The organism is Rhodococcus sp. NPDC127593, from assembly GCF_042671975.1.
Lineage (GTDB): Bacteria > Actinomycetota > Actinomycetes > Mycobacteriales > Mycobacteriaceae > Rhodococcus_F.
Window position 1 is genome coordinate 88006 of record NZ_JBHXWI010000006.1, and the last position, 57671, is coordinate 145676.

44 protein-coding genes and 2 pseudogenes (2 of these 46 only partly in view) are annotated in these 57671 nt (G+C 68.8%); 25 read left to right on the forward strand and 21 right to left on the reverse strand.

Annotated features, from left to right (window positions below):
- From ACFVJ3_RS07120 to ACFVJ3_RS07130, 3 genes are all read left to right on the forward strand, one after another.
- On the forward strand, positions 1–146 hold the 3' portion of the coding sequence (locus tag ACFVJ3_RS07120; RefSeq protein WP_378451398.1) for an MFS transporter. 1018 nt of this gene lie to the left of the window's left edge; the window shows 146 of its 1164 coding nt (coding positions 1019–1164); its start codon lies off the left edge, out of view; the stop codon is at positions 144–146.
- Positions 147–295: 149 nt separating this feature from the next.
- Positions 296–3478 (forward strand): NAD-glutamate dehydrogenase domain-containing protein, encoded by a 3183-nt coding sequence (locus tag ACFVJ3_RS07125; RefSeq protein WP_378451399.1) that lies wholly within the window; start codon positions 296–298, stop codon positions 3476–3478.
- A 50-nt stretch (positions 3479–3528) separates the two neighbouring features.
- Positions 3529–4890, forward strand: a complete 1362-nt coding sequence (locus ACFVJ3_RS07130; RefSeq protein ID WP_378451400.1) for a flavin monoamine oxidase family protein — start codon at positions 3529–3531, stop codon at positions 4888–4890.
- A gap of 24 nt (positions 4891–4914) precedes the next feature.
- On the opposite strand, the gene ACFVJ3_RS07135 is transcribed toward ACFVJ3_RS07130, so the two are convergent.
- Positions 4915–6441: a PucR family transcriptional regulator gene (locus ACFVJ3_RS07135; protein ID WP_378451401.1), complete on the reverse strand. Its 1527-nt coding sequence runs from the start codon at positions 6439–6441 to the stop codon at positions 4915–4917.
- A gap of 289 nt (positions 6442–6730) precedes the next feature.
- On the opposite strand from ACFVJ3_RS07135, the gene ACFVJ3_RS07140 reads away from it, so the two are divergent.
- Both ACFVJ3_RS07140 and ACFVJ3_RS07145 read left to right on the forward strand, forming a co-directional pair.
- Positions 6731–7969: an MFS transporter gene (locus ACFVJ3_RS07140; protein ID WP_378451402.1), complete on the forward strand. Its 1239-nt coding sequence runs from the start codon at positions 6731–6733 to the stop codon at positions 7967–7969.
- Positions 7970–7986: 17 nt separating this feature from the next.
- Positions 7987–9636 (forward strand): amidohydrolase, encoded by a 1650-nt coding sequence (locus ACFVJ3_RS07145; RefSeq protein WP_378451403.1) that lies wholly within the window; start codon positions 7987–7989, stop codon positions 9634–9636.
- Between the two features lie 8 nt (positions 9637–9644).
- Here the strand turns inward: ACFVJ3_RS07145 and ACFVJ3_RS07150 are convergent, their stop codons facing one another.
- Positions 9645–10268 (reverse strand): TetR/AcrR family transcriptional regulator, encoded by a 624-nt coding sequence (locus ACFVJ3_RS07150; protein WP_378451404.1) that lies wholly within the window; start codon positions 10266–10268, stop codon positions 9645–9647.
- 104 nt (positions 10269–10372) lie between these two features.
- On the opposite strand from ACFVJ3_RS07150, the gene ACFVJ3_RS07155 reads away from it, so the two are divergent.
- From ACFVJ3_RS07155 to ACFVJ3_RS07190, 8 genes are all read left to right on the forward strand, one after another.
- Positions 10373–11803: an APC family permease gene (locus tag ACFVJ3_RS07155; protein WP_378451405.1), complete on the forward strand. Its 1431-nt coding sequence runs from the start codon at positions 10373–10375 to the stop codon at positions 11801–11803.
- Entirely contained in the window at positions 11803–13476 is a 1674-nt protein-coding gene (locus ACFVJ3_RS07160; RefSeq protein WP_378451406.1) for an amidohydrolase, read from the forward strand. Before ACFVJ3_RS07155 ends, ACFVJ3_RS07160 begins: the two co-directional genes overlap by 1 nt.
- 185 nt (positions 13477–13661) lie before the next feature.
- The gene (locus ACFVJ3_RS07165; protein WP_378451407.1) at positions 13662–15092 is read left to right on the forward strand and encodes a gamma-aminobutyraldehyde dehydrogenase; all 1431 of its coding nucleotides are present in this window, start codon (positions 13662–13664) and stop codon (positions 15090–15092) included.
- A gap of 52 nt (positions 15093–15144) precedes the next feature.
- Positions 15145–16485, forward strand: a complete 1341-nt coding sequence (gabT, locus tag ACFVJ3_RS07170) for a 4-aminobutyrate--2-oxoglutarate transaminase (RefSeq protein WP_005238605.1) — start codon at positions 15145–15147, stop codon at positions 16483–16485.
- Positions 16486–16568: 83 nt separating this feature from the next.
- Positions 16569–18530: a primary-amine oxidase gene (locus tag ACFVJ3_RS07175; RefSeq protein WP_378451408.1), complete on the forward strand. Its 1962-nt coding sequence runs from the start codon at positions 16569–16571 to the stop codon at positions 18528–18530.
- A complete protein-coding gene (locus ACFVJ3_RS07180) occupies positions 18523–19977 on the forward strand; it encodes an NAD-dependent succinate-semialdehyde dehydrogenase (RefSeq protein WP_378451409.1) in 1455 nt (484 codons plus the stop codon). Before ACFVJ3_RS07175 ends, ACFVJ3_RS07180 begins: the two co-directional genes overlap by 8 nt.
- Before the next feature lie 34 nt (positions 19978–20011).
- Positions 20012–20902 (forward strand): universal stress protein, encoded by an 891-nt coding sequence (locus ACFVJ3_RS07185; RefSeq protein WP_378451410.1) that lies wholly within the window; start codon positions 20012–20014, stop codon positions 20900–20902.
- Between the two features lie 55 nt (positions 20903–20957).
- Positions 20958–22538, forward strand: a complete 1581-nt coding sequence (locus ACFVJ3_RS07190) for an APC family permease (protein ID WP_378451411.1) — start codon at positions 20958–20960, stop codon at positions 22536–22538.
- On the opposite strand, the gene ACFVJ3_RS07195 is transcribed toward ACFVJ3_RS07190, so the two are convergent.
- Positions 22498–23109 (reverse strand): TetR/AcrR family transcriptional regulator, encoded by a 612-nt coding sequence (locus ACFVJ3_RS07195; protein ID WP_378451412.1) that lies wholly within the window; start codon positions 23107–23109, stop codon positions 22498–22500. The genes ACFVJ3_RS07190 and ACFVJ3_RS07195 overlap by 41 nt on opposite strands.
- 160 nt (positions 23110–23269) lie before the next feature.
- Here ACFVJ3_RS07195 and ACFVJ3_RS07200 point away from each other — a divergent pair, with 160 nt between their 5' ends.
- Positions 23270–24250, forward strand: a complete 981-nt coding sequence (locus ACFVJ3_RS07200) for a nitrilase-related carbon-nitrogen hydrolase (RefSeq protein ID WP_378451413.1) — start codon at positions 23270–23272, stop codon at positions 24248–24250.
- Entirely contained in the window at positions 24250–25272 is a 1023-nt protein-coding gene (locus ACFVJ3_RS07205; RefSeq protein WP_378451414.1) for an agmatine/peptidylarginine deiminase, read from the forward strand. The genes ACFVJ3_RS07200 and ACFVJ3_RS07205 overlap by 1 nt, the downstream gene beginning before the upstream one ends.
- 50 nt (positions 25273–25322) lie before the next feature.
- Here ACFVJ3_RS07205 and ACFVJ3_RS07210 read toward each other — a convergent pair whose 3' ends face one another.
- The 4 genes and pseudogenes from ACFVJ3_RS07210 to ACFVJ3_RS07225 form a co-directional block, all read right to left on the reverse strand.
- On the reverse strand, positions 25323–27296 hold the full coding sequence (locus ACFVJ3_RS07210) for a VWA domain-containing protein (RefSeq protein ID WP_378451415.1): 1974 nt from the start codon (positions 27294–27296) through the stop codon (positions 25323–25325).
- Complete coding sequence (locus tag ACFVJ3_RS07215) at positions 27296–28681, reverse strand: sigma 54-interacting transcriptional regulator (RefSeq protein WP_105413400.1); 1386 nt, start codon at positions 28679–28681, stop codon at positions 27296–27298. The genes ACFVJ3_RS07210 and ACFVJ3_RS07215 overlap by 1 nt, the downstream gene beginning before the upstream one ends.
- A gap of 97 nt (positions 28682–28778) precedes the next feature.
- A pseudogene (locus tag ACFVJ3_RS07220) lies at positions 28779–28901 on the reverse strand (hypothetical protein); the annotation flags it as partial.
- 166 nt (positions 28902–29067) lie between these two features.
- The gene (locus tag ACFVJ3_RS07225) at positions 29068–29379 is read right to left on the reverse strand and encodes a hypothetical protein (RefSeq protein WP_378451416.1); all 312 of its coding nucleotides are present in this window, start codon (positions 29377–29379) and stop codon (positions 29068–29070) included.
- A gap of 164 nt (positions 29380–29543) precedes the next feature.
- On the opposite strand from ACFVJ3_RS07225, the gene ACFVJ3_RS07230 reads away from it, so the two are divergent.
- Both ACFVJ3_RS07230 and ACFVJ3_RS07235 read left to right on the forward strand, forming a co-directional pair.
- Entirely contained in the window at positions 29544–30116 is a 573-nt protein-coding gene (locus ACFVJ3_RS07230) for a DUF4126 domain-containing protein (RefSeq protein ID WP_378451417.1), read from the forward strand.
- A 17-nt stretch (positions 30117–30133) separates the two neighbouring features.
- Positions 30134–31099, forward strand: a complete 966-nt coding sequence (locus tag ACFVJ3_RS07235) for an alpha/beta hydrolase (RefSeq protein ID WP_378451418.1) — start codon at positions 30134–30136, stop codon at positions 31097–31099.
- Here ACFVJ3_RS07235 and ACFVJ3_RS07240 read toward each other — a convergent pair whose 3' ends face one another.
- Complete coding sequence (locus ACFVJ3_RS07240) at positions 31100–32191, reverse strand: N-acetylmuramoyl-L-alanine amidase (protein ID WP_378451419.1); 1092 nt, start codon at positions 32189–32191, stop codon at positions 31100–31102. It lies immediately after the preceding gene.
- Positions 32192–32397: 206 nt separating this feature from the next.
- A pseudogene (locus ACFVJ3_RS07245) lies at positions 32398–33259 on the reverse strand (DUF559 domain-containing protein).
- Between the two features lie 402 nt (positions 33260–33661).
- Between ACFVJ3_RS07245 and ACFVJ3_RS07250 the strand changes: the two are divergent.
- Positions 33662–33895 (forward strand): hypothetical protein, encoded by a 234-nt coding sequence (locus ACFVJ3_RS07250; RefSeq protein ID WP_378451420.1) that lies wholly within the window; start codon positions 33662–33664, stop codon positions 33893–33895.
- 55 nt (positions 33896–33950) lie between these two features.
- Here ACFVJ3_RS07250 and purH read toward each other — a convergent pair whose 3' ends face one another.
- The 4 genes from purH to ACFVJ3_RS07270 form a co-directional block, all read right to left on the reverse strand.
- Positions 33951–35507 (reverse strand): bifunctional phosphoribosylaminoimidazolecarboxamide formyltransferase/IMP cyclohydrolase, encoded by a 1557-nt coding sequence (gene purH / locus ACFVJ3_RS07255; protein WP_378451421.1) that lies wholly within the window; start codon positions 35505–35507, stop codon positions 33951–33953.
- Complete coding sequence (purN, locus tag ACFVJ3_RS07260) at positions 35500–36180, reverse strand: phosphoribosylglycinamide formyltransferase (RefSeq protein ID WP_378451422.1); 681 nt, start codon at positions 36178–36180, stop codon at positions 35500–35502. Before purN ends, purH begins: the two co-directional genes overlap by 8 nt.
- Before the next feature lie 68 nt (positions 36181–36248).
- A complete protein-coding gene (locus tag ACFVJ3_RS07265; RefSeq protein WP_378451528.1) occupies positions 36249–37772 on the reverse strand; it encodes a DUF6350 family protein in 1524 nt (507 codons plus the stop codon).
- A gap of 111 nt (positions 37773–37883) precedes the next feature.
- Positions 37884–38951, reverse strand: coding sequence for a DUF5336 domain-containing protein (locus ACFVJ3_RS07270; RefSeq protein ID WP_378451423.1), 1068 nt, complete (start codon positions 38949–38951; stop codon positions 37884–37886).
- A gap of 126 nt (positions 38952–39077) precedes the next feature.
- On the opposite strand from ACFVJ3_RS07270, the gene ACFVJ3_RS07275 reads away from it, so the two are divergent.
- On the forward strand, positions 39078–39704 hold the full coding sequence (locus tag ACFVJ3_RS07275; RefSeq protein WP_378451424.1) for an IMPACT family protein: 627 nt from the start codon (positions 39078–39080) through the stop codon (positions 39702–39704).
- A gap of 60 nt (positions 39705–39764) precedes the next feature.
- Here ACFVJ3_RS07275 and sucD read toward each other — a convergent pair whose 3' ends face one another.
- The 3 genes from sucD to ACFVJ3_RS07290 form a co-directional block, all read right to left on the reverse strand.
- Entirely contained in the window at positions 39765–40667 is a 903-nt protein-coding gene (gene sucD, locus ACFVJ3_RS07280) for a succinate--CoA ligase subunit alpha (protein ID WP_005238543.1), read from the reverse strand.
- A gap of 15 nt (positions 40668–40682) precedes the next feature.
- Positions 40683–41852 carry an ADP-forming succinate--CoA ligase subunit beta gene (gene sucC, locus ACFVJ3_RS07285; protein ID WP_378451425.1) on the reverse strand — a complete coding sequence of 390 codons (1170 nt, stop codon included), beginning with the start codon at positions 41850–41852 and terminating at the stop codon, positions 40683–40685.
- Positions 41853–42045: 193 nt separating this feature from the next.
- On the reverse strand, positions 42046–43998 hold the full coding sequence (locus ACFVJ3_RS07290) for a hypothetical protein (protein WP_378451426.1): 1953 nt from the start codon (positions 43996–43998) through the stop codon (positions 42046–42048).
- 231 nt (positions 43999–44229) lie between these two features.
- Here ACFVJ3_RS07290 and ACFVJ3_RS07295 point away from each other — a divergent pair, with 231 nt between their 5' ends.
- On the forward strand, positions 44230–45291 hold the full coding sequence (locus ACFVJ3_RS07295) for a M23 family metallopeptidase (protein WP_378451427.1): 1062 nt from the start codon (positions 44230–44232) through the stop codon (positions 45289–45291).
- A gap of 76 nt (positions 45292–45367) precedes the next feature.
- Here the strand turns inward: ACFVJ3_RS07295 and pcrA are convergent, their stop codons facing one another.
- Positions 45368–47854: a DNA helicase PcrA gene (gene pcrA, locus ACFVJ3_RS07300; RefSeq protein ID WP_378451428.1), complete on the reverse strand. Its 2487-nt coding sequence runs from the start codon at positions 47852–47854 to the stop codon at positions 45368–45370.
- Between the two features lie 273 nt (positions 47855–48127).
- Between pcrA and ACFVJ3_RS07305 the strand changes: the two genes are divergently transcribed.
- Positions 48128–48424, forward strand: a complete 297-nt coding sequence (locus tag ACFVJ3_RS07305) for a chorismate mutase (protein WP_005238528.1) — start codon at positions 48128–48130, stop codon at positions 48422–48424.
- A 38-nt stretch (positions 48425–48462) separates the two neighbouring features.
- On the opposite strand, the gene ACFVJ3_RS07310 is transcribed toward ACFVJ3_RS07305, so the two are convergent.
- The gene (locus ACFVJ3_RS07310) at positions 48463–49917 is read right to left on the reverse strand and encodes an NAD-dependent succinate-semialdehyde dehydrogenase (protein ID WP_378451429.1); all 1455 of its coding nucleotides are present in this window, start codon (positions 49915–49917) and stop codon (positions 48463–48465) included.
- 69 nt (positions 49918–49986) lie between these two features.
- On the opposite strand from ACFVJ3_RS07310, the gene pgi reads away from it, so the two are divergent.
- Positions 49987–51639 carry a glucose-6-phosphate isomerase gene (pgi, locus tag ACFVJ3_RS07315; protein ID WP_378451430.1) on the forward strand — a complete coding sequence of 551 codons (1653 nt, stop codon included), beginning with the start codon at positions 49987–49989 and terminating at the stop codon, positions 51637–51639.
- Between the two features lies 1 nt (position 51640).
- On the opposite strand, the gene ACFVJ3_RS07320 is transcribed toward pgi, so the two are convergent.
- Positions 51641–52420 (reverse strand): FAD:protein FMN transferase, encoded by a 780-nt coding sequence (locus tag ACFVJ3_RS07320; RefSeq protein WP_378451431.1) that lies wholly within the window; start codon positions 52418–52420, stop codon positions 51641–51643.
- A gap of 104 nt (positions 52421–52524) precedes the next feature.
- On the opposite strand from ACFVJ3_RS07320, the gene ACFVJ3_RS07325 reads away from it, so the two are divergent.
- Entirely contained in the window at positions 52525–53784 is a 1260-nt protein-coding gene (locus ACFVJ3_RS07325) for a hypothetical protein (protein WP_378451432.1), read from the forward strand.
- Between the two features lies 1 nt (position 53785).
- On the opposite strand, the gene ACFVJ3_RS07330 is transcribed toward ACFVJ3_RS07325, so the two are convergent.
- Together ACFVJ3_RS07330 and ACFVJ3_RS07335 are read right to left on the reverse strand one after the other, a co-directional pair.
- Positions 53786–55150 carry an NAD(P)/FAD-dependent oxidoreductase gene (locus tag ACFVJ3_RS07330; protein ID WP_378451433.1) on the reverse strand — a complete coding sequence of 455 codons (1365 nt, stop codon included), beginning with the start codon at positions 55148–55150 and terminating at the stop codon, positions 53786–53788.
- Positions 55151–55159: 9 nt separating this feature from the next.
- Positions 55160–55912, reverse strand: coding sequence for an SDR family oxidoreductase (locus tag ACFVJ3_RS07335; protein ID WP_378451434.1), 753 nt, complete (start codon positions 55910–55912; stop codon positions 55160–55162).
- Between the two features lie 88 nt (positions 55913–56000).
- Here ACFVJ3_RS07335 and ACFVJ3_RS07340 point away from each other — a divergent pair, with 88 nt between their 5' ends.
- Both ACFVJ3_RS07340 and ACFVJ3_RS07345 read left to right on the forward strand, forming a co-directional pair.
- A complete protein-coding gene (locus ACFVJ3_RS07340; RefSeq protein WP_378451435.1) occupies positions 56001–57434 on the forward strand; it encodes a dihydrolipoyl dehydrogenase family protein in 1434 nt (477 codons plus the stop codon).
- Between the two features lie 64 nt (positions 57435–57498).
- Positions 57499–57671: the start of a carboxylesterase/lipase family protein gene (locus tag ACFVJ3_RS07345; RefSeq protein ID WP_378451436.1), read on the forward strand. It continues 1357 nt past the right edge of the window; 173 of the gene's 1530 nt are visible here — the first part of the coding sequence; the start codon lies at positions 57499–57501; its stop codon lies beyond the right edge, outside the window.

Genomic DNA, 57671 nt, shown 5'->3' on the forward strand with positions numbered 1-57671 from the left:
CCGGCAACCGGCTCGGGCAGGTACTGATTCCGCTGGCCGCAGGCGCCGCGGCGGGGGTCGCGGGCACGTCGTCGATCTTCGTGATCACCGGCGGGCTGCTCGGCACCGCAGCGGTCTCCACCTGGCGAGCTGTGAGTACTTATTAACCGCCCGCGGTTAATAAGTACTCACAGCTCCGAAACGTCGCGTCCGTCGCCGTACGACGCTCCACTTCGTCGGATGTGGCGTGCGTCTCTTCTCGACACACTGGTTCCCAAGTCACGCGTTTGCCAGATCAGGGGTCAGGAGCCACACGATGAGCTATACCGGTGTCATTCCGAGCACGACCGACACACCCCGTCCACGCCAGGACGAGGCCGCCGTGTCGAGCGCGGTCCTGGCGTCCGGAGGGACCACTCCGCGGCTGCGATTCGTCGACACCGCGGATGCACTGCCCGAGCCGGCCGCCGTCATGGTCTGGCCGCAGGGCACCCCGCTGCTCGCCGAGTTGGTCGCGCTGTTCGCGGACCTCGGGTTGCGGGTCGCGTCCCACGAACAGCTGCCCGCGGGCGAGCCCGGCAGCCCGCTGCTTCACCGGTTCGACTTCAGCACCGGCGACTTCGCCTGGGACGCCGAAACTCCGGTCCTGCTGTCCGACGCGTTCGAGGCCGCGGCCGCCGGACATCTGGAGGTCGACGGATTCACCCGGCTCGTCGCCGCGGCGAACCTGACGTGGACGGACGCCGTCCTGGTCCGGGCGGCCTGCCGCTACCTCCGTCAGGTGGGGCTGGGACTGTCGGAGCCCAACATCGTCGCGACCCTGTTGCGGCACAGCGACTTCGTGCGCGGATTCCGCGACCTGTTCACCGCCCGTTTCGATCCCACCGTCACCGGCCCCGACCGTGACAGCGCCGTCGCGGACGCGGAGCGTGTTCTGCTCGACGCGATCGACCGCACCGCAACGCTGGACGAGGACCGTCTGCTCCGCGGCCTGCTGTCGTTCACGTCGGCCGTGCTGCGCACCAACTGGTTCCAGCACGACCGGACGATCAGCGCCGCCCCCGCGGCGTTCAAGATCGACCCGTCGCTGTTGTCGCTGTCCGCGGCCGTGACCCCCTACCGCGAGATCTTCGTGCACTCACCGATCGTCGAGGGCAGCCACGTCCGCAGCGGTCCGGTCTCGCGCGGCGGCCTGCGGTGGTCGGACCGCACGGACGACTTCCGCACCGAGGTTCTCGGTCTGATGAAGACGCAGCACGTGAAGAACTCGCTGATCGTTCCGATGGGCGCGAAGGGCGCGTTCGTGGTGCGCACCGAGACGACGCCCGACGCGGTCCGTTCGGCGTACACGAGCTTCATCGACGGGCTGCTCGACGTCACCGACGACATCGTCGACGGCGAGGTGGTCCACCCCCGCGACACGGTGATCTACGACGACGCCGACCCGTATCTGGTGGTGGCCGCGGACAAGGGCACGGCCCGATTCTCCGACCTGGCCAACAGCATCGCGACGCGTCGCGGCTTCTGGCTCGGCGACGCGTTCGCGTCCGGCGGCTCCGCCGGCTACGACCACAAGGCGATGGGCATCACGGCGCGCGGCGGATGGGTCTCCGTCCGCAGGCATTTCGCCGAGATGGGCAAGAACGTCGACACCGACGCGTTCACAGTGGTCGGCATCGGCGACATGTCCGGCGACGTGTTCGGCAACGGCATGCTGCTCAGCCGCGCCATCCGGCTGGTCGGCGCGTTCGACCACCGGCACATCTTCCTCGATCCCGAACCGGATTCCGAGGCGTCCTACCGCGAGCGCGAGCGCCTCGCGTCCGTGCCCGGCAGCAGCTGGGACGACTACGACCGGAGCCTCGTCTCGGCGGGCGGCGGCGTGTGGCCGCGGACGGCGAAGAAGATCCCGCTGTCGCCGCAGGTGCGTGAACGCCTCGGCGTCACCGCCACCGAACTCCCCCCGCACGAGGTGGTGAAGGCACTGCTGACCGCGGACGTGGACCTGCTGTGGAACGGCGGAATCGGCACGTACGTCAAGGCATCGACCGAGGGGCACGCCGACGCCGCCGACCCGGCCAACGACGCCGTCCGGGTGGAAGCGAGCACTGTGCGCGCGGCAGTGATCGGCGAGGGCGGCAACCTCGGCCTCACGCAGCGCGCCCGCATCGAGTACGCGCTGAACGGCGGCCGGATCAACGCCGACTTCATCGACAACGCCACCGGGGTCGCCACGTCTGATCGGGAAGTGAATCTGAAGGTCGCGCTGGACGCGGCCGTTGCGGCAGGCGAACTCCCCGCGGCGGAACGGAACACGCTCCTCGCCCGCGTCCAGGACGAGATCGGCGAATCGGTGCTCGCCGACGCCGCCTCCCAGACCCTCGCCATCAGCCTCGCCGAGGTCCACGCACCGTTCCTGCTCGGACGCCACGAGCGGCTGATCGAGAACCTCGAACGGGACGCCGGAATCAGCCGGGCCGCGGAGGTCCTGCCGTCGGCGGCGGAACTGTCGGCGCGGCACCGCGCCGGCCAGGGCCTGGTCCGGCCGGAGATCGCGGTTCTGCTCGCACAGTCGAAGAACCTCGTCGTCACCGAACTGCTCGCCTCCCCCGTGCTCGACGACGCCGTGTTCGACGGTGTACTCGCCGACTACTTCCCGGCGTCCATCCGCGAACGCGTTCCCCAGCAGATCAGCGGTCACCGGCTCGCCCGGGAAATCGTGGCCGTGATCGTGGCCGGCGACATGATCGACCGTGTCGGACCGGGCCTGATCCACCGTCTGGAGGAGCGGCTCGGCGTCGGCACTCCCGAGATCACCGTCGCGTACGCGGTGGTGCGGCAGGTGTTCGACATCGACCACCTGTGGAACGAGGTCCTCACCCTGCCCGGCGCGTCCCACCGGACCCGGCTGAACCTGCACTTCGGCATCCAGGACTTGATCGAGCGCACCACGTCGTGGCTGCTGAGGCATCGCACCGCGGGCACGGATGCGCAGCAGTTGATCGAGCGGTTCGCGAAGCCGGTCCAGGAACTCGCCGCCGCACTGCCCCGGCTCACCGGCGCCCCCGCCCAGGACCTGGGCACGCTCCGGATCCTGGCGCAGGGCTTCGCCCTGGAGACCACAGCGCAGTCGCTCGACCTGCCGATCACCCAGGTCGCCGAGACGTACCGCGAATTCGGCCGCGTGGTGGGCCTCGACTGGCTGTCGGAACGGTTCTCCGTCGGCGAGACCGGGACCGCCTACTGGGAGGCGATGGCGGGTGCCGTCCTCGTCGACAACCTGCAGGAGCACTGGCACGGCCTGATCGGACTGGTGCTGCGCGACGCCTCGCCCGCGACGTCCGCCGCCGATGCCGTCGCCGACTGGCTGACCGAACACACCACCGCCGCGGACCGCCTTGCACAGATGCTCGGCGAGCTGCGCAGCCACGACCGCGTGGACAACTCGAGCATCTGCGTCATCGACGCCGAACTGTCGCTCGCGCTGACCCGCTGCTAACCGAACCACCTTTCACGACCCGTCAGCACTTCAACCAAAGGAGCTCGAAAGTGCCTACTCTCCAACGTGATGTCGCCATCGTCGGCGCCGGCCCGTCCGGCCTGGCCGCAGCCACCGCGCTGCGCAAGGCGGGGCTGTCCGTCGCGGTCCTGGAGGCGCGCGACCGCGTCGGAGGTCGGACCTGGACCGACACCATCGACGGCGCGATGCTGGAGATCGGCGGCCAGTGGGTCTCCCCCGACCAGACGACGCTCATCTCCCTGCTCGACGAACTCGGCCTCGAGACGTTCGACCGGTACCGCGAGGGTGAGTCCGTCTACATCTCCGCCGCCGGCGAACGCACCCGCTACACCGGTGAATCCTTCCCCGTCGACGAGACGACCCGCAAGGAGATGGACCGGCTGATCCAGATCCTCGACGACCTGGCCGCGCAGGTCGGGGCCGAGGAGCCCTGGGCGCACCCGCTGGCCCGCGAACTGGACACGATCTCGTTCAAGCACTGGCTGATCGAGCAGTCCGACGACGCCGAGGCCCGGGACAACATCGGCCTGTTTATCGCAGGCGGCATGCTGACCAAGCCCGCGCACTCGTTCTCGGCGCTGCAGGCGGTGCTCATGGCCGCGTCCGCCGGATCGTTCTCGCATCTGGTGGACGAGGACTTCATCCTCGACAAGCGCGTCATCGGCGGCATGCAGCAGGTGTCGATCCGGATGGCGGCCGCCCTCGGCGACGACGTCTTCCTGAACGCGCCCGTGCGCACCGTCCAGTGGAGCGAGGACGGCGCAGTCGTGCTGGCGGACGGGGACATTCGCGTGGAAGCGTCCCGCGTCGTGCTCGCCGTCCCGCCGAACCTGTACTCCCGCATCTCCTACGACCCGCCGCTGCCGCGCCGCCAGCACCAGATGCACCAGCACCAGTCGCTGGGACTCGTCATCAAGGTGCACGCCGTGTACGAGACCCCGTTCTGGCGTGAAGACGGTCTCGCCGGCACCGGATTCGGCGCGTCCGAGGTCGTCCAGGAGGTGTACGACAACACCAACCACGAGGACGCCCGCGGCACTCTCGTTGCGTTCGTGTCGGACGAGAAGGCCGACGCCATGTTCGAACTGAGCGAAGAAGAGCGTCGCGCCACCATCCTCGGTTCGCTCGCCCGGTACCTCGGACCGAAGGCCGCCGAGCCGGTGGTCTACTACGAGTCCGACTGGGGCTCCGAGGAATGGACCCGGGGCGCGTACGCCGCGAGCTTCGACCTCGGTGGCCTGCACCGGTACGGCAAGGACACGCGGACGCCGGTCGGACCGTTCCACTTCTCCTGCTCGGACATCGCCGCCGAGGGCTACCAGCACGTGGACGGCGCCGTGCGGATGGGTCAGCGCACCGCCGCGGACATCGCCGCCCGCCTCGGAAAGTAATCCCGTCCGATCATCGCCCGGCAGTCACGACTGCCGGGCGATGATCGCGAGCAGCAGTTCGGCGCGCACCCGGGCCACGTCCAGCCGGCAGTCGATCAACGATTCGATCCGCGCCATGCGGCTGCGCAGGGTGTGCCGGTGCACGCCCATCGCCGCGGCCGCCGACTCCCAGTGCCCGTTCGCCTCGAGGAATGCCCGCAGCGATCCCAGCAGTTCGGTGCCGTTGGTGCGGTCGTAATCGTCGATCGGCGCGATCATCGTGTCCGCCAGGGAGTTCAGCACCGCCCGCGTCGAGCTGAAGGCGAGCAGCGCGCTACCGGTCAGCGCCGCGAACTCCAACGGCTCGGCCCCCGCCTCGGCGGCGGACGCAGCGAGCTGGGACTGTTCGATGGCCGCCACCAGACCGGCGACCTCCCGCTTCCCGCTCAGCCCCGCACGGATCGCCTTCCGCGCCGGCGCGGACAGTCCGCGCAGCATCGCCCGCGCGAAGTCCACGTCGTCGGTGCCCCGCAGCAGAACGGTGACCCGGGTGTCGTGACGGCGCGAGAAGAGTTGCCGTCCAGCCTTGTTCATGGCGACCGCGACCGCCGACTCCACCCGTTCCGCGAGTGCCGGCGTCTCGGCCACGACCGTGAGCCCGCGGACCATCCCGTCCGCGTCCGCGGCGTGCCGGATCTGCGACCAGGCGGGCGCGAGGTCGCGGTCCTCGGTGAGCAGCAGGCCGAGGGCGTGCGAGTTGAGCCGGTTCTGTGCGGTCCGGAGCCGCACCGGCTTCTCGAAATCCAAGGCGAGCAACGAGTTCGCGTGACCGAGCAGGATCTGATCCACGTGGCTGAGCGCGGTGGGGCTGATCACGGCGAGGTGTCCGTGCGGTGTGCTGCCGACGCTGATCTGCTGCACCGTGATCGACGCGCCCGACCGTGCCAGGGACACGCTGCTCGACGCCCCGCCGGTGCCCGCCTCCAGCACTTCCCGCAGTTCCCCGAGCACGTCCTCCGCGGGCTGCGCCGGATGGGACTCCAGCACTCGGCCGGACAGGTCGAGGAGCAGGACGGTGGCCGACGTGGCGACGGCCAGCTCGCGCACGGTGGCGCCGGTGCCGCCCTGGATGACGGCGCGGGTCATCCGCGGTTGCGCCCGGGACGCGCGCAGCACCGCCTCGTACTCCTGCTCCGCGAGTCGGTTCATGACCCGCTTGACGACGGCCGCGAACGGGGTCGGCAAGGGCACCTCGAGTAGCGGCAGCCCGATCTCGTCGGCGACGGACACCAGGTCCTCGGGCACCTCCGGATGCGAGAGCCCGGTGCCGAACCCGACCGCCGCCACACCGACTTCACCGAGGCCGCGCAGGTATCGGGCCCGGTCGGCGGCGGTCAGTGGAAGCCGGATGCCGGTGGTGAGGAGCAATTCTCCGCCGGAGAGCCACCGGAAGGGGTCTTGCAGCTCGGTGGTGTGGGCGAACGTGATCTCGTTGCCGAGACCGGCGGCGCCACCCTTCAACTCGAGAGCCAGGTCCGGCTGGGACAACATCCAGCGAACGGGAACGGTCATGTCGGCTCCTGCGCAGTTGCGGTCGGGTCCGTGCCACCCTGACCGGTCGGGATCGGGATAGCGCTGGACAAGTTGGCCAGCGGAGCCCGGACGACTACTCCATTGTGTCAGACGTCGACCTCGGGCCACGCCGAAACCCCAACATTAACGAATTGAGTTCGTTTGACCCCTTGCGTTAGGGACGCGCCCTCCGCATACTTAACGAATCCCATTCGCTAAGTGACCCACGTCTCACGCGGGCCGCCACCCGAGACACGGAGTTGTCGTTGACCCACCCCAGGAATCCCACGTGACCGCCGCCGTCCGCGTCCCACTGACACTCGGCCGCGGTATCGCGACGTTCAGCGTCTTCGTCGTCGGCTACATCACGGCCAATCTGATCCCGCTCATGATCATCGCGATGGTCGACGATCTCGGGATCACCCAGACCGTCGCCGGTGCCGTCCTCACCGGCTCCCTGCTGGCCACCGCGCTCGTCTGCCTCGCGACCACCCGGTGGGCGGCGGGTCGCTCCCGCCACCTGCTCGGCCGCGTCAGCCTCGTCGTGATGGCCGCGGGATTCGCGGTCGCCGCCACCGTCCACTCGGCGCCCATCGCGTGCGTCGCGATCATCGTCGGCGGGATCGGTGCCGGTGGCGCGGTCGCGGTCGGCGGGGCGGCCCTGGCCGCGCTGAACAATCCGAACCGGGTGTCCGGGATCAACGGGCTCGTCAACCGCACCGCGGTCACCGGAGTCCTGGCACTGATCCCGATCCTCGGCCTGCACATGACCAACGCCTTCGGGATCGTCGCGGTGCTGGCGCTGGCGACGGTGTTCACGATCACCTGGTTGCCGTCGGCCCCCGCGGTCGAGGACGACGACGCGAACACCGCGCACACCCGAACCCCGTTGCCCGAGGGCGTCACCGAGAAGAAACTGGCCGTCGCCGGCTTCACCCTGCTCGTGGCCTTCGCGATCTGGGCGATCGGCGAGGACTCGCTGTGGGCGGTGTCCGGCATCATGGGCGCCGAACACGCCGCCCTAACGGAACAGCAGATGGGTCTGGCCCTCAGCCTCTCCACCGCGGGCGGCATCGGCGCCGCCCTCGTCCTGACCGCACTCGGTTCCCGCCTCGGACGCACCGTCCCCACCGCCGTCCTCCTCGTGCTCGGCCCCGCCCTCAAACTGGGCTCGTGCCTGGCCACCGATTCGACGACGTATCTGGTGCTCATCATCGCCTGGAACACGGTCTACGCCGCGGCCTTCATCTACGTGGTGGCCATCGCGGCCGCGCTGGACTCGTCCGGCCGCTGGTCCGCCCCACTCCTCGGAACGTATCTGGTGGGGTCCGCGTTCGCCCCGCTCTTCGGCACCCTCGTGACCGGCGCAGTCGGCTATGTCGCGTTCGGCTTCGTCCTGGCGGGCATCAGCCTCGCCCTGCTCGTGCCGATCGTCGCGATCGCCCGCCTGTCCACCCGCACCGAGCAGGCTGCCGCATTACCCGGACAGGATCCCACTGCCCGGTACACCACCTCGGTCGTCGTCTGACGGAAAGAGAGAGCACCATGAACACCGACACGACGACCCACTACCGCGGCGGCCGGATCTTCACCGCAGCCGAACCCGCCTGGGCCGAATCGATGATCGTCCAGGGCGATCGCCTCACGTACGTCGGCGACACCGCGACCGCCGACACGCTGTCCGGCGACGCCCGCGTCGTCGAACTCGGCGGGGCCTTCGTCCTGCCCGGCTTCATCGACGCCCACACCCACCTGCTGATGATGGGCCAGGCCCTCCAGAAGGTGGACCTGCAGAGCGCCGCCGACCTGAACGACATCCAGAACCGCATCCGCCGATTCGCCGCCGAGAACCCGGACGCACCCCGGCTCCTGGGCCGCAGCTGGCTGTTCCCCGCACTCGACGGGCACCCGCCGACGCGGCAGATGATCGACACGGCCGAGGCCGACCGCCCCGTGTACCTCGATTCCAACGATGTGCACTCGGCGTGGGTGAACACGGCCGCGCTCCGCGAACTCGGCATCGACGCGAACACCCCCGACCCGATCGGCGGCCGGATCGAGCGCGATCCCGTCACCGGCGAGGCCACCGGCATGCTCTACGAGACGGCGGTGACCCAGATCGTGTGGCCGGCGCTCGCGAAGTTGGTCAGCGACACCGAGCGGGACATCGCCCTCGCGGCGGCGTTCGAGCAGTATCTCGCGGACGGCGTCACCGGGGCGGTCGACATGGCGCTCGGCGCGGACGAGGTCGAGGCGCTCGAACGCGCACTGGCCGACGGCGGAGGCACGCTGCCGCTCCGGGTGGCCGGGCACTGGCTGATCGAACGAACCGATTCGGACGAGGAGAACGTCCGCCAGGTGCACGAGGCGGTGGAACACGCCCGTCGCCTGCAGGGTCCATGGCTGCGGATGGCCGGGATCAAGATCATCATCGACGGCGTCATCGACAGTTGCACCGCGGCGATGAAGGAACCGTACTCGGACGGCACGAACGCCGAACCGATCTGGGACCTCGCCTCGCTGGCACCGGTGGTCGTCGCGGCGGATGCCGCCGGCCTGCAGGTGGCCCTGCACGCCATCGGCGACGAGGCGTCGGAGATCGCGCTCGCCGCGCTCGAACAGGCGATCGCCGCCAACGGGACTCGCCCACGTCGGCACCGGATGGAGCACCTCGAGACGATCACGAAGGACAACGTGCAGCGGCTTGCGCGCCTCGGCATCGTCGCGTCGATGCAGCCGGTTCACGCCGACCCGGCGATCCAGGACAACTGGCGGGCGATGCTGGGCGACCATCGGGTCGAGCGGGCGTTCCCGTGGCCCGAGATGACCGCCGCGGGCGCCGTCCTCGCGCTGGGGTCCGACGCCCCCACGGCGCCGCATCCCCCGCTGCCCAACATGTACATCGCGACGACGCGCAAGTCCGCGATCGATCCGGCGCTCGCGCCCAACCTGCCCGAGTACGCACTGCCGATGGCGGACGCGCTCGCGCACGCCACCCGCGACGCCGCCTACTCGTGCCGCTGGGACGACCTCACCGGTCAACTCGTCGCGGGCAAGGCCGCCGACTTCCTGGTCCTCGACGGGGATCCGTTCACCGCCGGCGCCGATTCCCTCCTCACCGCACGGGTGCAGCTCACCGTGGTGGCCGGCTCGGTGCGCCACGAGGCGGAGGTGGCAGGCAGCCACCCCGTGTAGCCTCCCGGTCAGTCCCGTTCGGCTGCGGCGTCTTCCGTGACGCCGCAGCCGATCTGCTCGCAGAACCCCAGCATCGCCGTCCGCGCGGCATCGACGCTGATGAGACTGTTTCCGCCGACGATGTGCAGACCGTACGCATCCTCGAGGGCCACCAGATTCATTGCCGTCTGGTCGATGTCGCCGCGCACGGCGAACTCCCCCGACGCGTGCCCGTCGCCGAGGATGGCGCGATACGTCGCGAGCTGCCGCAGGTACATCTTCTGGACCAGTTCGTCGTGCAGCGCCGAAGTGCCTGTCATGAAATCGAATTCGTAGAGCAACCGCATCAGGGTGTCGTCGGGACCGCTCGGCAGCCCGGCGTCGATGGCCGTCCGCAGCTTCGCGGCGTACGACGACTGCGCGGCCACCGCCTCGTCGCGCAGATCGCAGTAGCGTTCGGTTCCCGCTCGGTGGGCCTCGACGAGAAGCGAATCCAGATCGTCGAAATAGTAGAGCAGCGCGCCGCGCGTCAGGCCCGCACGCTTCGCCACATCCGTCAGGGACAGCGACCTGAGCCCGTGCGCGGATCCCGCCTGCAGCGTCGCCTCGATGAGCTCGGAACGCCGCTGCTTCTGAGTGTTCGGTCGCGCCATGCCGTTGACACTAGCCGACGTGATCTGTGACACTCGGCCCAGTTGTTTGACGGAACCGTCAAAAAACTCCTCCGCCCTCGTCTCCTCCCCCGAACGGACAGCTCATGGACCAGACCGCCCGGCCGCCCACCGCCACTCCCCCGCCCGCACCCGGCACCTACGAGGCCTCGCTCTCCCGGAGCATCGGCGTCGGCGGAAACATCCTGATCACCCTGTCGTCGATCTCGCCGGCGTCGAGCGTCTTCATCCTCGGCGGCTCGGCACTCGCGCTGTTCGGCACCGGCGTGTTCTGGGCGTTCCTCATCGCCGGCATCGTCAGCATCCTGATCGCCTTCTGCTACGCCGAACTCGCCTCCGCGTATCCCGTTGCCGGCGGCGACTACTCGCTCGTGTCGCGGGCACTCGGTCCGGCCTTCGGCGTCGCGACGTTCTTCATCAGTCTCATCTCCCTGCCGCTGATCATCGCCGTCTTCGCCCTCGGGGTCGCCGACTACCTGGGTGTCGCGATCCACGGCCTGTCCCCGCAGCAGACCGCGCTCGTCGTGGTCGTGATCACCACCGTGACCGCGTGTTTCGACATCCGCACGAACGCGTGGCTCACCGGGGTCTTCCTCGGCGTCGAGATGGCGGCGCTGGCACTGCTCACCGTCCTCGGTTTCGTCCACATGGAACGGCCACTGACCAGCCTTCTCAGCCCGGAAGTTCTCGACCCCGGCACCGGCACCCTCGCGCCACTGGCGATCTCCGGACTGATGCTGGCCGTCACCCAGGGAATCTTCGCGTACAACGGGTACGGCGGCGCCGTGTACTTCGCCGAGGAGACCAAGAACGCCGCCCGCTCGATCGCGAAGGCCGTGATCTGGAGCGCCGTCATCACCGTCGCCACCGAACTCGTCCCGCTCATCGCGATCCTGGTGGGCGCGAGCTCGCAGACCGAACTCTTCGGTTCCAGCCTCCCCGTCGAGGCATTCCTCACCGAACGCGCCGGTCACGCCGTCGCCATGGTGGTCCTGCTCTCGATCGCCCTCGCCGTGATCAACGCGATCATCGCGATCACGCTGCAAGCGGGCCGGCTTCTCTACGCCGCCGCTCGCGATCGCGCGCTCCCCGAGACCGTCGCCGCGCCGCTGCAGACCGTCAGCACCAAGGGCCGCGTCCCCGTCCTCGCCACCGTCGTGATGGGGGCCATCGCATTCGCCGCGTGCTTCGTCCCGCTGGACGTCCTGCTCACCGCCACCGGGTCGACCCTGACGTTCACGTACCTGTTCATCGCGCTGGCCGCGATCAACCACCGCCGCGGCGGAGAGACCCGAACCGGCTACCGCATGCCGTTGTGGCCGCTGGCCCCGGGAATCTGCATCGCCGCACTCGGCCTCGTCTTCGTCGTCACGCTGCTCGACCCCGAGCAGTGGCTCAGCCTCGGCATCTCCCTCGGGCTCGTCGCCGCCGGCTTCGTCTACTTCGCCCTGTACCTGCGACCGCGCAAGAACACCCACCTGCTGTTGCTGAACGCCGCCCCCGAGGAGAACTGCTGATGCTCGACCTGCTTCTGACCAACGGTGTCGTGCGCACGTTCGACACCACCGCCTGGGCCGAGGCCGTCGGCATCGCGGACGACCGGATCCGGTACGTCGGGACCACCGGGGACGCGCCCGCCGCGCGGCGCACCATCGACCTGCGAGGCCGGCTGCTCACCCCGGGCATCATCGACAGCCACAACCACCTGCTCCTCGGATTCGATCCCGACGCCGTGAGCCTCGAAGGCGCACACGACCTCACCGAGGTCCGGCGACGGATCGGCGCGCACGCGGCCGCCCGCCCCGACCTCGACTGGATCTGCGCCGAGAACGCCGTCTACTCCGTGGTGACCGGGCGCCGCCCGAACGCTGCCGACCTGCGCGGCCTCACGGACCGTCCGGTGTTCATCACCACCTACGACCAGCACTCGGTGTGGCTGAACGACGCCGCCCTGCGGGTCCTCGGAATCGACCGTGGCACCCAGATCCCCTGGGGACGGCCGGAATTCGACGACGACGGCACCCCCACCGGCTGGGTCACGGACTTCTACACCAGCGCGATGACGCGGGCGGGCCTGGCCGGGCTGCAACGCGACATCCCGATGTACTCCCCCGACCGCCGGTACCGGCGCATCACCTCCAGCCTGGAGATGGCGACCGCGTGCGGTATCACCACCGTCGTCGAACCGCAGGTCCCGTTGGCCGAACTCGATCTGATGTACCGGGCGCGCGCCGAGGGGCGGATGAACTCGCGGGTGATCACCGCCCTGTTCCACCCGGTCGGCGCCGACGCCGCGTTCCGCCGGGACCTGCGGGAGGCCGTCGACGGCGCGCCCGTCGACGCCATGCTCCGGCTCGGACCGGTGAAGTTGTACGCCGACGACGTGATCGAACCGCACACCGCGGCCATGCTGTCCGACTACGCGAACCGGCCCGGGCACCGCGGCGCGCCGAGCCTGCCGCCGCAGGAGTTCACCGCGATGCTCACCGAACTCGACCGCCTCGGCTTCCAGACGCACACCCACGCCACCGGCGACTGGGGTATCCGGCTGGCGCTCGACTCCATCGAGCACGCCGGCCGCGCGAACGGCACGGCCGACCGACGGCACGGCATCGTCCACGTCGAATGCCTCCATCCCGAGGATCTTCCCCGGTTCCGGGAGCTCGGCGTCGTCGCGGCGATGCAGCCGCGGCACTGCTCTCCCGACCTCGTCGCGGGAACGTGGATGGAAAACGTCGGCGAGGACCGGTGGGACCGGGCGTGGCGATTCCGCTCGCTCGCCGAGTCGGGGGCGGCGCTGGCGTTCTCCAGCGACTGGCAGGTCGGGGAGATGGATCCGCTCGTCGGCCTGTACTCCGCCCTCACCCGCTCGGGTCTGGACGGCCGCACCGACTGGACTCCGAGCGAACGGATGGACCTGGATTCGGCATTGCGGGCGTACACCCGTGGCGGCGCGTGGGCGTGGCACGCCGAGGACGAGCTCGGAGTAATCCGTCCGGGTGCCCGCGCCGACCTGGTCGTCTGGTCGGCGGACCTCTACACGCTCGAGCCCGCGCAACTGCTGGACCAGAGGGCCGACCTCACCCTCGTCGGCGGCGCGATCGTGCACGACGCCGCGTCCGGGAGCATCCGCCCGGACGTGCCGTTCGCCGGCTCAGGCGCGGCAGGCCACACCTGCTCGCACGGGTGACTCCGGATTGGACAACTCGGCGCGGCGGGGGGCGCGTCTTTCACCATTTTGTCAGCTGCCCCTGGCTTGTGAGGCAGCGCACACTTGTTTTCAGATGTTCTGCAACTCCGGGCCCCGGTCGGACTGTTCGACCGACGGTCCGTTCCGACCCACGAGTTTCGACCCCACGAGAGGAACCGGTACCGATGTCGATCGACGTACTCGAGAACTACATCAACGGTGAGTTCGTCGCCTCATCCGCGACGGAGACGCTGGACTTGATCAACCCCGTGGACGAGAGCGTCGTCGGGCGTGCGCCCGTCTCCACCAAGGCCGATGTGGACGCGGCCGTCGAGGCAGCCGAGCGGGCCTTCGTCTCGTGGGGCAAGACCACTCCGAGCGTGCGGCAGACCGCGTTGCTGAAGCTCGCCGATGCGATCGAGGCGCACAGCGACGAACTCGTCGAGGCGGAGTGCCGCAACACCGGGCAGCCCAAGCAAGTCATCGCCGACGAAGAGATCAAGGTGGGCGCCGACCAGCTCCGCTTCTTCGCGGGCGCGGCCCGGATGCTCGAAGGCAAGGCCGCCGGCGAGTACATGGACGGCTTCACGTCCTACGTGCGCCGCGAGCCGATCGGTGTCGTCGGTCAGGTCACCCCGTGGAACTACCCGTTCATGATGGCGCTGTGGAAGATCGGCCCCGCGCTCGCGGCAGGCAACACGATCGTGCTCAAGCCCAGCGACACCACCCCGAACAGCACGCTCGTCCTGGCCCGGCTGACCAAGGGGATCCTGCCGGACGGCGTCTTCAACGTCGTCCTCGGCAATGGTGAGACCGGTGCCACCCTCGTGGAGAACCCGGCCCTCGGACTGGTGTCGATCACCGGATCCGTGCGGGCCGGCATCGCCGTCGCCGTCTCCGCCGCACGCCAGCTCAAGCGCGCCCACCTCGAACTGGGCGGCAAGGCTCCTGCCATCGTCTTCGGTGACGTCGACATCGAGAAGACCGCGAGCGGCATCGCCGAGGCCGCCTTCTTCAACGGCGGCCAGGACTGCACCGCTGCCACCCGCGTCCTCGTCCACGAGTCCATCCACGACCAGCTCGTCGACGCCCTCGTCCGCAAGGCCGAGACGCTCAAGCCCGGCCTGCCGGACGACCCGGACACGTTCTACGGCCCGCTCAACAACGTCAACCACTTCGACGCGGTCAGTTCCAAGATCGCCGCGCTCCCCACCTCCGCCAAGATCGTCACCGGCGGAAAGCGTTCGGGAGAGCAGGGATTCTTCTTCGAACCCACCGTGATCACCGGCGTCGACCAGCGCGACGACATCGTGCAGGAGGAGACGTTCGGTCCCATCCTCACCGTGCAGAGCTTCTCCGACGAGAAGGAGGCCGTCACCCTCGCCAACGACGTCCGGTACGGTCTGGCGTCGAGTGTGTGGACCAACGATCACGGCGTCACGCAACGCCTCTCGGCCGCACTCGATTTCGGCGCCGTCTGGATCAACTGCCACATCCCGCTCGTCGCCGAGATGCCGCACGGCGGATTCAAGTACTCCGGCTACGGCAAGGACCTCTCCGGCTACGGCGTCGAGGACTACACCCGCATCAAGCACGTCATGAGCTCCAACGACTGACGTCGCCCCACCCCACACCCATCCACGTCACGACCCTGAGGACTGCACCATCATGAACGACATCCAGTACCGGCTGCCGCAGAAGCGCGCCCTGGTCACCGAGCTCCCCGGCCCGAAGTCGGCGGCCCTCACCGCACGCCGCCGCGCCACCGTGGCCGCGGGCGTCGGCTCCAGCGTCCCCGTGTACGCGGCGGATGCCGACGGTGGTGTGGTCGTCGACGTCGACGGCAACTCCCTGATCGACCTCGGCTCGGGCATCGCGGTCACCAGCGTGGGCGCATCCGATCCGGCCGTCGCCGAGGCGGTTCGGGAGCAGGTCGGGCACTTCACCCACACCTGTTTCATGGTCACCCCGTACGAGGGCTACGTCCGCGTCGCGGAGGAACTCGCCGCCCTCACCCCCGGCGACCACGAGAAGCGCACCGTCCTGTTCAACTCGGGCGCGGAGGCGGTGGAGAACGCGATCAAGGTTGCTCGCCTCGCCACCGGCCGCGACGCCGTCGTCGCGTTCGACCACGCCTACCACGGTCGCACGAACCTGACGATGGCCCTCACCGCCAAGTCGATGCCGTACAAGGCTCACTTCGGTCCGTTCGCGCCCGAGGTGTACCGGCTCCCCATGTCCTACCCCTACCGGGACCAGGACGGACTGACCGGCGAGCAGGCTGCCCAGCGCGCCATCAGCCAGATGGAGAAGCAGATCGGCGCCGATTCACTCGCGGCGATCATCATCGAGCCGATCCAGGGCGAGGGCGGATTCATCGTTCCCGCCGAGGGATTCCTCCCCACCCTGGTGAACTGGGCCCGCGCCAACGGCGTCGTGTTCATCGCCGACGAGGTGCAGACCGGGTTCTCCCGCACCGGTGCCTGGTTCGCCTGCGAGCACGAGGAGATCGTCCCGGACATCATCACGATGGCGAAGGGCATGGCGGGCGGCATGCCGCTGTCCGCGATCACGGGCCGCGCCGAGCTCCTCGACAAGGTGCACCCCGGCGGACTGGGTGGCACGTACGGCGGCAACCCCGTCGCGTGTGCCGCCGCGCTCGCCGCGATCGACAGCATGCGGAAGTTCGACCTGCCCGCTCGCGCACAGCACATCGGCGACCTGGCCCTGCCGCGGCTGAAGGCCCTGGCCGCCGACGTCGGCGTCATCGGTGACGTGCGCGGACGCGGCGCGATGCTCGCGATGGAGTTCGTCAAGCCCGGCACCGACGAGCCGGATGCCGAACTGACGAAGGCGATTGCCGCACATGCGCTCGAACAAGGTGTCATTCTGCTGACGTGCGGTACGTACGGAAACGTCATCCGACTGCTTCCGCCGCTGGTGATCAGCGACGACCTGCTCGACGACGCCCTGACCGTCATCGAGCAGATCGTGCGCTCGCTCGTGTGACCCGTGCGCCTTTTCGGTAGCCACCACAACCGAAAAGGCGCACGAGCACGAAGTGCCCCGCCCCAACGACCAGAGGAGACATCATGACCCGGACGACCACCGGCACGTTCCATCCTCTGGACCCGTTGGGGGCGGACGAATTCGCGAAGGCCGCGGCCGTCCTCGCCCGGGAACACGGGGTCGGGGACGGCTGGCGGTTCGCGTCGATCGAACTGGCCGAGCCGGGCAAGGCCGAGGTGTCGGCGTTCGACACGTCGGGCACCGTCCCGGACCGCCGGGCCGTCGTCGTGTGCTTCGACCGCAGCAGCGGAGACACCTACAAGTCGCTCGTCTCGCTCACGGGAGACAACGTGGTCTCCTGGGCGCACATCCCGGACGTCCAGGCGAATTTCACGGTGGACGAATGGGAAGAGGCGGACGCGTTCCTCCGCGGGCACCCGGACGTGATCGCGGCGCTCGCGAAGCGCGGGGTCACGGACATGAGCCTGGTGTTCATGGACGTGTGGACGTACGGCGACGCGGTGACCCCGGAGCAGTACAAGGGACGCCGGCTCGGCTGGTCGGACACCTGGGTCCGGGCGGCGGAAGGCGCCAACCCGTATGCGGGCCCGGTCAACGGTTTCCACTGCGTGATCGACGTCAACAAGATGGAACTGCTCGAGATCGAGGACACGTTCAGCGTCGAACGTCCCGAGGTCATGGGCGAGTACGTGCCCCGGCACATCCCGGAACGGATCCGCAACGCGAGCACCCGGCCGCCGTTGAAGCCGTTGGACATCGTCCAGCCGGAGGGACCGTCGTTCACGCTCGAAGGCAACAAGCTCGAGTGGCAGAACTGGTCGCTGCGGGTGGGATTCAACTACCGCGAGGGCATGACCCTGCACGCGGTGACCTACAACGATCACGGCCGGGTGCGCTCGATCGCGAACCGGATGTCGTTCGCGGAGATGGCGGTGCCGTACCGCGACACCAGCCCCGATCACTACCGCCGCACCGCCTTCGACATCGGCGAGTGGGGCATCGGGTTCATGACCACGTCGCTGACCCTGGGGTGTGACTGCCTCGGCGAGATCCGGTATCTCGACGCCGTTCTCCACGACAGCCACGGCGTGCCGTTCACGATCGAGAACGCGATCTGCATCCACGAGGAGGACAACGCCGTCCTCTGGAAGCACGTCGACCACGACGCGGGCACCGAGGTGCGCCGCATGCGGCGGCTGACGGTGTCGACGCACGTGACGGTCGCGAACTACGAGTATCTCGTCTACTGGCGGTTCTACCAGGACGGCAACATCGAGTGCGAGGTCCGCGCCACCGGGATCATGGTGGTCAGCCACTTCCCCGAAGGTGGGGAGCACCCCAGCGGGACGCTCGTCGACAACCGCACGTACGCGCCGTTCCACCAGCACTTCCTGATCGCCCGCCTCGATCTCGACGTGGACGGCACCGAGAACACGGTGTACGCGACGGAGACCGAAATGGTGCCGATGGGCCCGGACAATCCCCTGGGTCTCGCGCTGCGCCAGAAGAACACCCCGCTGCGCACCGAACTCGAGGGCCGGCAGGACTTCGACTGGCAGAGCCAGCGGGCGTGGAAGGTCGTCAACGACAACACGACCACCGGCCTCGGCACCGCCCCCGCCTACAAGCTCGTTCCCGGCGGCGCGATACCGTCGATGTTCGACCCGGCGTCGCCGATCTTCCAGCGCACCGGTGCGATCGGCCACACCGTCTGGGTGACCCCCAATTCACCCGACGAGCGCTGGCCTGCCGGGGAATTCGTGAACCAGAGCAAGGTCGATCACGGACTTCCCGCATGGACCGAGGCGAACCGCCCGATCGAGAACACCGACGTGGTGCTCTGGTACACGTTCGGTATCCACCACATTCCCCGGCCGGAGGACTGGCCGATCATGCCTGCGGACACCGTGTCCTTCTGGCTGAAGCCGGCCGGATTCTTCGACCGCAACCCCGCCCTCGACGTCGCCCCCACCCCGGAGGCGTGCGATCACCACCATTCCCACCACGAGGACTCCGATGACTGATTTCGAACGGCTCCGCGCCACCCTGCCCACCGGTCTGTGGATCGACGGCGCCCAGACCGACCCGATCGACGGCGGCACGTTCCCGGTCTACGACCCGGCAACGGGAACGCTCATCGCCGACGTCGCGGATGCCGGTGGCAAGGACGCGATGCGTGCACTGGACTCCGCCGCGGCGGTCCAGGAGGAATGGGCGGCGACCGCGCCTCGGCAGCGGTCGATCATCCTGCGTTCGGCGTGGGAGAAGGTCATCGAGCGCACCGACGACCTCGCGCTGCTGATGACGATGGAGATGGGCAAGGCGCTGCCGGAGAGCCGCGGCGAGGTGAACTACGGCGCCGAGTTCCTGCGCTGGTTCAGCGAGGAAGCCGTCCGCATCCAGGGCCGCTACACCACGTCACCGTCGGGTAGCGGGCGGATCATGGTCACCAAGGTCCCGGTCGGGCCCACCCTGGCCGTTACGCCGTGGAACTTCCCGCTCGCGATGGGCACCCGCAAGATCGGCCCCGCGCTCGCCGCCGGCTGCACGATCATCGTCAAGCCCGCCGAGGACACCCCGCTCACCATGCTGCTGCTCGCCGAGATCTTCGCCGAGGCAGGCCTGCCCGCCGGTGTGCTGTCGGTGCTGCCCGCGTCGAACGCCGCCGCCGTCACCGAACCGCTGCTCGCCGATCCGCGGCTGCGGAAGGTGACCTTCACCGGATCCACCCGGGTCGGCAAGATCCTCATCGAGCAGTCCGCCCAGCAGGTTCTGCGCACGTCCATGGAACTCGGCGGCAACGCCCCGTTCGTGGTGTTCGACGACGCCGACATCGACGCCGCCGTCGAGGGCGCGATGGCCGCGAAGATGCGCAACGGCGGCGAGGCGTGCACCGCCGCCAACCGCCTGATCGTGGCCAACTCGGTGCGTGAGGAATTCACCACCAAGCTCACCGACCGGATCGCCGCGCTCGCCGTCGGACCGGGCAGCGAAGAGGGCACCAACGTCGGCCCCCTCGTCAACGAGAAGCAGCGCCGCAACGTGGCGTCCCTCGTCGACGACGCCGTCGCCGCGGGCGCCCGCGTCCGCACCGGCGGCAAGTCCGTCGACGGTCCCGGCTACTTCTTCCAGCCCACCGTCCTCGACGAGGTGCCCGCGAATGCGCGCATCGTCCGCGAGGAGATCTTCGGACCCGTCGCCGCGATCACCGGTTTCGACACCGAGGCCGAGGGCGTCGCCGCCGCGAACGACACCGAATACGGTCTCGCCGCGTACATCTACACCCAGAACGTCGACCGTGCGTTCCGCGTCGCCGACAAACTCGAGAGCGGCATGGTCGGCGTCAACCGCGGAGTGATCTCCGACGTCGCCGCGCCGTTCGGTGGAGTCAAGCAGTCCGGGCTCGGCAGCGAAGGCGGCACCGAAGGCATCGAGGAGTACCTCGAGACCAAGTACGTCGGCTTCGCGTAAACCACCCGCCCCGAGACAGATCGGAACCGTCACCATGCGTTTGGTCGTTGGATATCTCGCCACCCCCAGCGGGGAGGACGGTCTGGCCCTCGGGGCGCAGCTCGCCCGCAGTCTCGGCGCACAGCTCGACATCTGCATGGTGCTCCCGCCGGACCGGACGGTCCCGGCGAGAGTTCCGGCAGAAGCCGGCTTCGACGACATCCTCGCCGGCCGCGCCCAGCGCTGGCTGGACGAGGCGAAGTCGTCGGTGCCGAGCGACATCGACGTGACCGTGCACCTCAGCTTCCACGAATCGTTCGCGCAGGGTCTCATCGACGAGGTGTCCCGGCTGGGGGCGCAGGCGATCGTCGTCGGCGCCGCCGGGGACGGCCTGCTGGGGCGGCACTCCGTCGGCTCCGTGTCGACGGAACTGCTGCACTCGGCGCACGTTCCGCTCGCCCTCGCACCGCGCGGGGCGCGGCACTCCTCCGCGAAGAAGATCCGCGAGGTCACCTGCGCGCTCGGGACCCGGACCGGGGCCGACGTGCTGCTGCGCACCGCGGTGCGGACGTGCGAGCGGATGCAGACCCCGCTCCGCCTCGTGTCCCTCGTCGCACTCGACCCGCAGAACGACCTCCGCGATCACCGGGACACCCCCGACGACATCCGCGACCGGTCCGTCGCCCACGCCCAGAGCACCCTCGAAGTGGCGAAATCCGCACTCCCCGAAGACTTTCCCGTGTCCGTCACGATCGCCGACGGATCCTCCGTGGAGTCGGCGGTCCGCAAACTCGACTGGCAGGACGGCGACCTCGTGATGGTCGGCTCCAGCCGGCTCGCCCAACCTCGTCGACTGTTCCTGGGATCCACCGCGGCCAAGATGCTCCGCGTCCTGCCGGTGCCCATGGTGGTCGTCCCCAAGCAGGAGTTCCCCAATAGTGAGTAAACCGTCCGCGACACCCGCCCCGGATCCACGATCGCACCCGACCGGAGGTTCAGACATGACGAACAGCGAAGGCGCACCGGCGTCGGCCGGCGTTGCCGTGAGCACCAAAGGGCTGGCCACCGGTGCGGTCGGGACCTTTGCAGGGGCGGTCCTCGGGATCTCCTCCGTGGCACCGGGTTACACGCTGACTGCCAGCATCGGGCTGATCGTCGCGGCGGTCGGGCTGAAGATGCCCGCCATCTTCATCGCCGGCTTCATTCCCATGTTCCTCACGGCGTACGCCTACCGTGAGCTCAACTCCGAATCCCCCGACTGCGGTGCGTCCTTCACGTGGTCGACGAAGGCGTTCGGACCGTACGTCGGCTGGATGTGCGGCTGGGGCATGGTGATCGCCACAATCATCGTGCTCTCGAACCTCGCGGCGATCGCGGTCCAGTTCTTCTATCTGTTCATCGCGAAACTGTTCGACGCCCCGAGCATCGCGGACCTGCCCGGCAACAAATTCGTGAATGTGGGCACCACCCTGCTCTTCATCGCGCTCGCCACGTGGATCGCCAGTCGCGGCATCACCACCAGCGAGAAGCTGCAGTTCGCGCTGGTCGGCTTCCAGATGGTCCTACTCATCGCGTTCGCGGTGGTGGCACTGGTCCACGTCGGTAACGGGGACGCCCCCGCCGGGCTGTCGTTCGACCTGAGCTGGTTCAACCCGTTCACGGGACTGGCCGTCGGCGCGTTCGTGATCGGCTTGACGGGTTCGATCTTCGCGTTCTGGGGCTGGGACACGTGCCTGACGCTGGGCGAGGAGTCGAAGAACCCGAAGAAGACCCCCGGTCGCGCCGGACTGCTGTGCGTGATCACGATCCTGCTGACCTACCTGCTCGTGTCGGTCGCCGCGATGATGTACGCCGGCGTCGGCGAGGACGGTCTCGGCCTGGGCAACCCGGACAACTCCGAGAACGTCTTCGGCGCGCTCGCCGATCCGGTTCTCGGGAAGTGGGGCGGCATGCTGCTGTTCCTCGCGGTCTTCGTCTCCTCGGTCGCGAGCCTGCAAACCACGTTCCTGCCTGCCGCGCGGACCATGCTCGCCATGGGCGCCTACGGGGCCTTCCCCAAGAAGCTCGCCGACGTGAGCCCCCGGTTCCTGGTCCCGTCGTACGCCACGGTCGTCGCCGGTGTCATCACCGCGGTGTTCTACACGGTGGTGACGTTCCTGTCCGAACGCACGCTGCTCGACACCATCGCCGCACTGGGAATCATGATCTGCTGGTACTACGGCATCACGGCGTTCGCGTGTGTCTGGTATTTCCGGGACAGCCTGTTCACGAGTTTCCGCAATATCGTCTTCCGGTTCGCGTTCCCGCTGCTCGGCGGCCTCATGCTGCTCGCGGTGTTCGTCATCTCGATCCAGGAGAGCATGGACCCGGAGAACGCCAGCGGTGCGTCGATCGGCGGCATCGGACTCGTCTTCTTCCTCGGCTTCGGCATCCTCCTGCTCGGCGCCGTGCTGATGATGATCATGCGATTCCGCAGTCCCGCCTTCTTCCGGGGCGAGACTCTCAACCGCGACACGTCCGCGCTGCGGGACGAGGGCGATCTCACGGCCCGATCGGAGCCTGCGCCACCAAGCCCGCGATAAGCGTCCGCAGCCCGAACTCGAATGCTGCATCCGCCCGTCCGGGGTTCGGCCCGGACGTGGCGAGGGCGGCCCGCATGGCCTCGTTCGCCTCCGGCGCGGTCGCCCAGACCACTTCGGGTGCGGCGAGGTCCAGCGCCGACCCCAGCACGAAGCTGTCGACCGCCGTGATGGCGTGCAGAATCTCCTCGGGTGTGAAGCCACCGTCCGAGAATGCCTGCGCCAGCGCGTTGTACAGCCCGAACGCCACACCGGACTGCACTGTGTGCGCGGTGAACAGAGGAATCAGCCGAGGATGCTCGGCGTAGTTGCGCCGATACTCGCGCGCCAAGCCGGCCACCGTCTCGCTCCACTTGCCGTCGGGGTCCGCCACCACGATGCCCGCCATCATCCGGGCACGCATCAGTTCGATGATCTCCGCCCTCCCGGACACGTGGTTGTACAGCGAGGAGGGCCGCACCTTCAGCCGTTCGGCGAGACCGGGCATCGTGAAATCACCGGTGAGGTCCACCATGCGCATGGCAGCTTCGGTGATGATCTCCGGCGACAGCAGTCGCTGTGATGGCCGTGGCATGGGTGCCCTCCTGGTCGGTGTGTCACCGGCGACCAGGGTGGATACCGAAGGAATCGAAATCGTCGCGTCCCACCCCTTGATCGCCGAGCATTCACCCACCATACTTAACGAATCCAATTCGTTTTAGGCGCTCGCCGAACCGAACATCCGAGGAAGCACAATGTTGACGATTACCGCCCTCACCCCTCCCGAGTCCCTGTCGAGGACGCGCGAGACGGGACGCACCCCGCTCCGCGTCGGCCTCGTCCAGCACCGCTGGCACGAGAACGACGAGGATCTGCGGGCCGAACTCGACGAGGGCATCGCCGCGGCAGCGAAACTCGGGGCGCGTGTGGTGTTCCTCCCCGAACTGACGCTGAGCCGCTACCCCGCGTCGACGCCGGGTGGTGACAACCCGGGACGTACCGCCGAGGACCTGCTCACCGGCCCCACGTTCACGTTCGCCGCCAAGGCCGCCGCGGAACACGGCGTCCTCGTCCACGCGTCGCTGTACGAGCGGAACGACTCCGAGGACGGCGTGCAGTACGAGGACGGGCTCGGGTTCAACACGGCCATCCTCGTCGCCCCCTCCGGTGAACTGCTCGCCCGCACCCGCAAGCTGCACATCCCCGTCACCGCCGGCTACTACGAGGACACCTACTTCCGCGGCGGCCCCGCAACCGATCCGTACCCCGTCCACACCGCCGAGGCACTCGGCGGGGCGAAGCTCGGACTGCCGACGTGCTGGGACGAGTGGTTCCCCGAGGTCGCCCGCGCGTACTCGCTCGGCGGCGCCGAGATCCTGGTGTACCCCACCGCGATCGGTTCGGAGCCCGACCACCCGCAGTTCGACACCCAGCCGCTGTGGCAGCAGGTGATCGTCGGCAACGGCATCGCGAACGGCACGTTCATGGTGGTCCCCAATCGCCACGGCAGCGAAGGCCTCATCACGTTCTACGGCTCGTCGTTCATCTCCGATCCCTACGGCCGGATCCTCGCGCAGGCCCCGCGCGACGAATCCGCGGTACTGGTCGCCGACCTCGATCTCCAGCAGCGCGAGGACTGGCTGGCCCTGTTCCCGTTCCTGGCCACCCGGCGCCCCGACACGTACGGCGTCCTCACCGAGCCGGTCGATCAGGCCTCCCCGTTCGGGAGGGCCTGATGTCCTGGCGCATGCCCGCGGAAGGCGAACTGCACGAACGCACCTGGATGGCCTATCCCAGTGAGGGCTACTCGCTGGGCGACACCCCCGAGGAACACCACGAGGCCCGCACCACATGGGCCGAGGTGGCACACGCCGTGGCCCGGTTCGAGCCCGTCACCGTCGTCGTCGACCCCGGACAGGTGCCGGCGGCCAAGGAATACCTCTCCGCCGACATCGACATCGTCGAGGCGCCGCTCAACGACGCCTGGATGCGCGACATCGGACCCACGTTCGTGCTGTCCGAGGACGGACGCCTCGGCGGCGTCGACTGGATCTTCAACGGCTGGGGCGGCCAGGACTGGGCCCAGTGGGACAAGGACTCGAAGATCGGCGCACTGGTGGTCGCGCGGTCCGGGGCCGAACTCGTCGACTCGCCGATCGTCAACGAGGGCGGCGGCATCCAGGTCGACGGCCTCGGCACCGTGCTGGTGACCGAGACCGTGCAACTCGACCCCGGCCGCAACCCGGAACTGTCGAAAGCCGACATCGAGGCCGAGCTCGCCCGGACGATCGGGGCCACCAGGGTGATCTGGCTGCCGCGCGGACTGACGCGGGACCAGGACACGTACGGCACGCGCGGGCACGTCGACATCGTCGCAGCGATCCCGTCACCGGGCGTCGTCCTGGTGCACGACCAGCGCAACCCCGAACACCCCGACTTCGAGGTCAGCAAGGCCGTCATCGACGTGCTGAAGCAGACCACGGACGCCCGCGGTGAATCGTGGGAGATCATCACCGTCGCCGCGCCGACTGTCCTGCGCGACGAGGAGGGTTTCGTCGACTACAGCTACATCAACCATTTCGTCGTCAACGGCGGCGTCATCGCGTGCAGCTTCGACGATCCCGCCGACGAGGAAGCGGTCGCCATCCTGTCGGCCGCATACCCCGGACGCACGGTCGTGTCGGTCGACGCCCGCCCGCTCTTCGCGCGCGGCGGCGGAATTCACTGCATCACCCAGCACCAGCCCGCCGTGCGCTGACGCACCCGTGAGTACTTGTTAACCGCGGGCGGTTGACAAGTACTCACGGGCTAGCGCCTGCGCCGCATGTAGTCGCTGACGACGGCGGCGCCGAGACCGTCCAGCCCGGGGGCCACGACGCGTCCGCCGACCCGCTCGGCCATCCGGTCCACGACCCGCGCGAGACCGGGATCCTCACCGAGCCGGAAGAACGTGACGTGGGCGCCGAGCCGGGCGAGTGTGTCGAGTTCCCGGACCGTCAGACCGAGGGTCCGGGCGCTCGGCGGGTAGTCGAAGTACGCGAAGCCGTCCGGCTCGAGGTGGGCCGTCGGCTCACCGTCGGTGACGATCAGGACCACCGGCTGGGCGTTGGGGTGCCGGCGCAGATGCCGGGCCGCCAGCAACAGCGCGTGGTGGAGGTTGGTGCCCTGGTCCCAGGCGCCGTCCAGGCCGGCGAGTTCCGACGGCGTCAGCACCTGCGCGTGCCTGCCGAACGAGATGAGCTGCAGTTCGTCGCTGCGGAACCGGGTGCTCACCAAGTGGTTCAGGGCGAGGGCGGTGCGTTTCATCGGCACCCACCGCCCCTCCATCACCATCGAGAACGACGTGTCGACCAGCAACGCGACCGCCGCCTGCGACCGCTGCTCGGTCTCCATCACCTCCACGTCCGATACGGACAACCGGACCGGGACCCGACCGCGCTCGGCCGGATCGGACGCCGCCCGCAGCACGGCATTGGTGATCGTGCGGGTGACGTCCCACGGCTCGGTGTCGCCGAACGCCCACTCGCGGGACGCACCCGTCGGCTCCCCCATCGACCCGGCGCGGCGCGTCTCCCGTTGCCCGCCACGCGAAGACAGCTGCTGCGCCACGTCCCGCAGAGCCGTCTGACCGAGTTGGCGCATCGCCTTGGGCGACAGGCGCCACTGGCCGTCCGCCCCGCGGTCGAAGAAGCCCTGATCGCGCAGGGCCTTCTCGAGTTCGGCGAGGGTCTGCGCATCGGCCGCCGCCTCGTCGCCCAGTTGCCGGGCCAGAGCGTCCGCGTCGATGTCGTCGAGTTGTGCGCCCGCGTACTGCTGCGACAGTTGCTCGGCGAGCGACTCGAGTTCCGCGATGTCCTGCAACGCCCCGGTGCCCTCGCCCAGGCCCATGCCGTCGTCGCCGCGGAACCGTTGGGCGCCCTGCCAGTCCTCACCCGGGCGCGCCGCCTGCAGATGCTGGTCGAGACGGTCCAGCTGTCCGATCAGCGACGGATCGCCGAACGCCTGCTGCGCCAGCGCATCCAGTTCGTCGCGCTGCTCCTGCGACAGCGAGTTCCGCAGGCGCTGCGCGGCCGCCGCCCGCTGCGCCAGCGAATCGAGCAGTTCCTCGACATTTTGCGGGTTCTCGGGGAAGTACTCCCCGTGCTTGTCCATGAACTCGTCGAACTGTTCCTGCGTATCCTCGCCGCGGGAATGTTTGTCGAGCAGGTCGTTGAGGTCGGCGAGCATCTCGCGGATGCGTTCGCGGTCTTCTTCCGTGGCCCCCTCGAGGGCCTGTTTCATGCCGGCGAACCGCTGGTCCAGCACCTCGCGGCCCAGCAGGTCCCGGATCTTCTCGTAGTCCTCGCGGGCTTCCGAACTGCGCCAGTCGTAATCGGCGAGTTCCTGCACGGCCTGCGCGGTGGACGGCGACAGTTCCTCGAGGCGCATCTCCGAGAAGCGGGCGTCGTCGTCGAGCGCACGGGCCAGCGTCTTGCGTTCCTCGAGCACCGCGCGGTCGAGGAGTTCCCGGACCTCTTCGAGTGTGCCGTTCAGGTTGTTCCGCTTCAGCAGCTCACGGCGACGCCGATTGGCCTCGGCCGCAAGCTCGTCCAGGCCGCGCATGTCCTGGTTGCCGCGCCGGAGCATCTCGCGCAGCGCCTGCCGCGGGGACGTTCCCGCGAACACGTCGTCGCCGATCGATGCCAGGGCCTCGCGCAGGTCCACCGGCGCTGCCAGCGGATCACCGCCCTCGTACGGCCCGTACCGCGCGTTGTGCAGCCCGCGCTCCGCCTTGCGGGACATTACGAATACACCGTCTGCCCGTTGATGTCCGGGTTCTTCGAGATCCGACGCGCCAGGTACAGCCCTTCGAGGGCGAACTCGGCGGCCGCGGCCCGCTCGCCGTCGGACTCCGCGCCCAGACGCTCCGCCAACTCGTCGAGGACCTCGAGCTCGGGGAGCTCGTTCAGCAGTGCCTTCGCCGTGATCCGTTCGCCGGTCACCACCGGATCGCCCTGTTCGACCGCGTCCACGAGTTCCGCCAGGTCGATGCCGCCGAGCCGGGTGCGGACCGTGTCGGCCGTCGCCCGCCGGAGCAGGTGCTCCAGGACCTCGATCTCGCGCCCCTCCTCACCGGATTCGAATTCCACCTTGCCCCGCAGGACGTCGACGACGGTCTCGAGGTCGACCGGCCGCGCGACCGGGTCGGCCTCACCGAGCACCGCGCCGCGATGCACCGCAGCCGCACTGACGGTTTCGGCGCCCGCCACCGCGAAGCGGGCGGACACACCCGACCGCTGATCGACCGACGTCGACTCGCGGAGCAGGCGGGTGAACCGGGCCAGGATCTCGAGGAGGTACTCGGGCACCTCCGCGGTGAGATGCGCTTCCTGCAGGATGACCGCGACCTCGTCGTCGAGCCTGGTCGGGTAGTGCGTCCGGATCTCGGCACCGAACCGGTCCTTCAGCGGGGTGATGATGCGACCGCGGTTCGTGTAGTCCTCCGGGTTCGCGCTGGCCACCATCAGGACGTCCAGCGGGAGCCGGAGGGTGTAGCCGCGGACCTGGATGTCGCGTTCCTCCATGACGTTGAGCAGCGACACCTGGATGCGTTCGGCGAGGTCGGGCAGTTCGTTGATGGCGACGATGCCCCGGTGCGCGCGGGGAACGAGCCCGAAGTGAATGGTTTCCGGATCGCCGAGACTCCGGCCCTCCGCGACCTTGACCGGATCCACGTCACCGACGAGGTCGGCCACCGACGTGTCGGGGGTCGCGAGTTTCTCCGAATACCGCTCGCTGCGGTGCCGCCATGCGACAGGGAGGCTGTCGCCCAGTTCCTGCGCCCGGCGGATCGACGCCGGGGTGATGGGCTCATAGGGATGCTCCCCGAGTTCGGAACCGGCGATCACCGGGGTCCATTCGTCGAGGAGCAGGTTGAGGGTGCGGAGGAGGCGGGTCTTGCCCTGACCACGTTCGCCGAGCAACACCACGTCGTGACCCGCGATGAGAGCCCGTTCGAGCTGTGGTTCCACCGTCTCCTCGAAACCGACGATGCCGGGCCACGGATCACGACCGTCGCGTAGGGCCGCGAGCAGATTCTCGCGGATCTCTTCCTTGACGGTGCGTTGAACGTGGCCCGACTCGCGGAGCTCGCCGACGGTGGAAGGTCTGTGTTCCGATGACGTCACCACTCCACGCTACGAGGGTTCGAGCGAATCGGCACGCGGTTAATGCGCGCCGACCCGCCCGGGTCAGCCCTCGCGGCGCGTTCTCGTCCGAGAACTGGGGGTTCTTCCGGTAGCCGAGCGCCTCGTAGAAGGCATTCGACTTGCCGAGGTCCGTCAGGGGGAGGTTCACGAAGATCATGGTCGACATCGAGCAGGGCCTGCCCGGCATCCCGTCCAACATCCTGTCGGCGCGCCTGAAGGAACTCGAGGACACCGGCGGTGAAGGCAATGACGGCACGCGAGATCACCCCGGAGGACGCCATCGCCCTCGGCAGCGTGTCCGTCACCGGCGACCCGGCGCTGTTCGCCACGTTCGCCGACGTCTTCGGCATTCCCTGACTGCCCGCCTACGCGGCGACACCGTACGAGGACGCGGCGTCCAACTCGTCCCAGGCGGAGCGGTAGCGCTCGAACGTCACCGGATCAGCCTCCGCCAGAAGGGAGTCGAGCAGGACTCGCGGATCGTCGCGCCATGCCCGGACGACGTCCGCGACCGCGCGGTTCGAGAACAGACCCGACCCGGTGAGCGCAGACACCCACTCGTCGATCGCTCCCCGGTGAATCCGCTCGACGGCCTCCCGGCGGAATCCGCCGTCGACGAAGTCGAGGGAGAACATGGCGGCGACGAAATCACCGGTGGTCAGCTGTACGACGTTCATGATGCGGCACCTTCCTGGGGTCGGGGGTTCGTCTCGGATGTAATCCGTTGGAACGACTGGTGATGCAGACGCTAATCGTCGATTGTGTGAGTTCTGTGATGCTTCTCTGAGATCTCGGCCGCGACGGCCGCCTGCCGGTATCGCCGAGCTTCTACACTCCGTGCATGGAGACCTGGGTTCTGCCCGGACTGCTCGGCCTCGGCCTCGCCGCCGCGTCGGGACTGCGCACGTTCCTGCCGTTGCTGATGCTCGGCGCCGCGGTGCACTTCGAGGTGCTCGGGGTGACCCTGAACGAGTCCATGCGGTGGCTCGGTTCGACCGGGGCGCTGGTGGCGTTGTCGATCGCGACACTGGTGGAACTGACCGCCGATCTCATCCCGTTCGTCGACAACGTGCTGTCCGTGATCGGCAACGTCACCGGTCCCGTGGCGGGAGTCATCGCGACCTGGGCGGCCTTCGCGGACGTGGACCCGTCGACTGCCGCGATCGCCGGAATCGTCATCGGCGCGCCCACGGCTCTGGCGTTCAGCACCGCGCAGACCGGCACCCGGGCGGTGAGCACGGCCTCGACCGGCGGCCTGGCCAATCCCGTGGTGTCGGTGATCGAGGACGTCGTCTCGTTCGTCACATCCCTGATCGCCCTGCTGCTTCCGCTGCTCGTCATTCCACTGCTCGCGTTCCTGTTGTGGTTCGCGTGGCGCGGGGTGCAACGGGTGCGGCGACTGCGCGCGACGTGAACTGGTAGACAGTCCCCATGCCTGACACCGAGATCACGTTCGACAGCGGTGCCGTCACGTACCACGGCAGCCTGCGCACTCCCGACCACGCGAATGGGTCGGCGGCGGCCGCGCTGCTGCTCGCCGGCAGCGGTCCCACCGATCGCAACGGCGACAGCGCCCTGCTCCCCGGTGACATCGGAACGCTCCGCCACCTCGCCGACGTGCTCGAACAGCACGGCATCCCCAGCCTGCGCTACGACAAGATCGGCAGCGGCGAAACCGCTCTCGGCCCGTACGAGGTGGAAGAGGTCGGGGGTCTCGGATTCACCACGTTCGTCGACGCCGCATCCGCGGGCCTCGACTTCCTGGCCGCCCAACCCGGGGTCGACCCGTCGAAGCTGATCGTCATCGGTCACAGCGACGGCGGACTCGTCGCCCTCGCACTCGCCACCGCGGAAACAGAGTCGCGCGTGCGCGCCGTCGGACTGCTCGAACCGCTGAGTGTCCGGCTCCTCGATCTGCTCACCACGCAGATCCACGGCCAGCTCGACGCCGTCGTCGGCACCGGCCAGCTGCCGGTGGAATTGGCCGACGAACTCCGGCTCGCACTCGCGGACACCGTCGAATCGCTCCGCACGTCGGGCACGATCCCCGACGACCTTCCGGAACCCCTGCAGAACGCCGGGCTCGTCCATGCCAACGCGAAAGCGCTCGCGGAGGAGGACGCTCTCGACCCGCGCGCACTGGCCGGCCGGTTGCCCGCAGGCTTCCCTGTCCTCACCAGCTGCTCCGCCAAGGACATTCAGGTGCAGCTCGCCGACGTCGACGGCCTGAACGACGCCCTCGCGCACACCGAGCTGACGCCGGTGCGGATGACGAACGCCAATCACGTCCTCAAGGACGTCGGCGACCGCCCGTCCACCGGACCGGATTACGTGGAACCGCTCCCCTACTCGGCGGAGTTCACCGAACCGTTCAGCAGGTGGATCGCGGCACTGTGATCAGTTCCCGCCCGCTCCGGTGATCACGGCCATCAGCGTGCTCGCCAGATCGGACACGAGTCCCAGGTTCTTGTCGTTGACGAGGTCCTGAAGCCCGTCGAGTCCCTCGACCTCGAGCAGCGGCGCGAGCATCTCCATCAACTCGGAGAACTGCGCCGAATCGGGTGCCGTCGACTTCGGTGCCGCCTTGGGGGTGGTCGCCTTCGGGGTCGTGGTGGTGGTCGACGACGCGCTATCCTCACTCGCCTCTGGTGCCGTGGTCGCCGCCGGCGCCGCGGCCAGCTCCTCGGCGGGCGCCGACTGCGACCCCGTCAGCAGGTATGTGACGATGCCGGTCGTGATGGTGATCGCGTGCTTCAACTGGCCGTCGGTGCCCTCCAGCTGGGCGGAGTCTTCCTTGTTGGAACCGTTGCCCATCTCGACGAACACCAGCGGCACCTGAGTCAGCGCAGGTCCGGCGACATCGGCGCGGGTCTGGAGGCCGTCGTTCACGCCGGCGTAGTTGGCGGGAACGAAGCCGTCGGACTTGTAGGCGTCGCGCATCATCTTCGACGCCTCGAGCCCGCCGCCGGACTGTGCCGCATCGGCCTTTTCGTCGGGGATGGGCAGCGACGGGATGATCATGTGGAACCCGTGCTTGCTCGCGTCCTCGCCCTGCGCCGTCGAGTCCGCGTGAATGCTCACCGCCACGTCGGCATTCGATTCGCTTGCCGCACGCGCTCTTTCGTCGACGCATCCGCCCCAGCCGGTGTCGTCCTGACGACTCAGGACGACCTTCGCGCCGAGACTCTCGAGGCTGCTCTTCACCAGCTGGGACACATTCCAGTTGATGGTGTGCTCGGGCACCCCGCCGAGCGACGTCATGCCGCTCGTCTGGCAGTCCTTGGTGTTGCCCCGGCCGTCGTTTACCTGCTGTGCGAGGTCGTGGCCCTCGCTGGAACCCTGATGCCCGGGGTCGAGGAACACCGTCATCCCGGACAGCTCGGTGCCGGTCGCCGTCGCCGCGGGTTCCGCCGAAACCTGAGCAGGGATGAGCACGGACGCACCCAGGACGCAGGCGCCGAGGCCGGCCTTGATCGCAAATCGGTTCATAACGGGGATGGGCGCACCGTCGCAGTCCGGGCGCCACTCTCCTTCCACAGGTGCCACTCGAGTCACATCAGCCCCGAGTGAATCAGCTGCACCGTGCGTACGGGCTGCTCGACGCCGGATCGAAAGCAACCTGTGACCAAAGTGGTGAGATTCGAATGGGCACTTCCGTAGGCAAACACCGAGTGGAGGCCTGCGTTTCTGCGCATTCACACCGGGGCTCCTGCCTGCCGCAATCGGTCCCGAACTCGCGCGCCGATCACCTGCGGCCGCCGACGCAGCTGTTCCGCATTCACCCGCACCACCGCCCACCCGAGTTCGGCGAGCCGTTCCGTCCGCTCGATGTCCCACGTGCGCTGACGTTCGTCCGACCAGTGATGTTCGCCGTCGTACTCGACGAGCACCTTCCACCTTGTCCAGCCCAGGTCCGCACGGGCGAAGACACGACCGCGGCGATCCTCGATCGGTATCTGAGTCTCCGGTGCGGGCAACCCTCCGCGGATCAGGACGAGGCCGCGTCTCCGGTGGGGACTCGGCACCGGGATCGACGAGCCACACGACTTCACGCAGCGACGCGAGACCACGTTCGCCCCGATGCCGGCCTGCCACCGCGGAAATTTCCGCCGGGCGCAGTCCGGTGTCGTGGCACAGGGCGTCGAGTACCTCGACGGCGCGATCGACGGGCAGCCATCTGCCCAGATCGAAGGCGGTCCGCGCCGGAGTGGTGAACAGCATCTCGTCCACAAGACACACTTCGTCCGGCAGGAGGGTATCCGCGCGCACCTCGATGCCGTCGACGGATCGTCGGCTGCCTCGTCTGATGAGCGTCGCCGACTCGCCCCCTCCGATCCATCGGGTTCCGTGCACGGCGGCGGCGGAGAAGCCCGCGAGTACCGCTTCACCGTCGGCCCACAACCAGGCGGCGCGTGCGCGTGAGAGCGCTGTCACCTCGACGCTTCTGGGCACATACACGTCCCGGTGCAAACGCCGGAAAGTGCGTAACCCGTGGCGGGTGAGCCGCCCGGTTCGTAGCGCTTCCGAACCCCGGAACGGCTGCTGGAATTCCCCCATCGTCGAACCCTGACAGTCCGGCACTCGATCGCGGTCGCAAATTCCGAGTCTGTGGACAACGCATATCGCCATCCACAGAAGCGTCACTGCGCAGAACTGTAGGTGAACATCGAGTACATCCCTGCATTTCTGCGCAGCGGCTGGATAATGGAAGTGCAAACCCTCAACCGGTGATGTACGGTCATCTACCAACCAGCAACGACACGCAGGAAGGCACGGCCATGATGCAGCTTCACGCGCTCTTCGCGTCCGTATCCGCATGGCGTCGCTGCTCCGCCGACAAGCACATCACCAAGTTCGGCCCACCCCGAGAATGTTGAGACTCAACCAAGTCATTCTCGGGCACCCAGGGCAAACCCCTCGGGTGCCTTTTCTTTTACCTTTCACTTTCAGGAGCACCCCATGAAACTTCGCATCAACCAACTGTCCACCTCTCCCCCCTATCTCGGTTTGCCGGACGACCTCACCGGTTACGCCGTCACCCTCGACCTGTCGCACTGCGATGCAGCCCACGAAGCGGGCCTGGGTGAGCTGATCAGCGAGGTCCGCAGCCGCGGCGCAGCCCGCGTTGTCATCACCGGTTCGCCTCGCGAACTCCAGGGCACGGGCCGGGCGCACGGGGCCGCAGCCGCCTGACGACGCAGAACGGGCCCCGGCATGATGCCGAGACCCGTTCGAGAGTTGCCGAAGGCTAGTGCGCGAAGTGCCGCGCGCCCGTCAGGTACATGGTGATGCCGGCTTCCTTGGCCGCATCGATGACCTCGTTGTCGCGGACGGAACCACCCGGCTGTACGACTGCCTTGACGCCGGCGTTCGCGAGCACCTGCAGTCCGTCGGGGAACGGGAAGAACGCGTCCGACGCGCCCACCGACCCGACCACCCGGTCACCGGCCCGCTGCACCGCGAGGTGCGCGGAGTCGACGCGGTTGACCTGGCCCATGCCGACGCCGACCGACGCACCGTCGGAAGCGAGCAGGATCGCGTTGGATTTCACCGAACGGCACGCGCGCCACGCGAACTCGAGATCCTTCAGCGTCTGTTCGTCGGCGGCGTCGCCGACGGCCAGCGTCCAGTTGGCCGGGTCGTCGCCCCCGGCGTCGAGCACGTCGCGCTCCTGGAGGAGCGCTCCACCGGACACGGGACGCAGTTCGATTCCCGTCGCGGTGGGCGCCTGAGCAAGGAGGACGCGGATGTTCTTCTTGCGCTGCAGAACTCCGAGCGCACCGTCCGCGTAGGACGGTGCGATGATCACCTCGGTGAAGATCTCGGCGACCTGCTCCGCCATCTCGACGGTGATCTCGCGGTTCGCGGCGATGACTCCGCCGTATGCGCTGACCGGGTCGCAGGCGTGCGCCTTGCGGTGCGCCTCGGCGATGTCGGCTCCGACCGCGATGCCACACGGGTTCGCGTGCTTGATGATCGCGACGGCCGGCTCGCTGAAGTCGAACGCCGCACGCCAGGCCGCGTCGCCGTCGGTGTAGTTGTTGTACGACATTTCCTTGCCGTGCAGCTGCTCCGCCTGGGCCAGACCGGCAGGAGCGGCGGGGTTCACGTAGAGGGCCGCGGCCTGGTGCGGGTTCTCGCCGTACCGCAGCACTGCCGAGCGGTCCCAGGTGGCGCCTGCCCACTCGGGGAACTGCGAGTCACCCGGTTCGACCAGCACGGACGTCATCCAGCTGGCGACGGCGACGTCGTACGACGCGGTGTGCTGAAACGCCTGTGCGGCGAGCGCGGTGCGCTCGGGCAGCGTGAACCCGCCGTCGGCGACCGCGGTGAGCACGTCGTCGTAGCGGGCGGGATCCACCACGACCGCGACCGAGGGGTGGTTCTTCGCGGCGGCACGCACCATGGACGGCCCGCCGATGTCGATCTGCTCGACGCACTCGTCGGGGGTCGCACCCGATGCGACGGTCTGCGTGAACGGATACAGGTTCACGACCACCAGCTGGAACGCCTCGATGCCGAGTTCCTCGAGCTGCGCGAGGTGCTCCGGCTTCCGGGTGTCCGCGAGGACGCCCGCGTGCACCCGCGGATGCAGCGTCTTGACCCGGCCTTCGAGGCATTCGGGGAACCCCGTCAGCGCCTCGACGGGGGTGACCGGGATGCCGGCGTCGGCGATCTTCGCTGCAGTCGATCCTGTCGACACCAGCTCGACGCCTGCCTTGTGCAGGCCCGTAGCCAGTTCGACCAGACCGGTCTTGTCGTAGACGCTGACGAGCGCTCGGCGTACTGCCTTGCGTTCACTCACTGGGGATCACGGCCTTTCGTCCATCGGAAACAACTCCACGGGTGGCGACAGCGGCGATGACGTCCGCCAACAACCGTCGCTCCACAGTCTTGATGCGCTCGTGCAGGGTCGACTCGTCGTCGCCGTCGAGCACCGGCACGGGTTCCTGCGCCAGGATCGGGCCGGTGTCGACACCCGCGTCCACGAGGTGGACGGTCGATCCCGACACCTTCACGCCGTAGGCCAGGGCATCCGGGACCGCGTGCGCGCCGGGGAATGCGGGCAGCAACGCGGGATGCGTGTTGATGATGCGACCGCCGAAGCGCTCCAGGAAGGCGGGACCGAGGATCTTCATGAAACCCGCCGACACGACGAGCGACGGCTGGTGCGACGCGACGGCCTCGGTCAGCGCGACATCCCAGGCGGACCGATCGGCGTAGTCACGGAGTCCGATCCGGAAGTGGGTGATGCCCGCGGATTCGGCGTGCCGGGTGGCGTCGCAGTCGCGGTCGACGCCGACGGCGACGATCGCGGCGGGATACCCGTCCGTGTGTGTTGCTTCGATCAGCGATCTCAGGAGGGTTCCCGCACCGGAGGCGAGTACAACAATCCGCGCCGGCGCGGACGCCACCGGCGAAGCGGTCGTGGGCCCCAGGTGGTCACGCGAGGAAGTCAGCGCTCTACTCCTGAACAATCGAAAGGCCGGATGAATCGAAAGACGGGCGAAAATGGGGGCGGTCGCATCGTCGACCGACCAAGAGCCTAGTCGCTGGGGGTTGCGGGCCCTCGGGGCAGGTCGGCTTCCGGGGCCTCGCCGGCGTCTCCGGACCCGTCGGGTTCCTCCGTCGCCGCGTCTTCCTCGACCTCGGCGTCCACCACGACCTCGGCCTCGGCGTCGGTGTCCTGCGGTGCAACCGGCGCTGCCGGCGCTTCGGTGTCGTCGACGAGTTCGGCTTCGATCACACGACTCGGCGGGACGTCTTCAGGGATCACCCGCTCCTCGGTGATCGGGGCGGCGATCGCGGGAACCTCCTCCGCGCCGGGAAGGTGCGGCTCCTCGTCCTCGGTGTCCGCTTCGTCCTCGTCCACGGCGCCCCGGCTCCGATGCCAGGCCACGACCACTGCCGTCACCGCACCCGCGAGTCCGAGCCACGCGAACGTGAGCAGCCCGAACGCCCACCAGTTCAGCTCGACCGTGCCGAATGCGCCGAGCCTGCCGCCGGACACGAGGCCGAGTACCGCCGTCACCACGCCCACACTCGCAGCGGCGGTCAGCACGGTGAACAGCGCTTCCTGCCCGGCGACCTGGCGCCCGCAGTCGCGTCCGAGCATCACACCGATCAGCAGCGGAATCACCAGCAGCGCAGGCCACGCGCCACCCGACACCCCGTCGGGAACGGCGCCGAGCAGCGGCAACGGCGGCAGCGAACCACCGACGTTCCCGAACACGCTGACCGAGACGTCCCCGATCTGCGCGGTCCCTCCCATGACCGCGGCCGCGGCACCCACCACGATGTTCGGCAGGTACAGCACCGACAGGATCGTCAGTCCGAGCATTCCGACGACGCCGTCGCCGCGTTCGAGCAGCGAGCCGACCGTCGACCACTCCATCAGCAGCGAGATCGTGACCATGACCGCGCCGGCACCGAGAATCGCCGTCATCGCGCGCAGGCCCGGCCGCACCGCGTCCCGGACCCACGACGGAACCTGCGCACCGAGCGTCGGCCACATCGCGACCGTCACACCGATCGCCGACGCGAGCAGGTGCACGAACAACACCCACCCGAACGCGGCGAGCGCGTTCGGGGAGGACAGCGGGATGACCGCCGACGCGTCCGCGATGACGGCGAGGCTGATGGCCGTCACGACCAGCGGTCCGGCCCCCGCGGCGCCGATCACCTGCAGAGCGTGCCGCCGCGAGGACGCCGGGTGCACCACCGCAGCGCATCCGCGGGCGACGACCCACACCATCCCCGCTGTCGGGATCAACGGGAGGACACCGAGTGCCGTGCCGTCGACCGTCAACGGCACCTGGTGAATCGCCAGCCACGACGCCGCGATGGCACCGAACGTTCCCGTGAGGTCGCTGTTCGCGGCCACAAGAGTGACGACGATGAGTGCGGACAACAGGACGACGGTGACGCCCGCGGGCCGGAACGCGACCGCGAGCAGCGCCCGCATCTCGTCGGCGTCGGGCACGGGTCGCTGTCGCGGGACTGGCCGCTCGTCATCACCGACGGCGCGCCGTCGTGCACCCTGTGCGACACGCTGCGCACGATCAACCAAAGAACTCATCCCCTCGAGAGTGGCACTCCGACGCCGCGACAGCGGTCAGGCGCGCCGCACAGAAGTGGCCTCCGACCACGTTCGGTCAGAGGCCACCTGCTGGTTGGGCCGCTACTTGTCGTCCCTGTCGGCGCGCGTGTCGAACGCCTGGGTCGGCGCGCTGTAGCCCTCCGATTCGGGCTTCTCGGCCGATTCGTCCGGCTTCGCCTCGGTGGGAGGCTGCTCGCCGTATTCCAGCGTGCGCTCCACCGGCGACGACTCGGACTGCGAGCCGTACGCAGGCGCCGCGTGCTGCGCGGAACCGTAACTGGTCCCGGCCGGGTACTGCGAGCTGGGCGTTCCGGTGGACTGCGACGGGCTCGACGGCTGCGAGTACCCCTGGTACTGCGGCTGCTGGTAGGCGGTGGTCGGGGCGTCGTACGACGCGGACCCGGCACCCCCGGTTGCTCCGTAACCCGGCTGCTGCGGCTGTCCGTAGCCCTGGCCGTAGCCGGGCTGGCTCTGCGAGGGCTGACCTTGCTGGCCGTACCCCTGCTGGCCGTAGCCCGGCTGGTTCTGCTGCCCGTAGCCGGGCTGCGACTGGCTCTGCTGCCCGTAACCCTGCGGGGCACTCTGGCCGTAGCCCTGCGGCGGCTGTCCGTACGACTGCTGCGGGCCCTGCCCGTAGCCCTGCGGGGCGCCCTGGCCGTAACCCTGCGGCGCCTGACCGGGCTGACCGAAGCCGGCGGCTGCGGCCGGCTTGGGCGCCGGCTGCTTCAGAAGGCCGATGTCGAACAGCGCCGCCGCGACGGCCACGGCCGACTGGATGAATCCGAGAACGAGGATCAGGATTGCGCCCCAACCGGAATCCGCGTCGACGTTGAGGAATACGAGCAACGCGACAACCCAGCCCGCGACGGACGCCGCCGCTGCCGCGCCCGCATAGGACTGCTTCGGAAGGAGGGACGCCGCCGCGAGCAGACCACCGAGGAACAGGAGTCCGAGCCCGTCCGTGTTCGCTTCGAACGAGTTCACGGACTCTCGCGCCAAGGTGGCGTAGGGGGCAAATCCGAGCAGTAGGTTGAGGACACCGAGAACTGCGACACCGATCAGAAGGAAGAAGCCCAGGCCTTTCGATTCTCCCCCTGCAGTCGGTTGCGCGGGCGGACCGTAACTCGGTCCTCCGGGCGTGAACGTCATGACTTCTCCTAGTCGACAAGTGGTCGTCTGCGTGCGCTCTTCCGACGCTAGCCTACGTATACCCGTCGGTCACTGCGCTCAGTCGCGGCCCGCAGCGCCGGGAACAGCGCAGGAGACAATGGTTCGGTGCCGTACACCCTCGCTCCCCGCACCGCCGATCTCACCCTCGAGACGGAGGTGAAGCACTCACGTTTCATCGCCGCCCTGCGGCGCGTAGAGGACGCCGAGGCGGCGCAGGCTTTCGTCCAGGATCAGCGGCGCGCGTATCCCGATGCGCGACATCACTGTTCGGCGTACATCATCGGAAACGGGCCCAGTGACCGGGTCGAGCGTGCGAGCGACGACGGCGAACCCGGTGGCACCGCGGGCATTCCGATGCTGCAGGTACTCAAGGCCCGTGATCTCGTCGACGTCACGGTGGTCGTGACACGGTACTTCGGGGGAATCAAGCTGGGGGCGGGCGGACTGGTGCGCGCCTACTCCGGCGCGGTGGCCACAGCGGTCGATGCCGCACCGCTCGTGCGAAGGGAACTTCGCCACCTGCACACCCTCGCCGTCGGCCACGCCGAGGCGGGACGCGTCGAGTCGGAGCTGCGTGGGCGGGGCGTCGTCGTGGTGGACACCACGTACGGGGAATCCGCGGTCCTCACCCTCGCGGCGAAGGACTCGGCGGAGCTGGCCGATCTGGTCGCTGCCGTCACGTCGGGGACGGGGACACTCGATCCGGCCGGGGAGATGTGGGTCGATGCCTGAACGGCCCGTGCGCCTTTCTGGTCGCGGGAGCTACCAAAAAGGCGCACGGGCCCGAAGGGCCTAGGCCTGGACGGTCAGGCTCTGCAGGATCTCGCGAGCGAGCGCAGCGGTCTCGGACGGCGTCTTGCCGACCTTCACGCCGGCAGCCTCGAGGGCGTCCTTCTTGGCCTGCGCGGTGCCCGAGGAACCGGAGACGATGGCGCCTGCATGGCCCATGGTCTTGCCCTCGGGAGCGGTGAAGCCCGCGACGTAGCCGACGACCGGCTTGGTGACGTTCGCCTTGATGTAGTCGGCGGCACGCTCCTCGGCGTCGCCACCGATCTCACCGATCATCACGATGACCTTGGTCTCGGGGTCCTTCTCGAACGCCTCGATGGCGTCGATGTGGGTGGTGCCGATGACCGGGTCGCCGCCGATGCCGATGGCGGTGGAGAAGCCGAAGTCACGCAGCTCGAACATCATCTGGTAGGTCAGCGTGCCGGACTTGGACACGAGGCCGATCGGGCCGGTGCCTGCGATGTTGGCGGGGGTGATGCCGACCAGCGACTCGCCGGGGGTGATGATGCCGGGGCAGTTGGGTCCGATGATGCGGGTCTTGTTGCCCTTGGAGACGTTGTACGCCCATGCGTACGCCGAGTCCTGCACCGGGATGCCCTCGGTGATGACCACGAGCAGCGGGATCTCCGCGTCGATGGCCTCGACGATGGCGTCCTTGGCGAAGGCCGGGGGAACGAACGCGATGGAGACGTCCGCGCCGGTCTTCTCGATGGCCTCGGCGACGGTGCCGAAGACGGGCAGCTCGACGCCGCCGTCGTGGGTGACGGTGGTGCCGGCCTTACGGGCGTTGACACCGCCGACGACCTGGGTGCCGGCCTTGAGCATCAGCGCGGTGTGCTTGGTGCCCTCGCCGCCGGTGATGCCCTGGACGATGACCTTGGAGTCCTTGGTCAGGAAGATAGCCATGTTTTTTGAGTCCCTTTACTTTGCGGCGAAGGCCAGCTCGGCAGCCTTGTCGGCAGCCTCGTCCATGGTTCCGACGACCGTGACCAGCGGGTGGGCGGCCTCGGCGAGGATACGACGACCCTCTTCGACGTTGTTGCCGTCCAGGCGGACGACCAGCGGCTTGTTGGCCTCGTCACCCAGCGTCTTCAGGGCGCCGACGATGCCGTTGGCGACCGCGTCACACGCGGTGATGCCACCGAAAACGTTCACGAACACGCTCTTGACCTGCGCGTCGTTCAGGATGACGTCCAGGCCGTTCGCCATGACCTCTGCGGAGGCGCCGCCACCGATGTCGAGGAAGTTGGCCGGCTTCACGCCACCGTGCTTCTCACCTGCGTAGGCGACGACGTCCAGGGTCGACATGACCAGTCCGGCGCCGTTACCGATGATGCCGACCTCACCGTCGAGCTTGACGTAGTTGAGGTCGTTTTCCTTGGCCTTGAGCTCGAGCGGGTCCGTGGCGTCCTTGTCCTCGAACGCCTCGTGACCGGGCTGACGGAACGCAGCGTTCTCGTCGAGCGTGACCTTGCCGTCGAGCGCGAGGATCTGGTCGTCCGGCGTGCGGACGAGCGGGTTGACCTCGACGAGGAGAGCGTCTTCCTTGATGAAGACGTCCCACAGCTTCTGGATCGTCACGGCCGCTGCGTCGAGCACCACGGCGGGCAGCTTTCCTGCCTCGGCGATGCTGCGCGCGAACGCGAGGTCGACGCCCTTGACGGCGTCCACGGGGATCTTCGCGAGAGCGTCGGGGTTCTCCTCGGCGGTGACCTCGATCTCGACGCCACCCTCGACCGAGCACATGGCCAGGTAGGTGCGGTTGGTGCGGTCGAGCAGGAAGGAGATGTAGTACTCCTCGGCGATGTCACTTGCCTCTGCGACCAGCAGCTTCTTGACGACATGACCCTTGATGTCGAGGCCCAGGATCGCCTCGGCGTTGGCCTGTGCGGCGTCGACGTCGGCGGAGTACTTGACGCCACCGGCCTTGCCGCGGCCTCCGACCTTGACCTGCGCCTTGACCATCACGGGCTTACCGATTTCTTCGGCAATCTCGCGTGCGCCGGCGACCGTGTCGGTAACACGCCCAGCCGAAGTCGGCACCTCGTGCTTGGCGAAGAGTTCCTTCGCCTGGTATTCGAAGAGATCCATCTGCTCACCGTCTCGTCTGCGTTGACACCCGCTCGAGGGGTAGGAGCGGGTCTGTTTTGGACTTTAACCAGTTGCCGGGCCCGGTCTGCGCCCGCGTGTCTGCTATGTGGTCCACATCACGCGATGTCACGTACTGAGGCGAGCCTCACCAGAAGCACTGAGGCGGGCCTCACCGCTGTCGACGGGGCGGACCTCAGCGATTTCTGCTGCGTGTCGTGAGGGCCGCGGCAGCCGCAATCAACACTATGCCCACCGTTGTCGGGACGACACCGGCCCCCATTGCGGGGTCGGTCACCCGGGCCGCGGTGAGCGGCCACGACAGCAGGTATACCCCCACGGCAACGGCCGAACCGAGCAGGAGAGCCACCGCCCGGGCCGGCCGGGCACGTGAGGCGACGATCACTGCCAGGACCACCGCGACGCCCAGCAGGACGCGCCCCCACACGTCGAGGTTCCACGGGAACTCCGCGAACGACGCGGGCGCGTAGTCGTCGCCGCGTGCGTCGGTCCCGTGGAAGAGCGGCAGTCCCAGTCCGACGAACGCGGCGACCGCGCCGAGGCCACCGACCGCGAGGACCGCGATCGAGGTGGACGACTCCTCGGACGTGTCGATCTCCTCGCGTTCCGCCGAACCGGCGAACCACGTCAGCACGCCGGTGACGCCGGCGGTGACGGCCGCACACCACAGCAGCGCGGCACCGATTCCGAAGCCGATTCCGGGGACGTCGGTGGCGAGTACGACGGACTGCGACACCGAGGCGACGGAGAACGGGATCGTCACCCACAGCACTCCGACCGCGGGTCGGACGGTGGAGGCGAATTCCGACAGCAGCAGCCAGACGCAGCCGACGACGAGCACGAGGGCGGCGACGAGCACGACCCGGGTGGCATAGATGTCGGGGCGCACGGCGTCGGCCGGAATGTCCAGGACGGGGAGCAGGGCACCGGCGGCGGCCAGCACGGCGGTGACGATCCCGGTGGTCCCGGCGGCGACGTGCCAGCGGGCGATCCGGGCGCGGGCCGCGGCGGCCTCGGCTCGCAGCGCAGCCTTGGCGACGCCCTTCGCGGACGGGGTGACGGCGCCCTTCTTCGCCGGGCCGCCCTGCGCCGACGCGGTCGACGAGGGGGCGGCGAGGGTCTTCAGGATCCTGCCGTCGCGAGCCCGGTCGACCATCGGGATGCAGACGCCCACGAGGACGAGGACACCGGCGCCGACGGTCCCCCACACCGCGCCGAGCCCGGGCTGGATCCGTTCGCCCGCGGCGAGTCCGGCCACCAGGCGCGTCCCGACAACGCCGAGCGCGGCCAGACCGGCCCCGACGAGCGCACCGGACGCCACGGGTGGCGAAATGGACGCCAGTGCGGAGGCGACCACGATCAGAACGGCCGCCGCCAGCAGCCCGGCACCTGCGGACGCGGCGAGATCCGACTCCACGACCGTCGGGACGAGGATGACCGGATCCTCGGACACGAAGGCGGGAGCGAACAGCGCGCCGACGAGCACGACGGCGGCGACCACCGCGACCGCGGACGGCAGGAACCCGATACGGGCGCCCGTCGCCCGTCCGACCTGTTCGGAGCTGCGTGCGTCGCCGTAACCGTCCGTCAGAGACTCCCGATGGACCGCGACCATGCCGAGGAGGCCCGCGAAGGCGATCAGCACGTGCCCGGCGAGGGCGGCGTATGCGCCGGACCCGGCGGCGAGCTCGGCCGCCGTCTCGGGCCTGAACAATTCGAGTCGGTTGGCGTCGATGGCGTCCGTCCACAGCTGGGTGTCGAGCACGGCGGTGCCGACGGACACCGCACCGGCACCGGCCAGCAGCGCCCCGGCCACAGCGGTGCGGCGCGCGAGAACCGCGGGAACGGCGAGCACGGGTGCCGCGACGGCGAAGACGGCAGCCCACAGCGCGGCTGCGCCGATTGCGGACGGCGCCGACGCCCCGTCGACCGAACGGACGGCGTGCAAAACGGGCGCCGAAGCCACCCCCAGGCCCCCGACGAGACCCAGGACGACCGCGAGCACGCACCCCCGGCGCGCACGGGCGGGATCGGGCTCGTCGACGGCTGTCAGACCGGTGCCGCCGGACGAAGGAATACGTTCGGGCTCGGCCCTACGCCCGTCCGGAGATCGAGTTGATGACGCCACATGCCGACGCTAGCGCCAACCCACTGCCTCCCCGTGGTTGTGACACGCGTGCACACGGGCGAGATTGAACCGAGACGAAAAGTGGGTTCGACGTTTCCCCAGCTCAGTTTGTGATGCCCGTCACATGTAGCCGTTCCTCCGCGTTACAGGTTGCGCGCATCGCAACCGTTTCGTTACCGTCGCCAAGGTCTAAGTCACAGGCAGGTCACGAGCAGGAGGACGGACGGGCGTATGCACCATCGCAGCCAGTTCACGGCCAGCCGTTTTGTGAGTCACCACGATGACGAGTTGCGGGGCCACAGCGACGAAGTCGCGCCCACGTACCCCCCGAGGTCGGTCGAGCGTCATCCCGAGACCGATAGTTCTGAGATTTCACGCATGTTCTTCCGCAATTCGCAGTCCACACGCTCCGCCCCCGACAGCGTCGACGCCGGCAACGGCTTCGAGACCATCGACACCGAGTCCGAGATTCCCGGCTTCACCCCCCGCAGCGGTTCCGAGTCCTTCGAGGGCGCACCCTCCCACTCCCGCCGCGGAGCCCACCGCCTCCCGACTCCCCCCTCAGCTCTCAAAGGTCGCGCCGCAGTCCTCGCAGTCGCAGCGGGCGCCGTAGTCGCCGCAGGCCAGGCCGCCGTCACCAGCGGGTCGTCCAGTTCCTCCGACCACTCCGAGGTCGCCCTCGCCAGTGACGAGTCGAGCGCCATCGGAACCACCGCCGAGCCGCAGGCCGCGCAGTTCTCCACGGTCGCCGACACCGCCGCGTCCGATTCGAACGCCCCGCAGGTCCTCAACATCGCGAACCCGACCGACCTGTCGCAGTTCAGCAACCTGCTCGCCAAGGGACAGCGTTTCAGCGAAGAGCGCGCCGCCCGCGAAGCCGCTGCCCGTCGCCCCCTGTTCGTCCTCCCCGCCGTGGGAACCTTCACCTCCAACTTCGGAAGCCGCTGGGGCACCCTGCACGCGGGCGTCGACATCGCCGCCCCCATCGGCACCCCCATCGTGGCCGTCGCCGACGGCGAGGTCATCGACTCGGGTCCGGCTTCCGGGTTCGGCATGTGGGTCCGCCTCAAGCACGCCGACGGCACCATCACCGTCTACGGCCACATCAACACCTCCACCGTCACCGTCGGCCAGAAGGTCATGGCGGGCGACCAGATCGCGACCGTCGGCAACCGCGGCTTCTCCACCGGCCCGCACCTGCACTTCGAGGTCCACCTCGCCGGCGAGAACAAGATCGATCCCCTCCCCTGGCTGGCCTCCCGCGGCATCAGCCTCGGCCCCGAGATGGACTGACCGAAAACTCTCGGCACCACCCCGAACACACGACTGCGGCGCATGCATTGCATGCGCCGCAGTCGTTTTGTCGTCGCTACAGCTTGACCATCGGGACGCCACCGATCAGCATCAGCCGGACCTTCCCCGCGCTGCCGAAATCGATCGTGACCGTCGCGGTCGGCCCGGCGCCCTTGGTCTCGAGGACCGTGCCGAGGCCGTACTTGTCGTGACTGACACGGTCGCCGACCGTGAGCACCAGGTTGTTGTTGCGGGAGCGGGCGGCACCGAAGCTCGGCGTGCCTGCCGACCCGCCGCTGTACCCGGAACCGCCGCCGAAGCCCTGACCGCCGTATCCCGATCCACGCGCACGGCCACCGCCGATCGCATTACCGGAACCGATACCGGTGCCCGGGTCCTCACGACGCCAGTGCACGAGATCCGACGGGATCTCCTGCAGGAACCGCGACTCCGGGTTCTGGATGGGCTGGCCCCACGCCGACCGCATGACGGCCCGCGTCAGATACAGCCGCTGCCGGGCCCGGGTGATGCCCACGTACGCGAGCCGGCGCTCCTCCGACAGTTCCGTGGGGTCGCCGAGCGCCCGCATGTGCGGGAACTGACCGTCTTCCCACCCGGTGACGAAGACGACTGGGAACTCGAGCCCCTTCGCGGTGTGCAGGGTCATCAGGGTGACGACGCCCTCGTCGTTGTCGGGCAGCTGATCGGAGTCCGCGACCAGGGACACCCGTTCGAGGAACGCGGCGAGGGAACCGGGGTCGGGTTCACCGTCCCGGGCGTCGACGTCGCCGTCCTCCGGCGGTTCCACGAGGCCGGCCGAGTTCCTCGCGTCGGAGCTGAACTCACGCGCCACGCTGACGAGTTCGTTGAGGTTGTCGAGGCGCGCCCCGTCCTGGGGATCACTGCTCGCCGCGAGCTCGGCGCGGTAGCCCGTCCGCTCGAGAACCGCCTCGACGACGTCGCCGATGTCGCCGAGCTGGTCGGGGACGACGTCATCCGCAGTGGTCTCCGGTGGGAGCAGCACCCGCAGTCCGTCCATGAGCTCGAGGAACGACGCGATGGCCTTCTGGGAACGGGTGTTCAGCAACGGCACGCGGCCCTCACCACCGTCCCGCAGCGCCTCGGCGAAGCTGATGCCCCGCTGCTCGGAGTGGACGGCCACACACGCCTCGGCGCGGTCGCCGATGCCGCGGCGGGGAGTGTTGAGGATCCGGCGCAGGCTGACGGTGTCGTCCTCGTTCGCAAGGACACGGAGATACGCGACGATGTCGCGCACCTCCTTGCGCTCGTAGAACCGCACTCCGCCGACGACCTTGTACGGAACGCCGAGCCGGATGAAGATCTCTTCGAGGGCACGGGACGAGTTGTTGGTGCGGTAGAACACGGCGACGTCCCCGAACTTGGCGTCGCCGGAATCGACGAGCTTGTCGATCTCGGACGCCACGAACGACGCCTCGTCGTGCTCGTTGTCCGCGACGTAACCGGTGATGAGCTCACCGACACCCGAATCGGTCCACAGACGCTTCTCACGCCGGCCGGTGTTCTTCGAGATCACCGAGTTGGCCGCCGACAGGATGTTCTGGGTGGAGCGGTAGTTCTGCTCCAGCAGGATGGTGCGGGCGTCCGGGTAGTCCCGCTCGAACTCCTCGATGTTGCGGATCGTGGCGCCGCGGAACGCGTAGATCGACTGATCCGCGTCGCCCACCACACACAGCTCGGCCGGGGCGACCCGGTGGTCCGCGTCCTCGCCGTCCGCGGTTCCACCGACCAGCTCGCGCACCAGCATGTACTGGGCGTGGTTCGTGTCCTGGTACTCGTCGACCAGCACGTGCCGGAACCGTCGGCGGTAGTACTCGGCCACCTGGGGGAACGCCTGCAGCATCGCGACCGTCTCGCCGATCAGGTCGTCGAAGTCCAGCGCGTTCGCCGAACGCAACCGCTGCTGGTAGTGCCCGTACACCTTGGCGATCAGCCGCGGCAGTTCCGCCGGATCCTGGTCGGCGTCGGCGCTCGCCTGCTCCGGATCGACGAGTTCGTTCTTGAGATTCGAGATGTGGGTGGCGAGCAGCCGCGCCGAATAGCGCTTGGTGTCGATGTTCAGATCCTTGGCGATCATCGTCAGCAGTCGCCGTGAATCGTCCGCGTCGTAGATGGAGAAGTTCGAGTTGAGGCCGGGGAGCAGCGCCGCCTGGGCCCGCAGGATCCGCACGCAGCTGGAGTGGAACGTGGACACCCACATGCTGTTGGCCCTGGGGCCGACGAGGTGGGCGACGCGCTCCCGCATCTCCGCGGCGGCCTTGTTGGTGAATGTGATGGCGAGGATCTGACCGGGCATCACCCCCCGCTCGGCCAGCAGATATGCGATGCGGCGGGTGAGCACAGCCGTCTTGCCCGAGCCTGCACCCGCGACGATCAACAGCGGAGAACCGGCGTGCACGACCGCTTCCCGTTGCGGTGGGTTGAGGCCCTGGAGGAGCGCATCGGACCCTGCGCGCGCCGGTGCGGCGGCGTGCGGAGTCGACTCTGCGCTCAGGGGAGAAGCGGTGCCGGAGATAGTGTTCATCAACTATCAAACTTACCGGCGTGTACCGACAGCGTCACAGCGGCTTGGCCTGCGCGCTACCGCCATGGCAAACTGGTACACATGTTCAGTCCGCCGTCGCGCCCCCTGTGGCGATTTTTTTACGGGTACCGGCCTCCGGTGCCCGTGAACTGAACAGCTCACGAGCCCCGAGGTCCGCACCGGATCCGGGGCTTTTTTCGTCAAACGAGCCTGGATCGGTAACGACTCGAGCCAAAACAACGATCCAAGTTCTGACAAGAGGGAGACGAACCAATGAGCACTCAGACCGTCGCATCAGCCGCCAAGGAAACCGCTGTTCCCACCAGCGAGGCCGAGATCGAGGTTCTCCGCCAGGAGATCGACAAGCTCGACGCCGAGATTCTCGCCGCCATCAAGCGCCGCGCGGAGGTCTCGCAGCTCATCGGGCGCACCCGAATGGCGTCCGGCGGTCCCCGCCTCGTCCACAGCCGTGAGATGAAGGTGCTCGAGCGGTTCAACGAACTCGGCCAGGAAGGCCACACACTCGCCATGCTGCTGCTGCGCCTCGGGCGCGGCCGCCTCGGTCACTGATTTCCCGAAACGGCCTGCCCGTCCCCCGACGGCGGTCGTTACGGCTCGAGTGCCACGTACTTGGTATCCAGGTACTCCTCGATGCCTTCACTGCCCCCTTCGCGCCCGAAGCCTGACGCTTTGACGCCGCCGAAGGGGGCAGCGGTGTCCGAGATGACCCCGCGATTGATGCCGACCATGCCCGATTCGAGGGCGTCGGCCACACGGAGTGCACGGTCCAGATCGCGAGTGAAGATGTACGACGCCAGGCCGAACTCCGTGTCGTTGGCCGCGGCGATCCCCTCCTCCTCGGTGTCGAACCCTGCGATCGCGACCACCGGTCCGAACACCTCTTCCTTCAGGATCCGCGCCTGCACCGGGATCTCGTCCAGCACGGTCGCCGGGTAGAAGTAGCCGGGACCTTCCGGTGCGACCCCGCCGAGCCGCACCCGGGCACCGGCGCCGACGGCGTCCTGCACCAATTCCCCGACCTTCTCGAGTTGATCCGCGTTGATCAGCGGGCCGAGCGTCGTGTCGGGATCCGTGCCGGGTCCGAGCGTGTACGAGGACAGCTTGTCGACGAGCTTCGCGGTGAACTCCTCCCGCACGCTGTTCGCGACGTGGAATCGATTGGCCGCGGTGCAGGCCTCGCCACCGTTACGCATCTTGGCGAGGACGGCGCCGGCCACCGCCTTGTCCACGTCCGCGTCGTCGAAGACCACGAACGGCGCATTCCCGCCGAGTTCCATGGACGTGCGCAGCAGCCCCTTCGCCGACTTCTCGACGAGCATCCGTCCTACCCCGGTCGACCCGGTGAACGTCAGCTTCCGCAGCCGGGGGTCGTCGATCAGCGGACCGGTGACCTCCCCCGACTTCGACGTCGGCAGCACGGACAGCACGCCCTTCGGCAGCCCCGCGTCGGCCATCACCTCGGCGAGCAGGAGCATCGTCAACGGAGTCTCGGACGCGGGTTTGACGATCATCGTGCAGCCGGCGGCCAGGGCGGGTCCGATCTTGCGGGTGCCCATCGCGAGCGGGAAGTTCCACGGTGTGATCGCCAGACACGGCCCGACGGGCTGCTTGGTCACCAGGATGCGTCCGTTCCCCGCGGGTGCCGGTGTGTAGCGGCCGGCGATTCGCACGGCCTCCTCGCTGAACCACCGGAAGAACTCGGCGCCGTACTTGACCTCCGCCGCGCTCTCGGGCAGCGCCTTGCCCATCTCCAGCGTCATCAGCAGCGCGAAGTCGTCGGCCCGGGCCGTGATCTTCTCGAACACCGCGCGGAGCAGCTCCCCGCGTTCACGTGCCGGGGTCGCGGCCCACTCCCGCTGCACCGCGACCGCGGCGTCGAGCGCCGTCATCGCGTCGGCGGGGCTGGCGTCCGCCACCTCGGTGAGCGCGTCACCCGTGGCCGGGTCGAAAACGGTGAACGTGGCGCCGTTCTCGGCGTCACGCTTCTCGCCGCCGAGGAAGAGGGTTGTGGGAACGGTTCGCATGAGTTCGACAGCATCCATGACGTCCATCATGCGCCGCACCGAAGTTCGCACGGAAGTTTCGACGCGCGGGCATTAAGCTCAAATCTCGTGAGCTCAGACATCACCGGAACCGCTGCCTGGCAGAAATTGCGTGATCATCACGCTCAAATTCAGTCCGTCCATCTTCGAGAACTCTTCGAGAAGGACCCGGCACGCGGGCGGGAGCTCACCGTCTCCGCCGGCGACCTGTACATCGACTACAGCAAGCACCGCATCGACCGCGACACGATCGGGTTGCTCCTCGAGCTGGCGCGCAGCGCCGACCTGGAGGCACGCCGGGACGCGATGTTCGCGGGCGAGCACATCAACACCTCCGAGGACCGCGCCGTCCTCCACACCGCGCTGAGGCTGCCCGCCGACGCCTCTCTCGTCGTCGACGGGCAGGACGTGGTGGCCGACGTCCACGAGGTCCTCGACCGCATGGGCGACTTCACGGATCGTGTGCGCTCCGGTGAATGGCGCGGCGCGACGGGCGAGCGAATCAAGACGGTTGTCAACATCGGTATCGGCGGCTCGGATCTGGGTCCGGTGATGGTGTACCGCGCACTGCGGCACTACGCCGACGCCGGCATCAGTGTCCGGTTCATCTCCAACGTCGACCCCGCCGACCTGGTGCGCAGCCTGCAGGGCCTCGACCCGGCCACCACCCTGTTCATCGTGGCGTCCAAGACGTTCTCGACGCTCGAGACGCTCACCAACGCCACCGCCGCGCGGCGCTGGCTGCTCGGCGGTCTCGGCCTCGGAAACGAAGCGGTCGCAAAGCATTTCGTCGCCGTCTCGACGCACGCGGATCGGGTGGCGGAGTTCGGTATCGACACGGCCAACATGTTCGGATTCTGGGATTGGGTGGGCGGCCGGTATTCGGTCGATTCCGCCATCGGGCTGTCGGTGATGGTGGCGATCGGCAAAGAGCGTTTCGCGGAGTTCCTCGCCGGCTTCCACGCCGTGGACGAACACTTCCGGACGGCGCCGCTCGAGGAGAACGCGCCGGTCCTGCTCGGCCTGATCGGCCTCTGGTACTCGAACTTCTTCGGTGCCGAATCCCGTGCCGTGCTGCCGTATTCCAACGACCTCGTGCGGTTCGCGGCCTATCTGCAGCAGTTGACGATGGAATCGAACGGCAAGTCGGTGCGCGCCGACGGCTCACCCGTCCCCACGCCCACCGGTGAGATCTTCTGGGGCGAACCCGGAACCAACGGGCAGCACGCCTTCTACCAGCTCCTGCACCAGGGCACGCGGCTCGTCCCGTCCGATTTCATCGGTTTCGGCGAGCCCACGGACGACCTGCCCACCGCGGACGGCACCGGCAGCATGCACGACCTGCTGATGAGCAACTTCTTCGCCCAGACGAAGGTCCTGGCGTTCGGCAAGACGGCCGAGGAGATCGCGGCCGAGGGCACGCCCGAACATCTGGTGCCGCACAAGGTCATGCCCGGCAACCGGCCGTCCACCACGATTCTCGCGCCGAAGCTCACCCCGTCGGTGATCGGGCAGCTGATCGCCCTGTACGAGCACCAGGTGTTCGTCGAGGGCGTCGTGTGGGGCATCGACTCGTTCGACCAGTGGGGTGTCGAGCTCGGCAAGACGCAGGCCGTGGAGTTGCAGCCGGTGCTCACCTCCGCGGATGAACCGGCCGCGCAAAGCGATTCGTCCACGGACAGCCTGGTGCGCTGGTATCGCCGTCAGCGTGGACGGGCGTGATTCACCAGCTCTCGGTGGTGTAGACCCGGCCCGAACGGTCCACCAGCCGGGCACGCAGCTCGTGCTGTTCGATCCAGCGGATCGCACCGATGCCCCGGGCGAGGGCGGCGACGCTGGCCGCGTATGCCCAGAGCGCGTCGTCCGCGATCACCGTCACGGTCTCCCATTCGGTGGCGGTGGGTGGTTCGGTGGCCGGGGGCGCGAACGCCGTCGCCATCGCCGTCCCGTTCACCAGTTCGACCTCGCCGTCGCCGGGCACCGGGATCTGCCACCCGCCGGCGGGACAGTGTCCGGCCGTCGCGATGACGTCGCCGATTCGCACGGCGGCCCCGCACTCGAGTTGGCGGGCGACCAGTTCCGCCGCCCGATCGACCGTGTCGGCCTTGGCGGTGTCGGTGATGTCGAACGAGGCGCCCCACGGCGCGAACACGACGTCGTCGTCGATCTGGATGTCGAGGAAGCTGGGCGCCGGGTGCACGGTGGGGATCAGGTCCTCGTCGGGGGATTCGGAGGCGAGCGGGTTCACCACCCCGTCGGTCATCCGGGCGGCCCAGAGCGCCGAACGCAGCAGCGCGGACATCCGCCGGCTGACCTTCACCGGCGCGCCCTGCGAAAGGTTGACGGCGTGGATCTCGGCGGCGCCGCGGTGGATGTCGCAGACCGATTCGGCCTCGTCGATGACGGCCGCGATCAGCGCAGCAGCCTCGGGAAGGGCGGCACCCTCGGTGACGTCGACTTCCACGAGGGAACCCCACACCTTCCATATCTCGACGCTAACCATGGTGTTCTCCGTGTGCGGTCCGTACAGCGCTGCACTTCCAGTATGCGCCGGCTGTCCAGAGGTCGGCGTCCGGCGACCACCTCGACCGGTCGTACACTTCGCTGGTGAGCGCCCGATTGAGCGTTGTCGACGAGATGTTCCTGCGCACCCATCGGGGGTGGGGAACGCCGATCGTGATGCAGGGACTGTGGCGTACCGACGGGCGGGTGAACGCCTCGACCCTCGATTCCCTGAGCGCAGACCTCGCCCACGGACCGTTGGGCAGGCGCGTGGTGCGTCCGCGGATTCCCGGCGCTCGGCCGCGGTTCGAGCCGAGTACCGACGCCTTTCCCGTCGAATACGCGGAGATCGAGTCTGGAGCGGTCCTCGCGTGGGCGGACGAGCAGGGCTCGTTGTCGGTGGACCCCGAGCGGGGTCCCGCCTGGCGTCTGGCGTGCGCACGTCCGGCCGACGGGGGCACGGTGCTGTCGCTGGTGTGTTCCCACGTGATCGCGGACGCGCGCGGTCTGGCGACAGCCATCGCGGCGGGGCTGCAGGGACTGCCCCCATCGGACCCGGGAGGTTCGGACGGCGCTGTCGCGGACATGTGGGACGCCACCCGGCTCGCCCGCCGCGTGACGGAGGGAACCGCGCGTGCGGTCGCCGGTCTCGTGGTGAGCGGGACCCGTCGCGCGGAACTCCGGCGCTTCCTGCACGTGAGCGGCAAAGCGTCCCCCGGCACACTTTGCCACTCACCTGTGTCGGCGGTGCTGGACGTGGATGCCGAGCAGTGGGACGCCGCCGCGGAGCAGGCAGGCGGAACCCCGAACAGCCTGTTCCTGGCCGTGGTGGCCGAGCTGGCGCGACGGGACGGCGAATCCCGGCCGCTCACGATCAGTGTGCCGATGGATCTGCGGGGCCCGGGCAACCCGCCGGGCACCGCGAACTCCGTTGCCATGGTCGAGGTGGACGTCGGCCCGCAGGACACCGTCGCGGATGTGCGGGCCGCGAGCCGCGCGGCGTTCTCCGCACCCGCGATGACGAGTCCGGCCGGGTTCCCGGAGGAGATGCTGCAACTGGTCCCCGACCGGGTGGCGCACGCCCTCACGGGCAACCCCGGCGAACGGGACGTGCTGTGTTCCAACATCGGACCGCTACCCGAGGCGCTCGTCTCGATCGGCGGTCACCGCGCCACCGGCATCGCCACCCGCGCCGTGCATCCGGGTGTCGTGACCAGCCGCACCCGGCTCTCCGCCTATCTCAACCGGTTCGGCGGCAACTACACCCTCGCGCTCGAGTCCCTGGACAGTCCGGACCACGCCGGGCTCCGGGAACGGGCGATGAACGTCCTCGCCCGGCACGGTCTCGACGCACGAGGCTGGTGAGTCAGGACTCGGACGCGGGTTCGGAGTAGGGCAGACGCGCCGACTGCGGATCGCCGTAGGTGATCGCCCGCTCCCGGCGCGTCCGCGACGCCAGCGTGACGGCCCAGTTGAGCAGGGTGCCGAACCGGTTGCGGTACCCGGCGAGGAATGCGATGTGGATGGCACCCCACGACACCCAGCCCAGGAATCCGGACATCCGGATCGGGCCCGCCTGAAGCAGCGCGTGCCTGCGGGCGATGTACGCCGCGCTCCCCAGGTCGCGGTACTTGAAGGGTTTGCGGTCGGGCGTTCCCCCCGCGACCGTGCGGGCGATGCACCCACCGACGTGCCTGCCGCCCTGCATCGCGACCTCGGCCACGCCCGGGAGCTCGTTCAGCGACATCAGGTCGCCGATCACCCAGACGTTCGGGTGACCGGGCACGGTGAGATCGGGTTCGACGGCGATGCGCCCACCCTGAATCTGCTTCACGCCCACCGCATTCGCGAGAGCTTCCGCGAACGGCACAGCCTCGACGCCCGCGGTCCAGAGGATCGTGCGAGCCCCGTAGCGCTTCTTGGTGCGGGCGGCGTTCTTGGCCGTCGTCTCGATGCTGGTCTCGCAGACGTCGGTGACGTGCACACCGAGGTGCGTTTCGACGCCGACCTTGTCGAGGGTCCGCTGCGCCGCCGCGGACAGTTTCCGGTTGAACGACGGGAGCACGCGGTCGCCGCCGTGGAACAGCAGCACCCGGGCCTCGCACGGGTCGATGGACTGGAACTCGTGGGCGAGGGCGTGCACGGCGAGTTCCCGGATCTGGCCCGCCAGTTCGACTCCGGTGGGCCCGCCGCCCGCGACGGCGAACGTCAGCCAGGGCCTGCGCTCCTCCGCGGTGGCTAGCGATTCGGCCATCTCGAAGGCGCAGATCAGCTTTCGGCGTATGGCGAGCGCGTCGTCGAGGGTCTTCATCCCCGGCGCCCACTGGATGTACTCGTCGTGCCCGTGGTACGCCTGACGCATTCCCGCCGCGACGATCAGGTAGTCGTACGGGAGTTCGAACGTGGATCCGTCGAAGCGGCTGGCGGTCAGAACGCGGCCGACGGCGTCGATCGTGTGCGCCTCCCCGAGGGCGACGTGCACGTTGCGGTTCCCGCGCAGCAGGTGCCGCAGCGGGCTGCTGATCTCGCCCTCGGAGAGCAACCCCGTCGCGCATTGATAGAGCAGCGGCTGGAAGAGGTGGCTGGTTCCACGGTCCAGCAGGGTGACGTCCACATCGACGTCGCGGAGCCGCCGGGCGGCGTGGATTCCGCCGAACCCTCCCCCGACGATGACGACACGCGGCCTCGAACGCTGCAGGCCGAGGGACGAGGATTCCTGGGCGGTCGTCATAGGTCAGTCCTACACGAACCGGGATGTCCACGCATGAGGAAGGAATCTCAACGCGAGGTCGATTCCGCGCCATTTGATACCCGGCAGCGCAGCGCGGTTCGTCTCCTTCTCGATGGCCGCGACCATCGCATCGACGCCGTCGTCGAGGGTGGCCGTCATTGTGGAACTGTCGCCGGCCTTGCCCGACATGTCGGTGGCGATGTACCCGGGCAGCAGCGTGGTCACCACGATCGGACTCTTCGCCAGTTCCGCGGTCAGCGCCTCGCCCAGGGCCGACACTCCCGCCTTGCTCGCCGAGTACGCCGCCTTCGGGCCGGGCAGACCGCGATCTGCACTGATCGAGGACACGAGCACGAGGTGCCCGGAGTTCTGTTCGCGGAAGATCCCGAGCGCCGCCTCGCACTGCGACAGGGCGCCGACGAAGTTGGTGCGGGCGGTGGCGAGATTGGCGTCGGCCCGGCCCGTTCCGATCCTGGCCCCTTTGCCGAGTCCGGCGTTGACGACGACGCGATCGAGTCCGCCCAGCTCGTCGCGCAGTTCGCCGAAGACCCGGACCACCGCGTCGTGGTCGGTGACGTCGAGTTCCCGGACGGCGGCGGTGATCCCGGGATGCGCCGACTGCAACTCGTCGCGCACGGACTCGAGCCGTTCGACGCGGCGCGCACACAGCGCGAGGTCTCGTCCCTGGGCGGCGAACCGACGCGCCATCTCCTCGCCGAGTCCCGAGCTGGCCCCGGTGATCAGAATCTTCTGCCGTGTCATTCCGCCACAGTATCTACGCGTGGGTAACAACGCGAGAGGCCTGCCGGAACCTCTGACATCCAGCACCGACCGGCTTACGGTTACAGGTATGACTGACTCTGGGAGCGGCGTGGAAGAGTTCGATGTCATCGTGATCGGAGGCGGTCCGGCGGGTGAGAACGCGGCAAGTTACGCCATCGCGGGCAGCGACCGCACTGCGGCACTGATCGAACACGAACTGGTCGGCGGGGAATGCTCCTACTGGGCGTGCATGCCCAGCAAGGCGCTGCTGCGCCCGGGAGAGGTCCTCGGGGCGGCGCGCAACATGCCCGGGGTGTCGGCCGGTCCGCTCGACGCGGACGCCGTGCTGGCGCGACGCGACTCGTTCACCAGCAACCACGACGACTCGTCGCAGGTGATGTGGGCCGACTCGCAGGGGATCGACGTCATCCGCGGATCGGCACGCATCACCGGGGACCGCACGGTGACGGTCGGCGATTCCCGCGAGCTGCACGCCCGGCACGCCGTCGTGGTCGCCACCGGGACGACCGCCGCCGTCCCCGACACCCCCGGCCTGCGGGCGGCGTTGCCGTGGATCTCGCGGGACGCCACCAACCTGAGAGAGATTCCGCGCCGGGTCGCCGTCATCGGCGGCGGCGTCGTGGCCTGTGAGAGCGCGACATGGCTGCTGGACCTCGGCGTCGAGGAACTGACGATGGTGGTGCGCGGCCGGGCGCTGCTCCCGAAGAACGAGCCGTTCGCCGGTGAGCGGGTCACTCGCTCGCTGGAGAAGAAGGGTGCGCGGGTCCTGTTCGGCGCGGACCTTCGCGGCGTCGAGCGGGCCGACGCCCGGGACACGGGGATCGGCCGCATCCACGGCGGCCCGGTGACTCTGGACGTGGCGGGACAGGACCCGCTCGTCGTCGACGAGGTCGTCGTCGCGACAGGGCGCACTCCGGCGACGTCGGCGCTCGGCCTCGACGCGCGACTGCTGAACTCTCACGGATACCTCACCACCGACGACCATCTGACGACGGCGGACGAATGGCTGTACGCCGTCGGCGACGCCAACGGCCGTGCGTTGCTCACTCACATGGGCAAGTACCAGGCCCGCGTCTGCGGCGACGTGATCGCCGCCCGCGCCGAGGGCAGGCCGCTGGAGGGGTCCCGATTCCGGGCGACCGCCGACCACCGCCAGGTTCCCCAGGTGGTGTTCGCCGATCCTGAGGTCTCGGCCGTCGGGATCACCGAGAAGGAGGCGCGTGACGCCGGCGTGGACGTCGAGGTCGTGGAGGTCGACATCGCCGTCGCCGGCTCGTCGCTGGCCCGCGACGATTTCAGCGGTCACGCCAAGCTCGTGGTCGACCGGGCCACCGACACCCTGGTCGGGGCGACGTTCGCGGGCACGGACGTCGGCGAGCTCATCCATGCCGCCACCATCGCGCTGGTCGGGAAGGTGCCGCTCGACACGCTGTGGCACGCGGTCCCGTCCTACCCGACCGTGAGCGAGGTGTGGCTGCGGCTGCTGGAGGCTCGGCGCTGAGCCGAACGGAACACCGTCGGCGGAGGTGAACGCCCCCTCAGGCGGTCTCCGTATAGTTTCCGACATGGCGTCTGACACTCTCACGACCGACACGCTGGTGAGGACGACCGCAGGGGTGGTCCGTGGCCGGCGCGTCGGCGACCTGGTCGCGTGGCGGGGAATTCCCTACGCAGCTCCCCCGGTCGGGCCGCTGCGGTTGCGCGCACCCCGGCCGGTCACGCCGTGGTCCGGTGAGTT

What these genes read in the sequence shown, in the direction of transcription:
- ACFVJ3_RS07125 (WP_378451399.1), top strand. Translation starts at nt 296, where the DNA reads ATGAGCTATACCGGTGTCATTCCGAGCACGACCGACACACCCCGTCCA.
- ACFVJ3_RS07135 (WP_378451401.1), bottom strand. Translation starts at nt 6,441, where the DNA reads ATGACCGTTCCCGTTCGCTGGATGTTGTCCCAGCCGGACCTGGCTCTC.
- ACFVJ3_RS07145 (WP_378451403.1), top strand. Translation starts at nt 7,987, where the DNA reads ATGAACACCGACACGACGACCCACTACCGCGGCGGCCGGATCTTCACC.
- ACFVJ3_RS07150 (WP_378451404.1), bottom strand. Translation starts at nt 10,268, where the DNA reads ATGGCGCGACCGAACACTCAGAAGCAGCGGCGTTCCGAGCTCATCGAG.
- ACFVJ3_RS07155 (WP_378451405.1), top strand. Translation starts at nt 10,373, where the DNA reads ATGGACCAGACCGCCCGGCCGCCCACCGCCACTCCCCCGCCCGCACCC.
- ACFVJ3_RS07160 (WP_378451406.1), top strand. Translation starts at nt 11,803, where the DNA reads ATGCTCGACCTGCTTCTGACCAACGGTGTCGTGCGCACGTTCGACACC.
- ACFVJ3_RS07165 (WP_378451407.1), top strand. Translation starts at nt 13,662, where the DNA reads ATGTCGATCGACGTACTCGAGAACTACATCAACGGTGAGTTCGTCGCC.
- gabT (WP_005238605.1), top strand. Translation starts at nt 15,145, where the DNA reads ATGAACGACATCCAGTACCGGCTGCCGCAGAAGCGCGCCCTGGTCACC.
- ACFVJ3_RS07175 (WP_378451408.1), top strand. Translation starts at nt 16,569, where the DNA reads ATGACCCGGACGACCACCGGCACGTTCCATCCTCTGGACCCGTTGGGG.
- ACFVJ3_RS07180 (WP_378451409.1), top strand. Translation starts at nt 18,523, where the DNA reads ATGACTGATTTCGAACGGCTCCGCGCCACCCTGCCCACCGGTCTGTGG.
- ACFVJ3_RS07185 (WP_378451410.1), top strand. Translation starts at nt 20,012, where the DNA reads ATGCGTTTGGTCGTTGGATATCTCGCCACCCCCAGCGGGGAGGACGGT.
- ACFVJ3_RS07190 (WP_378451411.1), top strand. Translation starts at nt 20,958, where the DNA reads ATGACGAACAGCGAAGGCGCACCGGCGTCGGCCGGCGTTGCCGTGAGC.
- ACFVJ3_RS07195 (WP_378451412.1), bottom strand. Translation starts at nt 23,109, where the DNA reads ATGCCACGGCCATCACAGCGACTGCTGTCGCCGGAGATCATCACCGAA.
- ACFVJ3_RS07200 (WP_378451413.1), top strand. Translation starts at nt 23,270, where the DNA reads ATGTTGACGATTACCGCCCTCACCCCTCCCGAGTCCCTGTCGAGGACG.
- ACFVJ3_RS07205 (WP_378451414.1), top strand. Translation starts at nt 24,250, where the DNA reads ATGTCCTGGCGCATGCCCGCGGAAGGCGAACTGCACGAACGCACCTGG.
- ACFVJ3_RS07210 (WP_378451415.1), bottom strand. Translation starts at nt 27,296, where the DNA reads ATGTCCCGCAAGGCGGAGCGCGGGCTGCACAACGCGCGGTACGGGCCG.
- ACFVJ3_RS07225 (WP_378451416.1), bottom strand. Translation starts at nt 29,379, where the DNA reads ATGAACGTCGTACAGCTGACCACCGGTGATTTCGTCGCCGCCATGTTC.
- ACFVJ3_RS07230 (WP_378451417.1), top strand. Translation starts at nt 29,544, where the DNA reads ATGGAGACCTGGGTTCTGCCCGGACTGCTCGGCCTCGGCCTCGCCGCC.
- ACFVJ3_RS07235 (WP_378451418.1), top strand. Translation starts at nt 30,134, where the DNA reads ATGCCTGACACCGAGATCACGTTCGACAGCGGTGCCGTCACGTACCAC.
- ACFVJ3_RS07240 (WP_378451419.1), bottom strand. Translation starts at nt 32,191, where the DNA reads ATGAACCGATTTGCGATCAAGGCCGGCCTCGGCGCCTGCGTCCTGGGT.
- ACFVJ3_RS07250 (WP_378451420.1), top strand. Translation starts at nt 33,662, where the DNA reads ATGAAACTTCGCATCAACCAACTGTCCACCTCTCCCCCCTATCTCGGT.
- ACFVJ3_RS07270 (WP_378451423.1), bottom strand. Translation starts at nt 38,951, where the DNA reads ATGACGTTCACGCCCGGAGGACCGAGTTACGGTCCGCCCGCGCAACCG.
- sucD (WP_005238543.1), bottom strand. Translation starts at nt 40,667, where the DNA reads ATGGCTATCTTCCTGACCAAGGACTCCAAGGTCATCGTCCAGGGCATC.
- sucC (WP_378451425.1), bottom strand. Translation starts at nt 41,852, where the DNA reads ATGGATCTCTTCGAATACCAGGCGAAGGAACTCTTCGCCAAGCACGAG.
- ACFVJ3_RS07295 (WP_378451427.1), top strand. Translation starts at nt 44,230, where the DNA reads ATGCACCATCGCAGCCAGTTCACGGCCAGCCGTTTTGTGAGTCACCAC.
- pcrA (WP_378451428.1), bottom strand. Translation starts at nt 47,854, where the DNA reads ATGAACACTATCTCCGGCACCGCTTCTCCCCTGAGCGCAGAGTCGACT.
- ACFVJ3_RS07305 (WP_005238528.1), top strand. Translation starts at nt 48,128, where the DNA reads ATGAGCACTCAGACCGTCGCATCAGCCGCCAAGGAAACCGCTGTTCCC.
- ACFVJ3_RS07310 (WP_378451429.1), bottom strand. Translation starts at nt 49,917, where the DNA reads ATGGATGCTGTCGAACTCATGCGAACCGTTCCCACAACCCTCTTCCTC.
- ACFVJ3_RS07320 (WP_378451431.1), bottom strand. Translation starts at nt 52,420, where the DNA reads ATGGTTAGCGTCGAGATATGGAAGGTGTGGGGTTCCCTCGTGGAAGTC.
- ACFVJ3_RS07330 (WP_378451433.1), bottom strand. Translation starts at nt 55,150, where the DNA reads ATGACGACCGCCCAGGAATCCTCGTCCCTCGGCCTGCAGCGTTCGAGG.
- ACFVJ3_RS07335 (WP_378451434.1), bottom strand. Translation starts at nt 55,912, where the DNA reads ATGACACGGCAGAAGATTCTGATCACCGGGGCCAGCTCGGGACTCGGC.
- ACFVJ3_RS07340 (WP_378451435.1), top strand. Translation starts at nt 56,001, where the DNA reads ATGACTGACTCTGGGAGCGGCGTGGAAGAGTTCGATGTCATCGTGATC.